Here is a 55,856-nt window from a genome sequence, read left to right as displayed (position 1 = left end):
GGACCACCTGCGGTCCCGCCGGGCGGACGCCCGGCCCCACGGCCGCCCGGTCGGTTGACCCAACTCCGGAGGTCACTCGATCCGGGCACCTGCCCCGGCGGGGCGGCCGGTGAACTAACCTCGACCTGATGTCCGATCCCGACGCCGGTGCCATGCCCCGCCCGACGACCGCCGCAGCCGTCCTCGACGCCGCCGTCGCCGAGCACGAGGCGGAGCTCGTCGCGCTGCGCCGCGACCTGCACGCCCACCCCGAGCTCTCCTGGCGCGAGATCCGCACGACGGCACTCGTCGCGGCGCGGGTCGAGCGCGCGGGCTGGCGGGTGACCGAGCTGCCCCGCACCGGTCTGGTCGCCGAGATCGGCGAGGGCGGACCGGTCGTGGCGCTGCGCGCGGACCTCGACGCACTTCCGGTGCCGGACCTCACCGACGACCCCTGGGCGAGCACGGTGGACGGCGTGACCCACGCCTGCGGCCACGACGTCCACGTCGCCTCGCTGGTCGGGGCGGCGATCGCGCTGGGCCGGGCCCACGAGCAGGGCCTGGTCCGGGGCCGGGTGCGGCTGCTCTTCCAGCCCGCCGAGGAGGTCATGCCCGGCGGAGCCCTCTCCCTCATCGACGAGGGTGCCCTGGCGGACGTGGAGCGGATCTTCGGGCTGCACTGCGACCCCAGCCTCGACGTCGGCCAGGTGGGGCTGCGGGAGGGCCCGATCACCGGCGCCGCCGACCACCTCGAGGTGCTGCTCACCGGCTCCGGCGGCCACACGTCGCGGCCGCACCTGACCGAGGACCTCACCTACGCGCTCGCCAAGGTGGTCACCGAGCTGCCCGGCATCCTCTCGCGGCGCCTGGACCCTCGCGCCGGTGTCAGCGTGGTGTGGGGCATCGTGCACGCCGGCGCGGCCCACAACGTCATCCCCGCGACCGGTCGGGTCGGGGGCACCGTCCGGATGCTCGACGCGGTGGCCTGGTCCGAGGCCGAGAAGCTGGTCCCGGTGCTGGTCGAGCAGATCGTCGCGCCCTACGGCGTGCACGCCCAGGTGGACTACCAGCGCGGCGTGCCCCCGGTCGTCAACGACCTCTCCGCCACCATCGAGCTCGGGCACGCGGTCGAGGACGTCCTCGGACCCGCCGGGCACGTGCCGACCCAGCAGAGCCTCGGTGGCGAGGACTTCGGCTGGTACCTGGACCGGGTCACGGGCTCGATGGGGCGGCTGGGCACCCGGACGCCGGGCGGGCCGACGTACGACCTCCACCAGGGCAACCTGCGCATCGACGAGCGCGCCGTGGCCATCGGCGCCCGGGTGCTCGCCGGCGTCGCTCTCTCGGCCCTGCGCCGCGGCTGAGCCGCGGCTGCGCCCTCCCGACTAGCCCTTGCGGTAGGGGATCCCGTCCGCGGCCGGCGGGCGCGACCGACCGACGAGCCCGGCGACCGCGAAGATCGTGACGACGTACGGCAGCATCAGCATGAACTGGCTGGGCACCGGCGAGCCGATGACCGACAGCACGCCCTGCAGGTTCGTGGCGAAGCCGAACAGCAGCGCCGCCAGGGTCGCCCGGATCGGGTCCCACTTGCCGAAGATGACCGCCGCCAGCGCGATGTAGCCCGCGCCGCCGGTCATCTCCCGGTTGAACTGGGGCACCGAGACCAGCGTGTAGAACGCGCCGCCCATGCCGGCGACGGCGCCGGCGATCAGGATGGTGCGCCACCGGGTGCGGTTGACCTTGATGCCGACGGTGTCGGCCGCGGTCGGGTGCTCGCCGACGGCGCGCACCCGCAGGCCCCACTTGGTCCGGTAGAGCGCCCAGGTGACCAGGGCGACCGCGACGTAGAGGAGGTACACGATCGGGGTCTGGCGGAAGAAGATCGGCCCGATGAGGGGGATGTCGCCCAGCACCGGGATCACCAGCCGGTCGAAGTGCGGCGGCGAGTTGAGCGTGTCGGCGTTGGGGGCCAGCACCTGGGTGAACATGAAGCTGGTCAGGCCGAGCACCAAGACGTTGAGGACCACGCCGACGATGACCTGGTCGACGAAGTAGCTGATGGCGAACAGCCCCAGCAGCAGGGCGACCAGCACGCCCGCGACGCTTGCGGCCACCAGTCCGGCCCAGGCGGAGCCGACCACCGAGGCGATCATCGCGGCGGCGAAGGCCCCGGCGAGGAGCTGCCCCTCGATCGCGATGTTGACCACGCCCGAGCGCTCGCCGAGGACGCCACCGAGGGCACCGAAGACGAGAGGCACGGCGAGGGCGAGCGATCCCGAGAGCAGCCCGACGACCGGGATGGTGCCGCCGGTGGCCGCCCAGGTGAGGAATCCGACGACCCAGGCGACCGAGTAGACGATGACCAGCCACATCGGCGTCCTGCGTCGCTGCCGGTAGAGGACGACCGAGCCGGCCGCGCACAGCAGGCACACCGCCGCCAGCACCCAGGCGGTCAGGGTCGACGGCACGGTCACGGTCGGCAGCTGGGCGAAGTCGCTGGGGACGGCGAGCCGGAAGGTCGTGTCGCCCGACTCGGGGAAGAACGCCACGATGGCCGCGAGTCCGACCGCGAGGACGCTGAGGAGGACCGGCGCCTTCTTGTCGATGACGGTGGTGACGCCGGCCAGCGGCGTCTCGTCGAGCGGGATGCTGGCCTCGCCGGTCGTCGTGCTCACTTCGCCTCCTTGGCAGGCAGCCGGAAGATGGTCTTGATCAGGGGTGGTGCCGCCAGGAAGAGCACGATCAGCGACTGCACGACCAGCACGATGTCGACCGGGATGTTCTGCGAGGCCTGCATCGCGAAGCCGCCGGCCTTCAACGCGCCGAACAGCACGCCCGCCGCCAGGATGCCGAACGGCCGGGACCGGCCGAGGAGGGCGACCGTGATCGCGTCGAAGCCGATCCCGGCGTCGAGGTCGACGGTGATGCCGCTGGTCACGGTGCCGAGCACCTGGTTGGCGCCGGCCAGCCCGATGAGCGCTCCGGCGATCAGCATGACCACGACGTACGTGCGGCCGACGTCGATGCCCGAGGCCCGGGCGGCCTGCGGGTTGATGCCCACGGCGCGGATCCGGAAGCCGAGCGCCGACCGCTCCAGCAGCCACCAGGCGAACGCGACCGCGAGCAGCGCGATGATGAACCCCAGGTGCAGGTTGTACTGGTCGCCGAAGAGCTTCGGCAGGACCGCGGAGTCCTTCATCGGCAGGGACTTGGGGTTGAACGAGTCGGGCGCCTGCAGCAGGCTCTGCTTCGAGAGCGCGAAGAACACCAGGTAGAACGCGACGTAGTTGAGCATGATCGTCACGATCACCTCGTGGGCGCCGGTGCGGGCCTTGAGGACGCCGGCCAGGCCGGCCCACAGCGCCCCGCCCAGCATCGCGGCGACGAGTGCCAGGCTCAGGTGCAGCACGGCCGGGAGGTCGAACTGGTAGCCGACCCAGCCCGCCGCGGCACCCGCGATCAGTATCTGGCCGCGGCCACCGATGTTGAACAGGCCGGCACGGAAGGCGACGCCGACGCCGAGGCCCGAGACGATGAGGGGAGCAGCGAACTTCGCGGTCTCCGTCAGCGGCTTGATGCCCTGCTGGAAGGAGTCGGCGTTGGTGTTGTAGACCGACCCGCGGAACAGGGCCGTGTAGGCACCCCACACGGCGTCCCAGGTGGCGTTGAAGAAGTCCCCCGGCCGCGCGGTGATGTAGCCGGCCGTGGCGCGCACGTTGTCATCGGTGACGGCGATCAGCACCGACCCGACGAGCACGGCGAGGAGCACGGCGAGCACCCCGACCAGGAAGCTCCCGGCCGCGAACTCGTGGAGGAAGGCGCTCCACCGGTCCTGCTCCGGCGCCTCCTCCGGCTCGGTGGGGGGCTGCTGCTCGGTCCCGACACTGCTGGTCATGCGGGGATCGCTCCTTCCGGACGCTCACCGGTCATCATCAGGCCGAGCACCTCACGAGGCGTGTCCCCGGGGACGATGCCGACGACGCGACCCCGGTAGAGCACCATGATGCGGTCCGCCAGGGCAGCCACCTCGTCGAGCTCGGTGGACACCACCAGGACGGCGACACCCGCGTCCCGGCCGGCCACGATCTGTTTGTGGATGAACTCGATCGAGCCCACGTCGACGCCGCGCGTCGGCTGCGCTGCGACCAGCAGCCGTAGGTCGCGCGAGAGCTCCCGCGCGACGACGACCTTCTGCTGGTTGCCGCCGGAGAGCTGGTCCGCGAGCGTGGTGACGCCGGGTGCGCGCACGTCGTACTCGGCGATCTTGTCCTTGGCGAACGTCTCGAGGTGCTCCAGCTGCAGCGTGCCGCGGCGGACGAACTCGCCGCCGTGGCTGCGGTTGAGCATCAGGTTCTCGGCGATCGTGAACTCGCCCACGAGACCCTCGACCTGGCGGTCCTCGGGGATGAAGCCGACCCCGGAGTCCAGGATGTGGCGGACCGACCGCCCCACCAGCTCCTGGCCGTCCAGGCGGATCGAGCCCTGCACGTGGTCCTGCAGGCCCATCAGCGCCTCGGTCAGCTCGGTCTGGCCGTTGCCCTGCACCCCGGCCACCGCGAGGATCTCGCCGGCCTTCACGGTGAAGCTGACGCCGTCGACGTGCACCCGGCCCGCGTCGTCGAAGACCCGGAGGTCCTTGACCGCGAGCATCTCCGCGCCGGGCTTCGCCGGGTCCTTGTGCACGGTCAGCTCGACCGGTCGGCCGACCATCAAGGCGGCGAGCTCGGCGTTGCTCGCGGTCGGCTGGGCCTCCCCGACGACCTTGCCGAGCCGGATGACCGTGATCTTGTCCGCGACCTCGCGCACCTCGCGCAGCTTGTGGGTGATGAAGACGATCGCCTTCCCGGCCGCCCGGAGCTGCCGCATGATCTCCATCAGCTCGTCGGTCTCCTGGGGCGTCAGCACCGCGGTCGGCTCGTCGAGCACGAGCACCTGGGCGTCGCGGGAGAGCGCCTTGATGATCTCGACCCGCTGCTGCACGCCGACGGGGAGGTCCTCGACGAGCGCGTCGGGGTTGACGTCGAACCCGAACTGCTCGGAGATCTCCCGGACCCGCCGGCGCGAGGCCTCGAGGTCGAGCCGGCCGGCGAAGCCGGTCGACTCGTCGCCGAGCATGACGTTCTCGGCGACGGTGAAGACGGGGATCAGCATGAAGTGCTGGTGCACCATGCCGATGCCGGCGGCGATGGCGTCGCCGGGCCCGTCGAAGTGCTGGACGACCCCGTCCAGCTCGATCTCGCCCTCGTCGGCCCGGTAGAGCCCGTAGAGGACGTTCATCAGCGTGGACTTGCCGGCGCCGTTCTCGCCGAGGAGGGCGTGGATCTCCCCGGGCTCCACCGTCAGCGAGATGGCGTCGTTGGCGACGAGCGTCCCGAAACGCTTCGTGATGTCGCGGAGGACGAGCTTCATGGCACGGATCCTAGTGTCGACGGCAGGGGGTCTCGGCAAGGGAAGGGGGGAGGCCGGCGGGGCCGGCCTCCCCCCTTCCGAGGGTGGTGCGAACCTACGCTGCCAGGGTCACTGGTTCAGGTAGGAGTTGACCGGGATCGTGCCGTCCTTGATGCCGGCCGCGATCTCCTGCAGCTGGTCGGACAGGTCGGCGGGGACCTTCGACTCGAAGTTGTGGAACGGGGCGATCCCGACGCCGTCGTTCTCCAGCGTGCCGACGTACGGCGCGAAGTCGAAGTTGTCGCCGTCGTTGGCCGCCGACATGATCGCCTCGTAGGTCGAGACCTTCATGTTCTTCAGGATCGACGTCATCACGACGTCCTGCGTGGTCGGGTCGGTCTCGAACAGGTCGGCGTCCACGCCGATCATCGCGATGTCCTTGCCCGAGTCGCCGATCGCGGTCACGGCGCCCTGGTAGATCGGGCCACCGACGGGGAGGATGACGTCAGCGCCCTGGTCGATGATCTGCTTGGCGGTGTTGGTCGCCTTCTCGTTGGCCTCGAAGCCACCGGTGAAGGAGCCGTTCTTGCCGTCCCAGCCGACGACCTTGACGCTCTTGCCGTTCTCCTTGTTGTAGTAGTCGACGCCCTGCTTGAAGCCGTCCATGAAGATGGTGACGGTCGGGTAGGGCTGACCACCGTAGGTGCCGACGATGCCGGTCTTGCTGTAGTCGGCGGCGGCGTAGCCCGCGAGGAACGCGGCCTGCGCGGTGTCGTAGAGCAGCGGCTTGATGTTGGGCTCGTCGGCCTTGCCGTCGAAGCTCTGGCCGTCGTCGCCGCCGTCGGCGGCGTCGTCGATGAGGACGAACTTGATGTCCGGGTTGGCGGCCGCCGCCTCCTTGGTCGCCGCGGCGAGCGCGAAGCCGACCGTGACGATGGTGTCGCAACCTTCGGAGACCAGGCTGTCGATGTTGGGGGCGTAGTCGTTCTCGCTGTTGGACTCGACGGCCTTGAAGTCGGTGCCGAGCTCGTCGGCGGCCTGCTTCACGCCCTCGTAGCTGAGCTGGTTGAACGACTTGTCGTCGAAGCCACCCGCGTCGGACACGATGCACGGCAGGAAGTCCGACGCCGCCGGGCTGCTGCCGCCGTCGCTGCCGCCGCTGGACTCGTCCGGCGCGCTGCCGCACGCGGTCAGCACGGCCGCGGCCAGCAGGGCCGCCACACCGCCGCCGGCAGCCTTCCTCAAGTTCTTCACTGTTGCCTCCAGATCTTCGCCCGTCGAGTTACGGCGCGACAATCGTGCACCGTACCGAAGGTTTCACGGTCGTCACGCCCTTACCCGGGAAAGATTGTGTAACGGTTAGGGTGACTGCGTGCCGGATACCGCCACACCTGCCGACGCCCCTGCTGCGACGCCCGACTGGGACGCCCTGCGAGCCGCTGCGGACGAGGCCGCGACCCACGCCTACGCGCCGTACTCGCGGTACCGCGTGGGCGCCGCGGCGCGCGTCGACGACGGCCGCGTGGTCGCGGGCTGCAACGTCGAGAACGCGGCGTACGGCGTCACCCTGTGCGCCGAGTGCGGACTGGTCGGCCAGCTGCACCTGACCGGAGGCGGACGCCTCACCCACTTCGTCTGCGTCAACGGCGAGGGCGACCTGATCATGCCCTGCGGACGGTGCCGCCAGCTGCTCTCGGAGAACGGCGGCTCACAGCTGCAGCTCCTGACCCCCGCGGGCGTGCGGAGCATGGCCGAGGTGCTGCCCGCGGCGTTCGGTCCCGAGGACCTGGCCCCGTAGGGTGCGCGACGTGCCCCACGAACACGACGCCGTCGAGGTCATCGCCGCGAAGCGCGACCGCCAGGCGCTGAGCGACAGCCAGATCGACTGGGTCATCGACGCCTACACGCGTGGCGACGTCGCCGACGAGCAGATGTCGGCGCTCGCGATGGCGGTCCTGCTCAACGGGATGGACCGGCGCGAGATCGCCCGCTGGACCGCGGCGATGATCGCCTCCGGCGAGCGGATGGACTTCTCCTCGCTGTCGCGCCCGACCGCCGACAAGCACTCGACGGGTGGCGTCGGGGACAAGATCACGCTGCCGCTGGCTCCGCTCGTGGCGGCCTGCAGCGTGGCCGTCCCGCAGCTCTCGGGCCGCGGCCTGGGGCACACGGGCGGCACCCTGGACAAGCTGGAGTCGATCCCGGGCTGGCGGGCGTCCCTGTCGACCGAGGAGATGCTCGCCCAGCTGGAGTCGGTCGGTGCGGTGATCTGCGCGGCCGGGGACGGGCTGGCTCCGGCGGACAAGAAGCTCTACGCGTTGCGCGACGTGACCGCGACGGTCGAGGCGATCCCCCTCATCGCGTCGTCGATCATGTCCAAGAAGATCGCCGAGGGCACCGGGGCCCTGGTCCTGGACGTCAAGGTCGGCACCGGCGCGTTCATGAAGGACGTCGACTCGGCCCGCGAGCTCGCCGCGACCATGGTGGCGCTCGGTCAGGACGCGGGTGTGCACACGGTCGCGCTCCTGACCGACATGTCCACCCCGCTGGGCCGCACGGCCGGCAACGCGGTCGAGGTGCAGGAGTCGGTCGACGTGCTGGCCGGCGGCGGGCCGGCCGACGTCGTCGAGCTGACCCTGGCGCTCGCCCGGGAGATGCTCGCCGGCGCCGGCCGCGACGACGTGGACCCCGCCGACAAGCTCGCCGACGGCTCCGCCATGGACGTCTGGAAGGCGATGGTCCGCGCCCAGGACGGTGACCCGGACGCGCCGCTCCCGACCGCGCGGGAGTCCCACGTGGTGCCGGCGCCGTCGTCGGGAGTGCTCACCCGGCTGGACGCGATGGCGGTCGGGCTGGCGGCCTGGCGCCTCGGCGCCGGTCGCGCCCGCAAGGAGGACCCGGTGCAGGCCGGCGCCGGTGTGGTCTGGCACGCCCGCCCGGGCGACGAGGTCACCGAGGGCGAGCCGCTCTTCACGCTGCTGACCGACGAGCCCGGCCGCTTCGACCGGGCCCTCGCCTCACTCGACGGCGGCTACGACATCTCGCCCGCGGGCACGCCGTACACCCCCGACCCCCTGGTCATCGACCGGATCGGCTGACGGAGCGGGCCCAGGGGACCCGTTGAGTTGGGACTTGTGACCAGTTGAGTCGAGGGTTCCGACCACGGCTGTGGTCACAACCCTCAACTCGGTCGGTCACAACCCTCAACTCAACCTGCCAGGAGCAGGACCACCGTCTCGGCGACGCAGGCGGGCTTGGCCTCGCCCTCGATCTCGATCGTGTAGCGCAGGGTGAGCTGCTTGCCGGCGGGGACGTCGGTGACCTCACCCAGCGCGACGTGCGCGCGGACCCGGCTGCCCACCCGGACCGGGTTCGGGAAGCGGACCTTGTTGACGCCGTAGTTGAGCTTCGCGCCGGGCGTGTCCAGCGCGAAGACCTGGCTGCCGAGGTAGGGCACGAGCGACAGCGTGAGGTAGCCGTGGGCGATGGTGCCGCCGAAGGGGCCGGCCGCGGCCCGCTCGACGTCCACGTGGATCCACTGGTGGTCGCCGGTCGCCTCCGCGAACCGGTCGACCCGCTCCTGGTCGATCGTGAGCCAGTCGGACGTGCCGAGCTCCTCGCCGCTCGCGGCGGCCAGCTCGTCGAGTGTCGTGAGTACGCGCATGACGCTGAAACTAGCGGGCTTCTGCGAGGATCCCGGCATGACCCTGTCCCTCGAGCAGATCCGACGGGCGCCGAAGGTGCTCCTCCACGACCACCTCGACGGCGGCCTGCGTCCGCAGTCGATCGTGGACCTCGCCGCGGAGACCGGCCACGCGCTGCCGGCCGTCGAGGGGCCGATGACCGCCGAGTCCCTCGGCCGGTGGTTCGCCGAGGCGGCGGACTCGGGCTCCCTGGAGCGCTACCTGGAGACCTTCGCCCACACGGTCGCGGTGATGCAGACCGCCCCGGCGCTGACCCGGGTCGCCCGGGAGTGCGTCGAGGACCTGGCCGCTGACGGCGTCGTGTACGCCGAGGTGCGCTACGCCCCCGAGCAGCACGTCGAGGAGGGGCTGACCCTCGACGAGGTCGTCGCGGCCGTGCAGGAGGGCTTCGAGCAGGGCGTGGCCGCGACCGGGGGACGGATCGTGGTGCGGCAGCTGCTCACCGCGATGCGCAACCGGGCGCGCTCGATGGAGATCGCCGAGCTCGCCGTGGCGTGGCGCGACCGGGGAGTGGCGGGCTTCGACATCGCCGGTGCCGAGGCGGGCTACCCGCCCACCCGGCACCTCGACGCGTTCGAGTACCTCCAGCGGGAGAACGCGCACTTCACGATCCACGCCGGGGAGGCCTTCGGCCTGCCCTCGATCTGGCAGGCGATCCAGTGGTGCGGTGCCGACCGGCTCGGCCACGGCGTGCGCATCATCGACGACATCACCGTGCACGACGACGGCTCCGTGGAGCTGGGCCGGCTGGCGGCGTACGTCCGCGACAAGCGCATCCCGCTCGAGCTGTGCCCGTGGTCGAACGTGCAGACCGGCGCCGCACCGTCGATCGCGGAGCACCCGATCGGCCTGCTCGCCGACCTCCGCTTCCGGGTCACCGTCAACACCGACAACCGGCTGATGAGCCACACGTCGATGACCAAGGAGATGGCCTCCCTGGTCGAGGCGTTCGGCTACGGGCTCGACGACCTGCGGTGGGTGACGATCAACGCGATGAAGTCGGCGTTCCTGCCCTTCGACGAGCGGCTGGCCATCATCGACGGCACCATCAAGCCCGGGTACGCCGCGCTCGCGGAGGAGCTCACCGGATGAAGATCCACTACGTCCCCACCGTCCTGCTGCTGACCAGCACCGTCGTCATCGCGGTCGTCGGCGTGGTGCTGCTGCTCAAGGGCCGGTCGGTGCGGCGCACGGCCGAGCGGTTCCGCGAGCGCGCCGTCCCGGTGAGCGCGACCGTGGTGGAGCTGCAGGCCAAGGACCTCAGCATCCGCGCGGAGCCGGACACCCGCTACTTCGCGCTCGTGCGCTACCTCCCCGACGGCGCGGACGAGCCGGTCGAGGCGGTCACCCTCACCGACCTCCCGTCGCCGCCGCCCCGGGTGGGGGAGCAGATCGACGTCGCCTACGACCCCGAGCACCCCAGGCGGGTGGACGTGGTCGCCACGGAGCGCACGGTCGAGGGCGCGGGCCGGACCTGGCTGGTCCTCGGCACCCTGGTGGTGCTGCTCGCCCTGGGCGTCGCGGCCGGTTGGCTGGTCCTGGTCCTCGTCGTCTGGACGTCCTGAGTGCCGAACGCGGGGGAGTCGATCTTCTGGATCTCGCTGTGCGCGGTCCTGGCTCCGCTGCTGTCCGGGATCGTCTTCCGGCACCGCGTGCCCGAGGTCGTGCTGCTGCTCGTGCTCGGCGTCTGCATCGGACCGAACGTGCTCGACCTCGCCGTCACCGGCCAGGGCGTGGACATGCTGCGCGAGCTGGGTCTCGGGATGTTGTTCCTGCTCGCCGGCTACGAGATCGAGCCGGCGGAGCTGGTCGGCCGCGGCGGCCGGCGCGCCCTGCTCACCTGGGCGGCCTGTCTCGGGGTGGCCCTGGGCCTGGTGTGGCTGGTCGGGCTCAGCGACCACGTGCACGCCGAGGTGGCGGTCGCGATCGCCCTCACCTCCACCGCGCTCGGCACCCTGCTGCCGATCCTCAAGGACAGCGGGGTGCTCCCCACGCCGTTCGGCCGGACCCTCATGCACCACGGCGCGTACGGCGAGCTCGGACCGATCGTCGCGATGGCGGTGCTGCTCAGCACCCGGGGTCCGGCGACCTCGCTGGTCGTGCTCGCCCTCTTCGCCGTCATCGCCGTCCTGGTGCACCGGTTCGGCGCCGTGCTCAGCCGCGAGGAGTCGCGGGTGCTGGCGGTGGTGCGGCGGGGGGCGGAGTCCTCGAGCCAGACCGAGGTCCGGCTGGTCGTCCTCCTGCTGGTCACCCTCGGGGTCGCGGCGGCGGCCTTCCAGCTCGACGGGGTGCTCGGCGCCTTCACCGCCGGGTTCGTGCTGCGGATGCTTGTCCCCGAGGGTCACGAGAGCCTCGAGCACAAGCTCCAGGGGCTGGCGTTCGGGCTGCTGATCCCGGTCTTCTTCATCACCTCGGGCATGGCCATCGACCCGGCGGCGGTCGCGGCCGAGCCGGTCGCGCTCGCGTCCTTCGTGCTGCTCATCGTGCTGGTCCGCGGCGGCGGGGTCCGGATCGCCGCCCGGGCCAGCGGGTTCGACCGCCGCGAGAGCACGGCGATGGGGATGTTCGCCGCCACCGGCCTCCCCATCATCGTCGCGGTCACCTCGGTGGCCGTCTCGGAGGGCCAGATGACGCCGCTGAACGCGTCGGTCCTGGTCGCCGGCGGCGCGATCACCGTGCTGGTCTGCCCCCTGGTCGGGCAGCGACTGCTCTCCGGGGGAGGCCTGGGTCGTCACCCGGATCGGGTGAGCCCGGACGGGTGGTCCGGCTCCTAGGGTGCGAGCGTGGACAGCTTCTGGGACTTCTTCTGGTTCGTCATCGCCTTCTTCCTGCTCATGGCGTACCTCATGGTGCTCTTCCAGATCCTCACGGACATGTTCCGGGATCGGGAGCTGAGCGGTTGGTGGAAGGCGGTCTGGGTCCTCTTCCTCATCTTCTTCCCGTTCATCACGGCGCTGGTCTACCTGATCGCGCGTGGGCGGGGGATGGCCGAGCGCCAGGTCTCGGCGATCAAGGCCGCGCAGGCCGACCAGGAGGCCTACATCCGGTCGGTCACCGGCAGCGGTGCGACGGCGGCGGACCAGATCGCCCAGGCCAAGGGCCTGCTGGACTCCGGTGCCATCAGCCAGGAGGAGTTCGACGCGCTCAAGGCCAAGGCGCTGGGCTGACGCCCACGTCCTGAGCGGCCGGCGGGTCAGCGGGGGAGGACCGCCCACCAGGCGTGGTCCCACCCCGCCAGACCCAGCCTCGCCCGGCGGAAGTCCGCACGGCTAACGTCGACGAGGTGGCCGCGCGCGGGCTCGTAGCAGCGCAGCCGCTCGTCCTCCTCGCCGAGGGCGAGCACCACGTGGCGCGGCAGCCAGCGGCTGCCGACGTACACGGGGACCGGCTGACGACGACGGACGGCGGCGACGATCGCGTCGTACCCCGCCGCCGGGGCGGTGCGGATCCAGTGCACCTGCCGGTCACCGAGCTGACCGGCCACGGCCCACGGCGGCGTGCCCAGGGCGCGCGGCCAGGGCACCTGCCAGCGGCCATCGGTCACCGTCGAGGTGACTCGCCGGTGCATCGCGAGCACCTCCTCGCGGAACGCCTCCACGACCGACGGGGCGGCGCCGAGGCGCTCGCCGTAGCCGGCGTCGGTGACCAGGCGGGCCATGACCAGGCAGGTGGCGCCGCAGGACACCCGGTCGGGCTGGACCAGCCGCTCCGCGAACACCCGCTGCGGCCAGTCCTCGGTCGGCTCGGGGCTCACGGCTGCGGCTCCCGCCCGAGCAGGCCGCGGACGGCGTCGTGGGCGTCGTCGGGGTGCACCGGGGTGCAGCCGCGCGCGACCGCGTGGGCGACGACCCGGCGCTGGTCGCGCATGAGCGTGACGCCTCGGCGCACCAGCACGAGCGGCGGCTTCCGCCGCTCGCGCAGGTCGCGGGTGAGGCGGCGCCAGAAGGTGACCACGGGGTGCTGGCGCACGCAGTACGCCGCCGCGAGCAGCCCGGCCTCGTGGCAGTGCGGCACGACCTCCTGGGCGAAGATGCCCTCGGCGAGGAACAGGTCGTGGTCGCCGAGGTCGAGCTCCTGCCACCCGCACCGACCGTCGTGGGCGATGTCGTAGATCGGCACCTCGGCCCGCCCGGTGCGGCACAGCCGGTCGACGGCGGCCATCGCGTCGTCGAGCAACCACGACGCCGGGTCGTCCCAGTCGACGATGCCCGCGTTCGAGCCGTGCTCGATCAGGGGGAGCGTCGGGTCACCGGCGCTCTTGTAGAAGTCGTCGAGCCGCAGGACCGGCAGGCCCAGCCGTTCGGCGAGGCGGGACTTGCCGGCGCCCGAGGGGCCGGCCAGCACGATCACCCGGGCGCGCACCGTCGAATCAGATGCCGATGGGGTGCCAGACCGTCTTGGTCTCCAGGAACGCCGCCATCGGCTCCACCCCGGGGTCGGCGCTCCAGTCCGGCTCGGCGGCCGGCGCGCGGCGTACCCGCTTGAGGTTGTCGGCGGCCGCGACCTCGAGGTCGGTGGCCAGCGCGGCGTCACCGGCGATGCCGGTCAGGTCGATGGCGTTGACGTCCATGTGGGCGGCCAGCCACGGCCCGATCGTCGCCGCGGAGCCGGTCAGCACGTTCACCACGCCCCCGGGGACGTCGGAGGTGGCGAGCACCTCGGCGAACGTCACGGCCGGCAGCGGCCGCTCGAACGACGAGACCACGACGGCGGTGTTGCCGGTGACCACCACCGGGGCGACGACGCTGACCAGGCCGAGCAGGGAGGACCGCCGGGGCGCGAGCACGGCGACCACGCCGGTGGGCTCGGGGACCGAGAGGTTGAAGAACGGACCGGCCACCGGGTTGGCGTTGCCGAGCACCTGGGTGACCTTGTCGGCCCAGCCGGCGTACCAGACCAGGCGGTCGACGGCCTCGTCGACGACCTTGTCGGCCTTCGCGCCCGACAGGCCCTCGGACTGGCCGACCGCCTGGACGAACTGCGGGCGGCGGTCCTCCATCACCTCGGCGACCCGGTAGAGGATCTGCGCCCGGTTGTACGCCGTGCGGCCCGACCACCCCGGGAACGCCTTGCGGGCCGCGACGACGGCGTCGCGCGCGTCCTTGCGCGAGGCGAGGGCGGCGTTGGCCACGAAGGCTCCCTTGCTGTCGGCGACCTCGTAGGAGTGCCCCGACTCCGAGCGGGGGAACGCCCCGCCGATGTAGAGCTTGTAGGTCTTGCGGACGTCGATCCTGCTCACCTGAGGTACCCCTCCAGCCCCTGGCGGCCGCCCTCGCGGCCGTAGCCCGACTCCTTGAACCCGCCGAACGGGCTGGTCGGGTCGAACTTGTTGAACGTGTTGGCCCACACGACGCCGGCGCGCAGCCGGTCGGCCATCGCGAGGATCCGCGAGCCCTTCTCGGTCCACACGCCTGCCGACAGCCCGTACGGCGTGTTGTTGGCCTTCTCGACCGCCTCGGCCGGGGTGCGGAAGGTGAGCACCGAGAGGACCGGCCCGAAGATCTCCTCGCGGGCGATCCGGTGGGCCTGGGAGACCCCGGTGAAGATCGTCGGCGGGAACCAGAAGCCCTGGGTGGGCAGGTCGCACGCGACCTCCCAGCGCTCGGCGCCCTCGGCGTCGCCGACCTCGGACAGCTCACGGATGCGCTTGAGCTGCTCCCCGGAGTTGATCGCGCCGATGTCGGTGTTCTTGTCCAGCGGGTCGCCCATCCGCAGCGTCGACATCCGCCTCTTCAGGCGCTCGAGCAGCTCGTCGTACACGCTCTCCTGCACGAGCAGACGCGAACCGGCGCAGCACACGTGGCCCTGGTTGAAGAAGATGCCGTCGACGATCCCCTCGACCGCCTGGTCGATCGGTGCGTCGTCGAACACGATGTTGGCGGCCTTGCCGCCGAGCTCGAGGGTGACCCGCTTGCTGGTGCCCGCGACGGTGCGGGCGATGGCCTTGCCGACCTCGGTCGAGCCGGTGAACGCGATCTTGTCGACATCCGGGTGGGCGACCAGCGCCTGGCCGGTCGCGCCGGCACCGGTGACGATGTTGACCACGCCCGGCGGCAGGTCGGCCTGCTGGCAGATCTCGGCGAAGAGCAGCGCGGTCAGCGGCGTGGTCTCGGCGGGCTTCAGCACGACGGTGTTGCCGCACGCGAGGGCCGGCGCGATCTTCCACGCGAGCATCAGCAGCGGGAAGTTCCAGGGGATGACCTGCCCGGCGACACCGAGCGGCGTCGACCCGAAGCCTGAGTGCTCCAGCTTGTCGGCCCAGCCGGCGTAGTAGAAGAAGTGGGCGGCGACCGTCGGGATGTCGACGTCGCGCGACTCCTTGATCGGCTTGCCGTTGTCGAGCGACTCGAGGACCGCGAGCTCGCGGGCGCGCTCCTGGATGATCCGGGCGATCCGGTAGAGGTACTTGGCCCGCTCGCGGCCCGGCATCCGCGACCAGACCTTGTCGTAGGCCTTCCTGGCTGCGCGGACCGCGGCGTCGACGTCGGCCTGGTCGGCCTCGGCGACCTCGGCGAGGACCTCCTCGGTGGCCGGGCTGATGGTCTTGAAGCTGCCACCGTGGCCGTCGACGAAGGCACCGTCGACGAACAGGCCGTAGGAGGGCTTGATGTCGACGATGCTGCGCGACTCGGGGGCCGGTGCGTACTCGAAGGGGCTGCCCTGCGATGTCATGGCGATCAGTCCAGCGTGAAGTAGTCGGGGCCGGAGTAGCGGCCGGTGGTCATCTTGGTGCGCTGCATCAGCAGGTCGTTGAGGAGCGTCGACGCGCCGAAGCGGAACCACTCCGGTGTCAGCCAGTCCGGGCCGGCGACCTCGTTGACCATGACGAGGTACTTGATCGCGTCCTTCGCCGTGCGGATCCCGCCGGCCGGCTTCACGCCGACCATCTGCCCGGCCTGCTCACGGAAGTCGCGCACCGCCTCGACCATCACCAAGGTGACCGGCAGCGTCGCCGCCGGCTGGACCTTGCCGGTCGAGGTCTTGATGAAGTCCGCCCCGGCCATCATCGCCAGCCAGCTGGCGCGACGGACGTTGTCGTAGGTCTGCAGCTCCCCGGTCTCGAAGATCACCTTGAGGTGGGCGCTCGAGCCGTCCGCGCGGGCGCAGGCCTGCCGGACGGCGACGATCTCGTCGAAGACCTGCAGGTAGCGGCCGGAGAGGAACGCGCCACGGTCGATGACCATGTCGATCTCGTCGGCACCGGCCGCGACGGCGTCGCGGGTGTCGGCGAGCTTCACGTCCATCGCGGCCCGGCCGGAGGGGAACGCCGTCGCGACGGCCGCGACGTGCACACCGGAGCTGCCGAGGACCTCCTTCACGGTGGCCACCATGTCGCCGTACACACAGACGGCGGCGACCTGCGGGCAGGTCGGGTCGGCGGGATCGGGCCGCATCGCCTTGGCCGCCAGCGCCCGGACCTTGCCCGGGGTGTCCTGGCCCTCGAGGGTGGTGAGGTCGACCATCCGGATGGCCAGGTCCAGCGCGTGCGCCTTGGCGGTGGTCTTGATCGACCGGGTGCCGAGGGCGGCCGCACGGGCCTCGGCGCCGACCTGGTCGACGCCCGGCAGGCCGTGGAGGAAGCGTCGCAGGGACGCCTCGGAGGCCGTGACGTCGTCGAACGGCGACCCGGACGCACGATCGATGGTGGGGGAGGTGCTGCTCACCGACCCAGCATAGGGTTGTCGTCTGGATCGACCACAACCGAAGCGAGGGCCTGATGAGCGAGCAGACCGCCGGTGCGGTGGCGCAGCGCTTCCATGCCACCAACGGCCGGATCCCCGGCTACCTGGGCCTGGCGGCCGGGGTCCTCGTCCTGGTGCTCGCGATCTCCGACCGCAGCGGCGGCCGGCCGCTCGGGGTCGCGATCCTCGCGGCTCTCGGCCTGCTGCTGGTCTGGGTGGTCATGCTGCGCCCGGCCCTCTGGGTGACCGACCGCGACCTGGTGCTGCGCGGGATGCTGCACACCGACGCGGTCCCCCTCTCCCGCATCGACAAGGTCGCCGTCAGCCAGGTCACGGCCGTCACCGCCGACGGCAAGCGCTACGTCTCACCGGTCGTCGGCTACTCCGCCCGGCAGACCGTCAAGCAGCGTCGGTCCCGGCAGGCGCCGGTCGCCACCGCGGCGGACACGTACCAGGTCTTCGTCGAGGAGCGGATCGCCCACCTGGCCCGCGAGGCGCGTGACCGCGCCGTCGACGACGCGTCGACCGTGCGACGCACCCTCGCCTGGCCCGAGATCACCGGCATCGTGGTGCTGGGCGTCGCCTTCCTGGCCTGGCTGCTGGTGCTCTGAGAGGTCGTGTCCGGCTCCGGCGAGCCCGGCGGCTCCGGCGGGCCCGGTGGCCGGGAGGCCGGCTCGACGGGAGGATCGGGCCATGGAGCACATCGACGACCACCTCCGCCTCTCCGCCTCCTCCGCCCTGGCCGTGGTCGTGACGACCGCCGTCATGTACCTGCTCCTGGTGTGGTTGCTCCACACCTGGGGGCCGCGGCTGCTGGCGAACCCCTCGAGCCACACCACCGCGACCACGGTCGTGCTCGGCGCGGTCGTCGGCCGGACCAGCCTGGGTCCCACCCCCACCCTCGAGGGAGGGGTGCTCGCGCTCGGCACGGTGCTGGTCCTGATGGTGATCCTGGGCCGCTGGCGGCCCCGCCGGCGTGACCGGGCCGAGGTCATCGTGCTCGACGGAGCGATGCAGGACGCGACCCTGCGGCGGCTGGGGCTCACCGAGGGCGACGTGTGGAGCAGGCTCCGGCAGGCCGGCCGGGGCTCCCTCGACGGGCTCGCCCTCGTGCTGCTCGAGCCGAGCGGGGCGGTCACCCTCCTGCCGCGCGGCACGACGCTCCACCGGGCCGCGCTCCTGGACGTGCGCGACGCCGACCGGCTCCCGGACCGGCTCTTCACCGACTGACGGCGCACCCCGGTGCTGCGCGGAACGTCAGACGAGGTGGCTGTCGGGACCGCCACCTCGGATGACGTCCCCCAGCCGGCCGGCCGCAGATCGGGTGGGGAGACCGCCTCGGACGTGAGGTCCGGACGCCCTCCCGTCAGATCCCGGCGGCCGCCCTGACGCCGTCGCGGAGCGCGTCGAGGCGCCCGGCGGCCGCGATCCGAGCGGCGTCGACACCGCCCGCCGGGTCGACCGGGACCACCACCTCGAGGTAGCACTTCAGCTTGGGCTCGGTCCCGCTGGGACGTACGACGACGCGCGCGCCGCCCGCCATCCGGTAGCGCAGCCCCTCGGTCGGGGGCAGGTCGGGCGAGCCGAGCGCCAGGTCGTCGACCGACTCGACGGCGAGCCCCCCGAGCTCGGTCGGCGGCGTCGTGCGCAGCCGGTCCATCGCGGCGGCGATCTCGGCGAGGTCGGTGACCCGCACCGACAGCTGGTCGGTCGCGTGCAGGCCGTGGGCGACCGCCAGGTCGTCCAGGACGTCCACCAGCGTGCGGCCCTCGGCCTTGGTGCGGGCGGCCAGCTCGCACAGCAGGAGCAGCGCGGAGACGCCGTCCTTGTCCTTGACGTGCTCGGGATCGACGCAGTAGCCGAGCGCCTCCTCGTAGCCGAAGACCAGGCCCTCGACGCGCCCGATCCACTTGAACCCGGTCAGGGTCTCGGCGTAGGGCTGGCCCGCGGCCGCCGCCATCGTGCCGAGCAGCGAGGACGACACGATGCTGCAGGCGTAGGTGCCCCGCGCGCCACGCTCGAGCAGGGCATGGGCGAGCAGGGCGCCGACCTCGTCGCCCCGGAGCATCCGCCAGCCGTGCGGGCCGGGGACGGCCGCGGCGCACCGGTCCGCGTCGGGGTCGTTGGCGACGACCAGGTCCGCACCCCGCTCCTGCGCCAGCGCCATCGCCAGGTCCATCGCGCCGGGCTCCTCGGGGTTGGGGAACGCCACGGTGGGGAACTCCGGGTCCGGCTGCTCCTGCTGCGCCACGACGGCGGGCTCGCGGAACCCGGCCGCCTCGAGCACGCGGAGGACCGTCGTGCCTCCGACTCCGTGCAACGGGGTGTACACGAGGTCGAGGTCGCGAGGGCCGTCGACGGCGAGATCCGCCACCGTGTCGAGGTAGCGGTCCACGATCTCCTCCGACAGGAGGGTGCCCGCCGTGCCGCGCGGCACCTCCGTCACCGGCCCCACCTCGGTGATCCGGGCGGCGATCTCGGCGTCGGCCGGCGGCACGATCTGGCTGCCGTCACCGAGGTAGACCTTGTAGCCGTTGTCCTGCGGCGGGTTGTGGCTCGCGGTCACCATGACGCCGGCCGCGCAGCCCAGCTCACGGATGGCGAAGGCGAGCAGGGGGGTGGGCAGCGGGCGGGGCAGCAGGTACGCCGTCAGCCCGGCCCCGGTCATCACCTCCGCGGTGTCGCGGGCGAAGACGTCGGAGTTGTGCCGGGCGTCGTACCCGATGACGACCGAGCCGCGCGCGTGCCCGGTGTCGCGCAGGTAGGCGGCGAGGCCGGCCGCCGCCCGGGTGACCACGACCCGGTTCATCCGGTTGGAGCCCGCCCCGAGGGCGCCGCGCAGGCCGGCGGTGCCGAACTCGAGCGTGCCGTCGAAGCGGTCCGCGAGGTCCGCCGGGTCACCGCCGGCCTCGACCTCCGCGACGGCCGCCTCGAGCTCGGCACGGGTCTGCGGGTCGGGGTCCTCGGCCAGCCAGCCCCGGGCGCGGTCGAGGAGGGCGGTCACGTCGGTCGTCGTCATAGGCGGCACGATACGAGGGTGCGCGCCTCCTACACGTTCTCCGGTCGGTGGGAGGTGCCGGCGCCCCTCGCGGCCGTCCATGACGCGCTCGTCGACCTCGAGCGCTACCCCGAGTGGTGGCCGCAGGTGGTCGCGGTCGCCTCGCTCGGGCCCGACGACGCCCGCGTGCTGTGCCGGTCGGACCTGCCCTACACCCTCGACCTGGTGCTGCACGCGTCCGACCGCTCTCCCCGGCGCCTCGAGGTCGAGGTGAGCGGTGACCTGGAGGGGACCGTGCGCTTCGACCTGGAGCCGGTGCCGGGCGGCACCCGCCTCGAGCTCACCCAGGAGGTCGTCGTGCGGGGCGCGCTCGCGCTCGCGACGCTGGCGGCCCGTCCCGTGCTGGCGTGGAACCACCACCGGATGATGGACGGCTGCATCGCCGGGCTCACGGAGCGGCTGGCCGGCACCTGAGTCGGGCCCGGGCGGCCGCCGGTCAGCGAAGCGCGGCCTCGATGTCCGGAGCGATCCGCTCGGGCTTCGTCGTCGGGGCGTACCGCTTCAGCACCGTGCCGTCGCGCGCGACGAGGAACTTGGTGAAGTTCCACTTGATCCGCGAGCCGAGCAGCCCGCCCGTGCTCGAGCGCAGCAGGTCGAAGACCGGGTCCGCCCCCGGGCCGTTCACCTCGACCTTGGCGAACAGCGGGAACGTCACCCCGAAACGGCGGTCGCAGAAGGCGGCGATCTCGTCGTCGGACCCCGGCTCCTGGCCGCCGAACTGGTCGCAGGGGAAGCCGAGGACCGCGAACCCTCGGTCCCGGTAGCGGTCGTGAAGCTCCTGCAGGCCCTGGTACTGCGGCGTGAATCCGCACTGCGAGGCGGTGTTGACGACGAGGAGTACCTGGCCGCCGTACGCCGCCAGGGCCTGCTCCCGTCCGTCGATCGTGGTCGCGGACAGGTCGTGGATCGTGGTCACCGGGGTCGTTCGGAGCGGACGTCCGGACGGATGGCCGGTCACGCGTTGACGGAGCTCATGTCGCCGTAGCGGTCACCGACGACGGCGTCGCGCGGCACCGCCTCCTCGAGCGCGGCGAGGTCGTCGGCGGTCAGCTCCACCGTCAGCGCGCCGACGTTCTCCTCGAGGTAGCGCACCCGCTTGGTGCCGGGGATCGGGGCGACCCCGAGGTCCGAGCCACCCTGGTCCGCCCTACCCTGGGCCAGGACCCACGCGAGGGCGAGCTGACCGGGCGTGCAGCCCTTGTCGGCGGCGATCGAGCGGACCTGCTCGACGAGCCGGAGGTTGGCCTCGAGGGCGTCGCCCTGGAACCGCGGGAACCGACCCGACGCCCGGGAGTCGTCCGCGGCCAGTGACGCGGTGTCGAGCGCACCGGTGAGCAGGCCACGACCCAGCGGGGAGTAGGGGACCAGGCCGATGCCGAGCTCTCGGATCGTCGGCAGGACCTCGTCCTCGAGGTCGCGGGTGAAGAGGGAGTACTCGCTCTGGAGCGCCGTGATCGGGTGCACCGCGTGGGCCCGACGGATCGTCGCGGCCCCCGCCTCGGAGAGCCCGAGGTGACGGACCTTCCCGGCCTCGACGAGCTCGTGCATGGCGCCGACGGTCTCCTCGATCGGCACCGTGCGGTCGACCCGGTGCTGGTAGTAGAGGTCGATGTGGTCGACTCCGAGCCGCTCGAGCGACGCGTCGCAGGCACGGCGGACGTACTCGGGCGAGCCGTTGATGCCGACCCAGGAGCCGTCGGGGTTGCGCTCGTTGCCGAACTTGGTGGCCAGCTGCACCTCGTCGCGACGGCCGGCGATCGCCCGGCCGACGAGCCGCTCGTTGGTGAACGGGCCGTACATGTCCGCGGTGTCGAGGAAGGTGACGCCGAGGTCGAGGGCGCGGTGGATCGTGGCGATCGCCTCGCCCTCGTCCGGGGTCCCGTAGAACTCCGACATGCCCATGCAGCCCAGGCCGAGGGCGGGGACGGACAGCGGCGCGGCGGTGCCGAGGGTGCGGTGCTCGAGAGTCATGCCTCCACCCAAGCGCGGTGGTCCAAACAGTGCCGCCGACGGTCAGGACGAGCGGTCCAGGGCCGGCCGCTCGTACGCCGTCGAGGTGAACGGACCACCCACGCAGTCGACCTCGACGTCCTCCGGCGCGTCCGGGGCGACGGAGTCGGCGTACGCCTCGGCGTCGTCCTGCGGCTCGAAGCCCAGGGCCCGGCCCGGCTCGAGGTCCCACCAGGCCCGGGTGTTCGCTGAGATTCCGTAGAGCACGGTGAACCCGGGTGCGGGGGCGGTGAGCGCGGCCTCGACCATCCGCACGCAGTCGCCGTGCGAGAGCCAGGTGGCCAGCTGGCGCAGCGTCTCGGGTCGCTCGAGGAACGACCCGATCCGGCACGCGACGGCGTCGAGGCCGTAGCGGTCGGCGTACAGGCTCAGCAGCGCCTCCGCGGCGACCTTGCCGACCCCGTAGAAGGTGTCCGGACGCGGCCGGGTCGCCACGGTCAGCAGGTCGGTGCGCGGCGTGCGACCCACGGCGTGGTTGGAGGAGGCATAGACGAAGCGCGTCACGCCGTGCTCGTGGACGGCGTCGAGCAGGGCGGCGGTGGTGACGACGTGCGAGGACAGCGAGTCGGGCAGGCTCGCTTCGTCGGGGTGGCCGGCCAGGTGCACGACGGCGTCGAGGGACTCTTCGTCGAACACCGCCGCGACCGCGTCGGGGTCGGTGCAGTCGACCGTGTACCAGGCGCCGTCCTCCCCGTCGGGCTGCGGGACCCGGTCGAGGCCGACGACGGTGTGCCCGCGCTCGGCGAGGCCCGGGGTGACGACCCGGCCGATGCTCCCGGCGGCGCCGGTGACGAGAACCTTCACCAGGGCAGGTTAGACGCCGCCCAGGTCTGCGCCCTCCACCTGCACGCCGTACGCCGTCACGTAGTCGGCGAACCGCTCGCGCAGCGCCCCCTCGCTGAGCCCGAACTGCGTGACGTCGTAGCGGTGGTCGCCGAACTCCCCGCGGGGCCGGGCCGCGACGTGGGCCGCCATGGCGTCGAAGGCACCGGGAGCGGCCTCGAGGTCGAGCGCGTCGTACATGCCGGCGACGGTGCCGACCGGGTCCCGCACCAGCTCCGCGTAGTGGACGTCGTGCACCGGGTGCTCGGGCCGGCGGGCGCGGAAGTCGTCGATCCGGCGCACGGACTCGGCCAGCGTCTCGGTCCAGTGCGCCGCGATGTAGTCGCGGTGGTCGGCGTCGGAGAACGTGCTCGACATGACCTGGATGAGGCTGCAGACCGAGCCGGTCAGGGCCACCGGGTCCCGGTGGAGCAGCACCAGCCGGGCATCGGGGTAGGTCTCGACGAGCGCGTCCAGGGCGAGCGCGTGGTGAGGGCTCTTCAGCGTCCACCGGCCCCGGACGCCCCCGCTCTGCAGCAGTTGCAGCACCAGCTGGTGGTAGTCGTAGGCCGGCCGGTCGTCGGCGGCTCGCCACCAGGCGCCGTACGACGGCACGTTGGCGATCGCCTCCCAGGAGATGCTCTGGAACGCCTGTCCCATCACGGCGATGCACTCGGTCGGGTCCGCGGCGCCCTCGTGGTGGATGGCGCTGATGGCGGGGTTGAGCGCCTCGAGCATGTCCACACCTCCCTGGGCGGCGTCCACCCGGGGGCCGGAGCGGCGCTCGTCCGGCGCGGGTGGTGGCACCGAGTCAAGCGACTCCCAGCTCAGCAGGGCCCGGTTGGCCGGGTCCTGGTCGAGCAGGTTGGAGAGGAAGGTGGTGCCGGCCCGGAACATGCCGATCACCACGACGGGTGCCTCGATCCGCTCCTCGGTGACCGCCGGGTGTGCCTTCGCGTGGTCGACGACCCGCAGCCGGTTGACCAGCGCGGCGACCAGCGACGCCGGCAGGGCGACCACTCCGAGGTCGTTGAGCTGCGCCTCGTCGTCGAGGCTGGCGACGTACCGCTCGAGACCCTCGCGGAAGGCGGGGTCGCCGAAGTCGCCCAGCCCGGTCTCGTCGCAGGCCTGGGCCATCAGGTCGTCGGCGTTCACGGCATCACTCCTGGATCGTGACGACGGTGCGACCCGTCGTGCGTCGGGCGGCGTGGTCCTCGAGCGCGGCGGCGACGCCGTCGAGCGTGGTGCGGCGGCCGACCACGGGCCGGATGCTGCCGTCGGCGACCAGCCCGAGCAGCGCCTCGTGGACACGTCGCCCGGTGTCGGGCGGGAAGGGGTTGATGCCGAGGCGGCGGAGGTCGCGAGGGACCTCCAGGTAGGCCAGCAGCACCCCGAGCACCGACAGGTTGGCCATCGACAGCTTGCGCAGCGGTCGCCCGGTGAGGCCGGACTCGGGGTCGTCGTTGAAGCCGACCGCCAGGTAGCGGCCGCCGAGGGCCCCGCACGTCCAGATCGTCTCGGTCAGGTCGCCTCCGACCGGGTCGAAGATCACGTCGGCGCCGCGGTCGGCCGTGGCGTCCATGACCGCGTCGAAGACGTCCTCCGAGGTGTGGTCGACGACCACGTCGGCTCCCAGCTCGGCGCAGAGTGCGGTCTTGTCGGGGCCGCCGGCGGTGGCGACGACCCGGGCGCCCGCGGCGCGGGCGAGCTGGACCGCGGCCGTCCCGACGGCGCTCGCGCCGCTGCGGACCAGCACGGTCTCCCCGGGCCGCAGGTGGGCGCGCTCGTGCAGGGCCAGCCACGAGACGTGGAAGGGGAGCGTGAACGCCGCTGCCTCGGCGTCGTCGAGCCCGGGAGGCGCCTCGAACACGCTCCCGGCGAGGGCGTGCTCGGCCAGCCCGCCCAGGGACATCGGGGTGATGCCGACGACCCGTCGGCCCAGCCACTCCTCGGCCCCGGCGCCGGTGGCGTCCACGACCCCGGCGACGTCCATGCCGAGGGTGAACGGCGGCTCGGCCAGCACCGCGGCGACGCCGCCCCGGCACCGGGCGATGTCCCCGAAGTTCAGCGAGGCCGCCGAGACCGCCACCCGGACCTGGCCGGGGCCGGGCTCGGGCACGTCGACGTCGTCGCGGACCTCGACCGCCTCGCGCGGCTCGCCGTGGCGCACCACCCGTGCTGCTCTCATGTGACCCCCATCACGTCGGTGGTGGGACGGTACTAAGAGGGGGTTTTAGACGTCAACGGCCGGCGCGGTGGCCATCGCGGCGGCCATCGCCACGAGGTTGCGCACGAAGCGCTCCGTGGGCAGCTGGGCGCGGCCCGGGCTGGCCGCCTGCCGGGCCCGGTCGGCCACCGAGCGCAGGATGAAGCCGGTGACCAGGGCGAGCCGCTCGTTGCGCAGGGCCGGATCCATGGGCGGCAGACGCTGCTCGAGCAGGTCGTAGACGGCGTACCCGCCGGTCCGCCGCAACGCCTCGGCGACGCCCGGGTCGAGGCGGTCGTGGTCCTCGACGAGCTGGCCGACCACCACGAGGTAGCGGCTGCCGGGTGGACCGGTCTCCGCGAGCTCGACGGCCGGACGGACCACCGCCTCGAGGACCGCGGCGACGTCGTCGGGTGGGGTGGTGCGGGCGCGCGCCAGCAGCTCGCCCTCGCGGGCGGCGAGGAACGGCGCGTGCTGCTCGAGCACGGCCACCAGGAGGCCTGCGCGCGAGCCGAAGTGGTAGTGCACCGCGCCGCGGTTGCGCTGGCCAGCGCGGCGGGTGACCTCGACGAGCGACGCGGTGGCGACGCCGTGCTCGGCGAAGACCTCGGTCGCGGCCTCGACCAGGGCGGTGCGGGTGTCGAGCATCGGATCGCCTCAGATGCGCGGGACGACCTGCCCGAGGAGCTCGCCCATCCGCGACGCGGCGGCCCGGCCGGCCTCGAGGACCTCCTGGTGGTCCAGCGGGGCGCCGCTGATGCCGGCGGCGAGGTTGGTGACCAGGCTGATGCCGAGCACCTCCATCCCGGCCTCACGGGCGGCGATCGCCTCGAGCGTGGTGCTCATGCCGACCAGGTGGCCGCCGATCACGCCGGCCATCCGGACCTCGGCGGGGGTCTCGTAGTGCGGGCCGGGGAACTGCACGTAGACGCCCTCGTCCAGCGACGGGTCGATCTCGCGGCACAGTCCCCGCAGCCGCGGGCTGTAGAGGTCGGTCAGGTCCACGAAGTTCGCGCCGACGATGGGGGAGCGGCCGGTCAGGTTGACGTGGTCGCTGATGAGCACCGGCGTGCCGGGCGTCCACGTCTCCTTCAGCCCACCGCACCCGTTGGTGAGCACGATCGCGCGACAGCCGGCCTGCGCCGCCGTACGCACGCCGTGGACGACGGCCGCGACGCCCTTGCCCTCGTAGTAGTGCGTGCGGGAGAGGAAGACCAGGAGCCGCCGGTCGCCGGCGTCGATCGACCGGATCTTGCCCGAGTGCCCGGCCACGGCCGCGGCCGAGAAGCCCGGCAGGTCCGTGGTGTCGATCTCGGCGGTGGCCTCGCCCAGCGCGTCGACGGCCGGGAGCCAGCCGGACCCGAGGACCAGGGCGACGTCGTGGCGCTCGACCCCGGTCAGGTCCGCGAGGCGCTCGGCGGCCCGTGCGGCGAGCTCGTAGGGGTCCTGGGGGGCCTGGTCTGCGGTGCGCTCCGTCACGCCCCGGACTCTAGTGGCGCCCTGCCGCTGTCGGTGCATTGCGGCATCCTGGGTCCATGATCGACCACGTGGGCATCAACTGCTCCGACCTCGAGCGCTCCGCTGACTTCTACGACCGGGTGCTGGGGGTGCTCGGCCACCGCCGGCTGATGGACCACGGCGTGGCGATCGGCTACGGGACCTCGCACCCGACGTTCTGGATCGGACGCCAACCCGAGGAGGGGCCCGCCTCCGGTCCCAACCGCGAGATCCACCTCGCCTTCTCGGCCGGGTCGGCCGAGGACGTCCGCGCCTTCTTCGACGCCGCCGTCGGCCTCGGCGCGGAGGTCCTCCACGAGCCCCGGCACTGGCCGGAGTACCACGACCACTACTACGGCGCGTTCGTCCGCGACCCCGACGGCAACAACGTCGAGGCGGTCTGCCACACCGTGCCCCCGGCGTAGCGGCGCGCCCGCCCGGCCGGCCGTCGGTTGGCCGTGGGGGGTGGATGAATCCCCGGTCAGCCGGGGATTCATGACGTTGTCAGGGGTTGCAACGCCTGACAACGTCCAGAAGAGCCTGACCGGCAGCGCGACTGATCGCCGTTGTCCACAGATTGCCGAGGCCGCCGATCAACCGGCCGTTCCCGGGGCATCGTCTCCTCATGATGAAGCCACCGGGTTGGCGCGCTGAAGATCCGCGCAGGACCCCGATCACGCTGCGGGCGGCGTACGTCGCTGCCGGATACAACGACCGGGCACTCCAGCGCATGGTGACCCGGGGTGAGCTGGCCAAGCCCCGGCGGGGGGCCTACGTCGCCGCAGGGGTGTGGAGCGACCTGGATGCCGCGGGTCGGCACGCGGTGCGCGCTCGCGCCGTGCTGCTGCAGGCCGGCGCGCCGGTGGCGCTGTCCCACACCAGCGGCGTGGTCGAGTACGACGGGCCGCTCCAGGACATCCCGCTCGACGACGTGCACCTGACGCGGCTCGACGCGCGTGCCGGCCGCAAGGAGGCCGGCGTGTGCCAGCACCGCGGCACCGTGCTTCCGGGCGATGTCGTCGAGCGCAACGGCGTGCCGGTCATGTCACCGGCCCGACTCGCCCTGGAGGTCACGACGCTCGTCAGGCCGGAGGTGGCGCTCGGAGTGGTGAACCATTTCCTCCACACGCGGCTGACGACCCGCGAGGAGGTGGTGACGAGGTACGCCGGCATGTCGGCCTGGCCGCGGACCCTCGCCACCGACCTGGTGCTGCGGCTGTCCGACCTCCGTGTGGAGTCGGTCGGTGAGAGCCGGTGCGTCTGGCTGTTCTTCCAGCAGGGGCTGCCGGCGCCGATCCCGCAGTACGTCGTCCGCGACGCGTGGGGCCGCGAGGTCGCCCGGGTCGACTTCGCCTGGCCCGAGCTCGGGATCTTCCTCGAGTTCGACGGGCGGGTGAAGTACGAGAAGCTGCTGAAGCCCGGACAACGGGCGAGTGATGTCGTCATCGCCGAGAAGAAGCGTGAGGAGCTGGTCTGCCGGATCACGGGCTGGCGGTGCATCCGGCTCACCTGGGCCGACCTGCAGCACCCGGAGCGCACGGCGGAGATGCTCCGGACGTACTTGCGGCCCGTGGTCGCCTGACGGCGGCAGGGCAGGGCAGGGTCTGGCCGGGCAGGATCCCTGAAGCCTGGCTGCCCCGGAGCCGGTCAGGCTCTTCATGACGTTGTCGGCCGTTGCAACCCCTGACAACGTCATGAAAGGCCTGACAACCCCGGATGAATCCCCGGTCAGCCGGGGATTCATCCACCCGCCTACAGACCCGTCGAGCGGCAGGGGCGCATCCGGAGGGCGGTGACGTAGTCGGCCGGGGCGTCGGCGGCCTCGGCGGCCTCGGCGAGGATGCCGAGGTACGACGCGGAGGGCAGGCCGCCCTCGTACGCGTCCAGCACGTAGGTCCACACCACCAGCTCGCCGGTCATGGTCGCGACGCGGACCCGGGTCTTGCGGTAGAGGCCGAGGTCGGCCCCCTCCCACCCGTCCAGGCTCGCCTCGTCCTCGCGGGTGATGTCGTAGACCGCCACGAACACCTGCTCCAGCGGGTCCTCGACGATGGTGGACAGCGCGCCGTCCCAGCCGTGCTCCTCACCGCCGAAGGTGAGCCGCCAGCCCTGCAGCCACCCGGTCGTCGCCAGCGGCGAGTGCGGGCACCGGGCACCCATCCGTGCGGGATCGAGGTTCGTCCCGTAGGCGGCGTAGAGCGTCATCGGCGTCCCCGCGGCGGTGCGAGCGCAGCGAGCGGCGTCGTGGGGTGAGGCGTCACGCTCGCAGAGTAGTGGAGCGCGTCGGGGTGGGCTGCGCCACGTCAGTAGGCTGGCGCCCGTGACCTCGCACTTCGACACCCTCGTCCTCGGCGCCGGACCCGGCGGGTACGTCGCCGCGATCCGCGCCTCCCAGCTCGGCCAGACCGTCGCGGTCGTCGAGGAGAAGTACTGGGGCGGCGTGTGCCTCAACGTCGGCTGCATCCCCTCCAAGGCGCTGCTGCGCAACGCCGAGATCGCCCACATCATCACGAAGGAGAAGAAGACCTTCGGGATCAGCGGTGACGCGACCATGGACTTCGCGACCACGCACCAGCGCAGCCGGAGCGTCGCCGAGGCCAGCGCCAAGGGCGTGCACTACCTGATGAAGAAGAACAAGATCACCGAGATCGACGGGTGGGGCACCCTGAAGTCGCCGACCGAGATCGAGGTCGACAAGGACGGCAACCGCCAGACGTACACGTTCGACAACCTGATCATCGCCACCGGCGCGAAGGTCCGGATGCTGCCCGGCATGAGCCGCAGCGCCAACATCGTCACCTACGAGGAGCAGATCCTCGACAGCGAGCTGCCCGGCAGCATCATCATCGGCGGATCGGGCGCCATCGGCGTCGAGTTCGCCTACGTCATGGCCAACTTCGGGGTCGACGTGACGATCGTGGAGTTCCTCGACCGGATGGTGCCGACCGAGGACGCCGACGTCTCCAAGGAGCTGCTCAAGCAGTACAAGAAGCTCGGCGTGCAGGTGCTGCTGTCGACCAAGGTCGACTCGGTCGAGGACACCGGCAGCGGCGTCCGCGTGACCGTCAGCCCGGCCGACGGGGGCGACGGCCAGGTGCTCGAGGCCGACCGGATGCTGGCGGCGTTCGGGTTCGCCCCGCGCGTGGACGGCTACGGCCTGGAGAACACCGGCGTGACCGTGACCGAGCGCGGGGCGATCGAGGTCGACGCCCGGGGTCGCACCAACGTCGACAACGTCTATGCGATCGGCGACGTCACCGGCAAGCTGATGCTCGCCCACACCGCCGAGGCGATGGGCGTGGTGGCCGCCGAGACGATCAACGGTGCCGAGACCGTGGAGATCGACTTCGACATGATCCCACGGGCGACCTTCTGCCAGCCGCAGATCGCGTCGTTCGGCTACTCCGAGGCACAGGCGAAGGAGAAGGGGTACGACGTCAAGGTGGCGACGTTCCCGTTCAGCGCCAACGGCAAGGCCCGGGGCATGGCGGAGGGTGTCGGCTTCGTCAAGGTGGTCGCCGACGCGACGTACAACGAGATCATCGGCGCGCACATGATCGGCCCGGAGGTCACCGAGCTCCTGCCGGCCCTGACCCTCGCGCAGAAGTGGGACCTCACCGCCGACGAGGTCGCCCGCAACGTCTTCGCGCACCCCACCCTCTCGGAGGCGATGAAGGAGGCCGTCGAGGGGATCGCCGGCCACATGATCAACCTGTGACGAGCAGCCGAGCGCGAGGTACGAGGGCTCGGCGTGGGGCTCGGCCAGGTCGAGTGCCGCCGCGGCTGAGGAACGAAGCCGCGACGCGGTGTACCGAGACCCGGTGAGACCGCGGCACACCGAGATCCAGTGAGACGAGAGGAAGCCAGAAGGTGAGCGACAAGGTCGTCATCATCGGCGGTGGCCCCGGAGGCTACGAGGCCGCGCACGTGGCCGCACAGCTCGGGGCCGAGGTCACCGTGGTCGACACCGACGGCGTCGGCGGGTCGGCGGTCCTCACCGACTGCGTCCCGAGCAAGACGCTGATCGCCACCGCGGAGGTGATGAGCGAGCTCGCCGACGCCTCCGAGCTCGGCGTGGTCTTCCACGACGCCGAGGGCGACGCCGCCACCGGCATCCGGGTGGACCTCGCCACGGTCAACGCGCGCGTCAAGCAGCTCGCGACCGACCAGTCCTCCGACATCGAGCGGCGCCTGACCCGCGACGGGGTGACGGTGCTGCGCGGACGCGGGCGGCTCGCCGGTCCCGACCGGGTCGTCGCCGAGCTGGCCGACGGCAGCGAGCGGGAGCTGGGCGCCGACGCCGTGCTGGTCGCCACCGGTGCCGCCCCCCGGACGCTGCCGACGGCGCAGCCCGACGGCGAGCGGATCCTCACCTGGGAGCAGGTCTACGACCTCACCGAGGTCCCCAGCGAGCTGATCGTGGTCGGCTCGGGCGTCACCGGCGCCGAGTTCGCCAGCGCCTACCTCAACCTGGGGATCCCGGTGACCCTGGTCTCCTCCCGTGACCGGGTGCTGCCCGGCGAGGACGCCGACGCCGCCCAGGTGCTCCAGGACGTGCTGACCCGGCGCGGCATGACGGTGCTCGCCCGGTCCCGGATGGAGTCGGTGAGCCGCGACGGCGACACGGTCACCGTCACCTTGACCGACGGCCGCACCGTGCAGGGCTCGCACTGCATCCTGGCCCTCGGCTCGGTCCCCAACACCGCCGACATGGGGCTGGAGGAGGCCGGCGTCAACCTCAAGGACGGGGGGTTCGTCAACGTCGACCGCGTGTCGCGCACCTCGGCGCGCGGCGTGTACGCCGCCGGTGACTGCACCGGCGTGCTCATGCTCGCCAGCGTGGCGGCGATGCAGGGCCGGATCGCGATGTGGCACTTCCTGGGCGACGCGGTCCAGCCGCTCGACCTCAAGAACGTGTCGTCCAACGTCTTCACCGCCCCCGAGATCGCGACCGTCGGCTGGTCGCAGCAGGCCGTCGACGCCGGAGAGATCCAGGCCGAGGTGGTGACCCTGCCATTGTCGGGCAACCCGCGCGCCAAGATGCAGGGCGTCCACGACGGGTTCGTGAAGCTGATGTGCCGCCCGGGCACGGGGATCGTGGTGGGCGGTGTGGTCGTCGGCCCACGGGCCAGCGAGCTCATCCACCCGGTCTCCGTCGCCGTGGCCGAGTCGCTGACCGCGGACCAGCTTGCGCAGGCGTTTACCGTGTACCCGTCGATGAGCGGCTCGATCGCCGAGGCCGCGCGGCGCCTGCACCGGATCTGATCCGGCGCTGCTCGACCCAGACGCTCAGACTCAGACTCTCGGGAGGGTCCCATGCTCCGACGGCTCGTCGCCGTTCCTGTCCTGGCTGCCGCAGCCACGCTCCTCGCCACCGCCGCGCCTGCTGCCGCCGCCGACTCGTGGGACGTCCCGCACTCGGCGAGGATCACCATCACCGGGCACGGCTACGGCCACGGCAAGGGACTGTCGCAGTACGGCGCCCAGCGGGCCGCCAAGCTCGGCGCCGGCTACGGCCAGATCGTCAGCTACTACTACCCGCACACCCGGTGGGGCACTGCCGGTGGCTCGGTGCGGGTCTGGATCAGCCGCGACCTGACCAACGACGTCCAGGTCCGGGCCCGGCCCGGCCTGATCGCGCGCCAGACGGGGACGTCGCGGACCTGGAACCTGACCAGGGCCGTGCCTCGCGCGGACCGGTGGCGGATCGTGCCCGAGGGTGACCGGGTCAGCGTGCTGCAGTACCACCGGGGTGGGTGGCACGGCTACCGCCGCGTCGCCGGCCAGCTCGAGCTGTCCGCGGGCGGGGCACCGGTGCGGCTCTACACCGCCGACGGCAGCAGCACCTACCGCGGCATCCTGCGCTCGGTGCCGTCCTCGCCCGGCAACCGGATCACGGTCAACGTGGTGACCCTGGAGACCTACCTGCGCGGGGTCGTCCCGGCCGAGACCTTCGCCTCGACCTGGGAGCAGCAGGCGCTGCGTGCCCAGGCCGTCGCCGCGCGGACCTATGCGGTGCACGAGCGGGCCGACCGCCGGGGCGCGAATTACGACCTGTGTGAGACCGAGGCCTGCCAGGCCTACGGCGGCGCGTCGCGGGAATACCCCACCACCGACGCCGCGGTGCGGGCCACCGCCCGCCGGATCCTGACGTACGCCGGCCGCCCGGCCTTCACCCAGTTCACGGCGAGCAGCGGCGGCTGGACGGTGGACGGCGGCCCGCCGTACCTCCCGGCTCGGCGCGACAAGTGGGACTCCACCAGCGACCCCAACCACTCCTGGTCGGTGGGTTTCCGAGACACCGAGCTCGAGGCCGCCTGGCCCGCGGTCGGGGACCTCACCCACGTCTCGATCGCGGGCCGTGACGGACACGGCGACTGGGGTGGACGGGCCGGGTCGGTCACGCTCACCGGCACCCGGGGCAGCGTGACCGTCAGCGGGTCCGACTTCAGCCAGCGCCTCCGGTTGCGCTCGTCCTGGCTGACGCTCCGCGTCGGCTGACGCGGAGCCTCAGGCGTCGGACGTCGCTGCGTCGGCGTTGAGCACCTCGGCGGCGCTCCCCATCGCGGCGAACGCCTGCTGCCACGCCGTGTAGTCCGGGTCGCCCCCGATGCAGTCGTGCAGCGACTTCTTGCCGGCGCAGCCGGTCACCTGGTCGACGAACCACTCCTGCAGGCCGCGCCACCGGGTCAGCGCCTCGTTGAACCGCAGGAGGGCCGGCAGCGAGGGCGCCCCGCCGGTGGGCTCGGTCCCCAGGTCCCAGTCGTTGGTCGCGTCCAACCACGCCTTGATGCCCGCCTCGAACTTCGCTCGCGCCGGCTCGATCTGCCGCGCCACGTCTCGCGGGATCGTGTCCTGCTGCGGGAGCGTGACCGTGGCGTACGTGTCGTAGTCACGGATCGCGGTCGACAGCGCGCTCGACTGCCGGACCATGTCCTCGTGCGACGGACTGCCGCAGGCAGCCAGCAGCGGGATCAGCACGGGCATCACCACGGCGAGCACCGCTGGGCGACGGGGAGGGACGAGCCGAAGAGCAGTTCGACAGGAAGCCACGCACGGATCCTTTCGTTCGGATGTGAACGGATTGTTGCACCCAGGTGTCCACGAACTACAGGGGTGTAGTTGTGCCATCGCGTTGCGGGGCTGCTGGGACGCGTGGTGCGATTGGGGAATGCGCCCCCTCCGGTCCCTGCTCCCGGCCGCGGTGGTGCTCGTGGCCGGCGGCCTGGCCCCGGTCGTCCCGACCGCCGCGTCTGCCGCGGCTGCCGCGCCGGCCCCGACCTGGCCGGTGCCGACCCGGGCGGTGGTCACCGTCGACGGCCGCGGCTACGGCCACGGCCACGGCATGTCGCAGTACGGTGCCGAGGGCGCCGCGCGCCGCGGACTCACCTACCGCCAGATCGCCGAGTTCTACTACCCGGGCACCGACTGGGGCGAGGCGGGCGGCCGGGTCAGCGTCCTGATCACCGCCGACACCTCCGACGACCTCGTCGTCCAGGCGCGGCCCGGCCTCACCGTCCGGGACACGGCGCGGACCGACCGGAGCGCGCTCCCGGACAACGGGGCCGACCAGTGGCGCGTCGTCACCGGTGGCGACGGCGTCACGCGCGTGCAGTTCCACACCACCCGCTGGCGCACCTGGAGGGTGCTGCGCGGCCAGGGCGAGTTCTCCGCCCACGGACGTCCGGTCACGCTGGTGACGCCGTCGGGCACCCGCGCCTACCGCGGTCGGCTGCGGGTGGGCGTCACCGGCTCCGGGGACCGGGTGACCGTCAACGTGCTCGGTCTCGACAGCTACCTCAAGGGCGTCGTGCCCCTCGAGATCCCCGCGTCCTGGACCCCGGCGGCGGTCCAGGCCCAGGCCGTGGCCGCGCGCACCTACGCGGCCTACGAGCGGCGGCACCCGCAGTCCTCGGCCTACCAGATCTGCGACACCGGGTCCTGCCAGGTCTACGGCGGCTACGACGCGGAGTACGACGCGTCCAACCAGGCGGTCGCGGCCACCGCCCGGCAGGTGCTGCTCAGCGACGGGTCACCGGCCTTCACGCAGTTCGGGTCGAGCAGTGGGGGCTGGACCGCAGCCGGGTCGGCGCCCTACCTCCCGGCCCAGCGGGACCCCTACGACGGGTGGTCCGGCAACCCCGTGCACACCTGGTCGACCCGCGTGGGCGACCGGACGATCGAGCGCGCCTGGCCGGCGATCGGCGACCTGCGCCGGATCACGGTGACCGAGCGGGACGGCAACGGCCTGTGGGGCGGGCGCGTCGTCGCCCTGCGCCTGAGCGGCAGCACCGGCCGGGTGACGGTCTCCGGCGACAGCTTCCGGTCGGCACTGGGGCTGCGGTCGACCTGGCTGACGTTCGAGGTCAGTGCAGCGCCCGACGCGCGTTCGAGAACAGCAGGTAGTCCACGAACAGCATGGAGACCCCGAACGACACCAGGGTGAGCCCGATCCCGGACGTGAGACCGCCGAGCAGGAGGCCGGCGGACAGGCCGGCCAGGACCACGCCGGTCGTCCAGGTCCCCGGCCCGGCCGTGACCGAGGCGCGCCCCAGCAGCGCCGCGCCGAGCCCGAGGAAGGCCGCCGCGCTGAGGAGCAGGTACGCCGGCGTCCCGCTCTGCTGGGCCACGAAGATCCCGAGAGCGACGATCCCGGCGTGCACGAGGGCCGACACGACACCGATCCGGCGGGCGGTGCGACCCGCCTGGGTGTCGAGGGCGGAGGGCGGCGCCGACGTGGTCGACATCAGCCGATGACCGCCTTCGGCCAGTGGTCGGCACCGAAGTCGCCGGTCTCGTTGGCCACCTTGAGGAACTCGGTGTTGGCCCCGGACGCGGCGCCCCGCAGGTTCATGACGGCGGTGCCGAGAGCGAGGATCGCCGTCGCCACCGCGACGATGACGGTGGGCGGGACCGCCGGCAGGCCGAGGATGCTCACCGCCTCGCCCGTAGCGGTCACGATGCCGACGATCATCGCTACGATCGCGACGGCCACGGCGCCGTAGAAGAGGTAGAGCGCGGTCGACACGGCACCCAGCGCGGGGCCGACGACCGAGGCCAGCTTGCCCTGCACGGCGGTCAGCGCCTTCCCCTGGGGGCCCAGGGACATCGCGTAGCGATCGGCGGCCTGCCCCTTCCACTCGCTGTCCACCGTGCTCTGCGAGCGGTCGGCCTCCGTGGCGCGCGCGGCGACGGGGCCTCCGAGCTCGATCCACTGCTGCTTGGCCGAGTCGAGGTCCCAGGGCGCGCCCAGGTAGGAGACGAACTCCTTGACCTTGTCCCAGAACTCGCCGAGCTTGTCCATGGCCTTGCTCCACAGGTCCTTGAACTTGTCGACGACCCAGCCCAGGCCCCAGGGCACCCAGGACAGGATGTCGTTGACCTTGTCGGTCAGCGACTGCACCTTCTGGTCGACCTCGTCGAGCAGGTCGAGGATCCGGTCGACGGCTTCGGGTCCCACCATGGTCCTCCTTACTCCGGGATCCACACGGACGAGACGTCGGCGACCACCTGCTGGTCGGTGCTCTGGAAGTCGCGGCGGACCTCGCGGAGCGCGTCGGCCAGCTTGCCGGTCTCCCGGGCGCCTGCGGTGAGCACGTCCTCGACGTGCTGACGGGCCTGGGCGTAGCTGTCGTCGACACCGGTCATGAAGCAGACGAACGAGAACTGGGCGGCCGACAGCTGCAGGCCGGCCACCGTGCCGGCGGCGTCGGCGAGGGCCTGGGAGGTGTCGTCCCACTCGACAGCCTCGTCGGTGAGGGCCTCGAAGCCTGCTTGCATGGTCATCGGTCGTTCCTCTCGGACGTGGTGGAGCCGACGGCGAGTCGAGCGACGTCGGCGAGCCGGGTGGCCTGGAGCACTGCCGCGAGCCCCTCGCGGCGCGCCTGCTGGGCGGCGCCGACGACGGCCTCGGTGATCTCCCGGCCCAGGTTGGCCGGGTGGGCGCGGGACGACCACGCCTGGTCGAGGTCGACGCTCTCGACGTCACCGTTGCCGAGCGCGGTCGCGGCGGCGTGCCCCGACCGGCTGCGCGCGGAGAACCGGCGACCGGCGTGCTCGTCGAGAAGCCGGTTGGCCTCGTCGAGCCCGGCCCGGGCGTCCTCGAGGATCTCCTCGGTGAGCTCGCGGGCGGCGTCGGTGCCGCCGCCGCGGGCCTCCACCTGCTCCCGGAAGGCGTCGAGCATCGGGGTGTCCGTGCGGGCCGGCCGGGCCCGCGGCTCGGGCTCGTCCTCGACCGCACGCAGTGCGTCGCCGTACTGCTCGACCTGCTGGACGCGGGCCTGCCCGATCGCGTCGAGGACGGCGGCGGGCAGGTCGGCGGCGGCCAGGGTCTGGTCCCAGGTGAAGCCGACGCGCACGGCCGTGACGTGGCCGTCGGCGTCGACGTCGACCGTCACCTGTCCGCTCTGGTCGGTGCCGCGCACCGCACGGACCCGCTCCTGGGCGCCGGTGACCTGCTGGAGCAGGACGTCGCTGCGCTCCCGGAGGACTGCGAGGTCCTCGACGGCGTCGGTCATCAGGCGGCCTCCCCGAGTGGTCTGTCTGACCTCCGACCCTTGCCCGGACCGTCCGGTGCTCAAACGCGGGGGCGTGACCCCTCGCGCGGGGCGCGGTCCGTGACGGGACGCAGCACCGGACGCAGGACGAGGCCCGCCAGGAGCGCCCAGAACGCAGCACCGATGCCGAGCACGCTGATCCCGGAGGCGGCCACCAGGAAGCAGACCGCGGCGGCCTCCCGGCCGTCGGGGTCCTCCAGCGCGCCGGACAGGGCCGCCCCGAAGGTGCCGAGCAGGGCGAGCCCGGCGGCGGCCTGCATGACGTCGCCCGGGGCGGCCGCGACGAGGGCGGCGAGCGCGGAGGCGAGGAGCCCGAGCACGACGTACGCCGCGCTCGCGCTCACCGTCGCGACCCAGCGGCGTCCGCGGTCGGCGCCCGCCATCGGACCCGCGGTCATCGCGGCGGTGATGGCGGCCAGGTTGATCGCGTGGCCGCCGAGCGGCGCGGCGGCCAGGGTCCCGAGCCCGGTGACCGTCATCGACTCCCGCCACGGCACGCGGTAGCCGAAGCTGCCCATCACGGCGACACCCGGCACGTTCTGCGACGCCATCGTGACGATGTAGAGGGGCAGGGCGATGCTGACGACCGCCGCCACGGTCCAGTGCGGCGTCGTCCAGGTCACCACCGGGGCGAGGTCGGCGGTGTCGACCGAGGAGCCTGCCTCGATGAGGACCACGACGACGGCGACGAGCAGCGCGACCGGCACCGCCCACCGCCGCGAGATCCGGTGCATCACCAGCCAGGCGATCACGACGGGTCCGACGAGGGACGGCGAGCTCGCGAGACCGGTCACCGGCTGCAGGCAGATCGGCAGCAGCACGCCCGCGAGCATCGCCCGCGCCAGCGAGACCGGGATCCGGGAGATCAGCTCACCGAGCCAGGGCAGCAGGCCGGTCAGCACGATGAGCACGCCCGCGACCACGAAGGCGCCGACGGCGGCCGGCCAGCCGCCCTCGACGGTGCCCGTCGAGATCAGCAGGGCCGCGCCGGGTGTCGACCACGCGAGGGTGAGGGGGGTGCGGTGCCGGACGGCGAGCCAGCACATCCCCAGCGCCGGGGCCACGCACACGGCGAGCAGCCCGGACGCGGCCTCGGCGCGGCTGGCCCCGACCGCGGTCAGCCCGGCGAGCACGACGACGAAGGCGCTGCTGAAGCCGACGACCGCGGTGACGACCCCCGCGACCAGCGGCGTGCCCTGGTGGTGGCCGGCCGTGGCAGCCCCGCTCACGTCAGGACAGGACCAGGACCAGGTCGCCGCCCTCGACGGCCTGGGTGCCGGTGAGGGCGAGCCGGTCGACGGTGCCGGCGACGGGTGCGGTGATGGCGGCCTCCATCTTCATGGCCTCGATGGTGGCCACGGTGTCGCCGGCGGCGACGCGTTGGCCCTGCTCGACGACGATGGTGACCACGCCCTGGAAGGGGGCGGCGACGTGGCCGGGCTTGGTGGTGTCGGCCTTCTCGGCGGCGGCGACCTCGGCGGAGACGCTGCGGTCGCGGACGTTGACCGGGCGGAGCTGGCCGTTGATGGTGGCCATCACGCTGCGGATGCCGCGCTCGTCGGGCTCGCCGATCGCCTGCAGGCCGAGGATGAGCGTCTTGCCCTCCTCGATCTCCACCTCGTGCTCGGCGCCGCGGCGCAGGCCGTAGAGGTACTCCAGGGTCGGCACGACCGACAGGTCGCCGTAGGTCTCGCGGGACTCGGTGAACTCCCGGGTGGGGCCGGGGAAGAGCAGCTCGTTGAGGGTCCTGCGGCGGGTGGGGCTCGTCTGGCCGACGTCGCCGGCGAGGCCCGCGCTCTCCTCAGCGGTCAGCTCGGTGGCGGGCGGGGTGTGGGTGCGTCCGGCCAGGGCCTTGGTGCGGAACGGCTCGGGCCACCCGCCGGGCGGGTCGCCGAGCTCGCCGGCGAGGAAGCCGATGACCGAGTCGGGGATGTCAAACCTGCCGGGGTCCTCGGCGAACTCGGCCGGGTCGGCGCCGACGGCGACCAGGTGCAGCGCCAGGTCGCCCACGACCTTCGACGACGGGGTCACCTTGACGATGTTGCCGAGGATGTCGTTCGCGGCGGCGTACATGTCCTCGACCTGCTCGAACTTCTCGCCGAGACCCAGAGCGATGGCCTGTTGGCGCAGGTTGGACAGCTGGCCGCCGGGGATCTCGTGGCGGTAGACCCGCCCGGTCGGTGAGGGCAGGCCGGACTCGAAGGGGGCGTACACCCGGCGGGTGGCCTCCCAGTAGGGCTCCAGGGCGTTGACCGCGGCCAGCGACAGGCCGGTCTCGCGGGGACCGTGGTCGGTGGCCGAGACCAGCGCGGACAGCGGGGGCTGGGAGGTGGTGCCGGCCATCGAGGCGGTCGCGGCGTCGACGGCGTCGACGCCGGCGTCGATCGCGGCGAGGAGCGTGGCGAGCTGGCCGCCGGGGGTGTCGTGGGTGTGCAGGTGGACGGGCAGGTCGAAGTTCTCGCGCAGGGCGGTCACCAGGGTGCGGGCGGCGGGCACCCGGAGCAGGCCGGCCATGTCCTTGATCGCCAGCACGTGCGCGCCGGCCTCAACGATCCGCTCGGCCAGGCGCAGGTAGTAGTCCAGGGTGTAGAGGGTCTCGCCGGGGTCGGACAGGTCGCCGGTGTAGCACAGCGCGACCTCGGCGACCGTCGTGCCGGTCTCGCGGACCGCCTCGATGGCCGGTCGCATCTGCTCCACGTCGTTGAGCGCGTCGAAGATCCGGAACACGTCCAGGCCGGTGGCCGCGGCCTCCTGCACGAACGCGTTGGTCACGTCGGTGGGGTACGGCGTGTAGCCGACCGTGTTGCGGCCGCGCAGCAGCATCTGCAGGCAGATGTTCGGGACCGCCTGGCGCAAGGCCGCGAGCCGCTCCCACGGGTCCTCGCCGAGGAACCGCAGCGCGACGTCGTAGGTCGCGCCGCCCCAGCACTCCAGCGACCACAGCTGTGGCGTGGTCCGCGCCAGGTGCCCGGCGACCCCGAGCAGGTCCCGGGTGCGCACCCGCGTGGCCAGCAGGGACTGGTGGGCGTCACGGAACGTGGTGTCGGTGACCGCCACGTCCTTGCTCGCGCGCAGCCGCCGCGCGAACTCCTCCGGACCGACCTCCAGCAGCAGCTGCCGGGTCCCGTCCGGCGCCGGCACGCGCAGGTCGACGCCCTGCTCGCGCCCGGGCAGCTTGGTGCGCGGGTCGGTGCTCACCGGCGCGGCGCCGTACGGCTGGTTGACCGTCACGTCGGCCAGGTAGCCCAACATCTTGCTGCCCCGGTCACCGGACCCGCGTGCCTGGAGCAGGTGGGGGTGGGTCTCGATGAACGACGTCGTCACGCGACCCGCGGCGAAGTCGGGGTCGGCCAGCACCGCCTGGAGGAACGGGATGTTGGTCGAGACGCCCCGGATGCGGAACTCGGCGACCGCCCGGCGGGCCTTCTCGACCGCCTTGTCGAAGGTGCGGCTGCGGCAGGTGAGCTTGGCGAGCATCGAGTCGAAGTGGGCTGAGACCTCCGCGCCCGTGTACGTCGTGCCGCCGTCCAGGCGCACCCCGCCACCGCCGGGGGAGCGGTAGGTGGTGATCACGCCGGTGTCGGGGCGGAACCCGTTGGCGGGGTCCTCGGTGGTGATCCGACACTGCAGGGCCGCACCGCGCAGGGTGACCGAGTCCTGGGACAGGCCCAGGTCGGCCAGCGTCTCCCCGGCCGCGATCCGCATCTGTGACTGCACCAGGTCGACGTCGGTGACCTCCTCGGTCACGGTGTGCTCGACCTGGATGCGCGGGTTCATCTCGATGAACACGTAGCTGCCCTGCGGGTCCAGGAGGAACTCGACCGTGCCCGCGTTGCGGTAGCCGATCTCCCGGGCGAACCGCACCGCGTCCGCGCACATCCGGTCGCGCAGCTCCGGGTCCAGGTTCGGCGCGGGGGCGATCTCCACGACCTTCTGGTGGCGCCGCTGCACCGAGCAGTCCCGCTCGAACAGGTGGATCACCGAGTCCTCGCGGCCCTCGCCGTCGGCCAGGATCTGCACCTCGATGTGCCGGGGGTCCACCACGGCCTGCTCGATGAACACCGTCGGGTCGCCGAACGCGCCCTCGGCCTCGCGCATGCAGGTCTCGACCGCGGTGCGCAGGTCAGCAGGGTCGTCGACCCTCCGCATGCCGCGGCCGCCACCGCCGGCGACCGCCTTCACGAAGAGCGGGTACGGCAGGGCCTCGGCAGCCGCGACCAGCTCGTCGACGTCGGTCGACGGCGCCACGCTCGCCAGCGTCGGCACACCGGCGGCCGTCGCCGCCGCGATCGCCCGGGCCTTGTTGCCCGTCAGGGTCAGCACCTCGGCCGACGGGCCGATGAACGTGATCCCCGCGTTTGCGCACGCCTCGGCCAGACCCGGGTTCTCCGAGAGGAACCCGTAGCCCGGGTAGACCGCGTCCGCACCCGCCCGGAGCGCCACCGCCACGATGCCCTCGGGATCCAGGTAGGCCCGCACCGGATGGCCCCGCTCACCGATCTCGTACGCCTCGTCCGCCTTCAACCGGTGCTCGGACCACCGGTCCTCGTACGGGAACACCGCGACCGTGCGCGCACCCAGCTCGTAGGCGGCCCGAAAGGCCCGGATGGCGATCTCGCCCCGGTTCGCCACCAGCACCTTGGAGAACATGGGCGACACCCTACGAGTCCGGCTGTCCCGTCGACGGTGCGTCGTCCTCCGGCGAGACGCCGCCCCGCTCGTCGCCGGGCCGCGGGTCAGCGGCCGACGGTGATCCGGACGGACCGGCCGGCGACCACCTTCGAGCCGGCGGCGACGGACTGCTGCAGGACCCGGCCCCGCTGGCGTACGCCGGCGGCGCGGTGCGCGACGGCGCCGAGCCGGCAGCCGGCCTCGCGCAGGGCCGTCCGGGCAGTGGTGACCCGCAGGCCGCGCAGGGCGGGGACACGGCACGAGGCGGTGACGGGCTTCGCGCCGTCGGCGGGCGGGTCGGCGAGGTAGTGCTGGTAGACGCGGTCGGCCGAGAGCGCCGACCCGTAGTAGGCGACCTCGTCGAGGGAGCCCAGGAACCACGGAGCCAGGGTCCCGAAGCCCGCGTAGAACGTCCCGGCACCGGTGGACCGACCGGTGGCCGCCGGCGCCGAGCCGCGCAGGGTGCCGTCGACGTAGATCTTGATCGTGTCGCCGTCCCAGACCCCGACGACCTGGGTGAAGTGGCCCGGGGTCGGGGCGACGCCGGAGGAGACGATGCGGTCCGCGTGGCGGTAGGCGAACCTCCCGTCCAGCACCACGAGCTCGTCGCTCCCGGCGAGGCCGGCGACCGACTGGTCGCGGAGGTCGTCGGGGTTGGCCCACGCCTCGACGGTCGCCTGGAACTCGCCGGCGCCGACGCTGTTGGCGTAGCCGTAGCCGCCGTCGCCCCAGAAGCGCCGCGCCGTGTCGCCGTCGCCGGAGATCCCGACCGGCCCGGACTCCTGCTTGTTCTTGTAGGTGCCGTCGCGGCCGTGACCGCTGGCGTCGGCCATCACCGTGCCGGTGTCGCCGAGCCGGTAGTAGGCGATCGGGTCGTCCGCGCGGTAGATGTCGGCGAAGCCCTTCACCGTGTAGGTGAGCGAGTGCACGTCGGTGTTGCCGCCGGTGTCCTTGGCCGAGATCGTGAACGTGTGCGGACCCGGTGAGTCCGGCAGCTTCGTGCCGTCCGTGATCGGGCTGCCGTCGACCGTCGCCGAGCACTCGGTGAGGTCCGCGGGGCCGTCGGGGTCGGTGCAGGTGAAGTGCGCGGGAGGGGTCTTGGTCGGTGCGTAGAGGGCGTCGTCGACCGGCGAGGTGACCCGTCCCGAGGGCTTGCCGGTGTTGGTGTTCGGAGGCATCGGCACGATCGAGGGCCAGTCGTAGACGGTGCCGATGTCGTAGTGCTCCTTGAGCACGTGGGGGCTCAGCGCCGTGCCGTAGTAGGCGACCTCGTCGAGGTCACCGTCGAAGGGCGGCGCCTGCTCGCCCGTGCCGACGTACATCGTCGCGGAGCCGGAGGGTGCCTTGCGGGCGCTCGAGGAGGCGGCGACCGGGTCGCCGTTGACGTAGAGCGTGGTCGTGGTGCCGTCCCAGGTGGCGGCGACGTGCCACCAGACGCCCGGCGTCAGGTCGGGCCCGCTGCTGACCACGTCGTCCTGGGTCTGGCGCAGCGCCAGGTGGCCGTTGCGGACGTAGAGCTGCCCGGCGCCACCCTGGCCGACGATCGAGCCGTCACCGTGGTCGTCGGGACGGATCCACGCCTCGAGCGTGTACGCGCTCTGCGGCGCCGCGAGGTTCTGCAGGTAGATGTAGCCCTCGCCGCCGAAGTGGGTCGAGTGGTCCAGCGGGTCGGCCGCGAGGTCACACACCCGGGGTGGGTTCGGCCGGCGCTCGCACACGATCGCGGCGTCCTTGTGCGCCCCCGGAGCGACGGCGTTCTTGTAGGTGCCGTGGCGGCCGTGGCCCGAGCTGTCGGTCGCGGTCGTGGCGCCGACGGGGTCGTCGAGGCGGTAGTGGACCAGCGGGTTCGAGAGCGCGATCTCGTCGGCGTACCGGATCGGCAGCACGGAGTAGAAGACCGTCCTCGAGGCGGTGTTGCCGGCCCGGTCGGTGGCGGTGACGGTCACGAACCGGCGACCCAGGTAGGTCCCGTTGCCGGTCACGTCGCAGGATCGGATCCCGCTCGAGATCGCGCCGGGGTCGGTGCACGTGCGGACCGTCGCCGGGACGGCGTGCAGCAGGTACTCGGCGTTGTCGACCGGGGTGGTGATGCTGATGGTGGGCGCGAACGTGTCCGCGCCGACGGCGTAGTGGTCCGAGAGCTCCGACGCCGACAGGGCATGCGTGTAGTAGGCCACCTCGTCGAGCTGCCCGTGGAAGTCGGGCGCCTGGTCGCCCGACGCCACCTGGAGGGGGTTGGAGCCGAACGGGTCGGTGGGCGTGGGCGCGGAGGCGACCATCGTCCCGTCGACCCACAGGCGCGCGGTGCCGCCCTGGTAGGTCGCCGCGACGTGGTACCACGTCCCCGGGGTCAGGGTCGGGCCCGTCACGTCGGTGTCCGTCTGGTGCAGCACCAGCTGGTCGTTGTGGACGTAGAGCTGCCCGGAGTCCTTGATCCCGACGATCGAGCCGTCGGCGCCGTCTGCCCTCTTGACCCACCCCTCGAGGGTGTAGGAGCTCGCTGCCGCGAACGCCGGTCCCTGTCCGTCACCCGTGCCGTCGAAGGCTGCGGAGGTGTCGGTCTCGTTCACGATCGCGGCGGCGCCGCCCAAGGTCACACCGGTGGCGCTGTAGGTGCCGTCGTGCCCGTTCCCGGAGCCGTCGACCATCGTGGTGCCGGACGCCTCACCGAGGCGGTACCACGCGGCGGGTCCGGTGCCCTGGACGGAGCCGGGGTACGACGTGGGCGCCGCGTCCGCGGCGGGGAGACCGCCGGCGATCGCGCCGGCGAGCACGAGCGCCGCCGTGAGGGCAGGCACGAGCAGTCGACGGCGCGCGACCACTCTCGGCATCGGTGCTCCTGGGGGGAGAGGAGAGCCCGAGCCTCCCGATCGGCCCTCACGCTACGCCCTCGGCGGTGGTCCGGACCGGTGGTCCGGACCGGTGGTCCGGACCGGTGGGCGTCACCTGCGACCGGTCTCCAGGAACTGGTCGAGCAGCCGTGGGTGCGCCGTTCGCGCCAGGGCCACGGCGGTCGCCTCCGGGAGGTCGAGCGCGGTGACGCACTGACGTCCGCCTGCGGTGGTGGCGACCAGCGTGGTCAGTCCGGAGCGCCGCTGGAACCAGCTCGACCTCAGGTTCCAGCCGATGACCGAGTCGGTCTCCAGGGCCTCGCGTCGCCTGTCCAGCGAACCGGACCGGACCACGACGTACCCGTCGGTCAGCGCGTGCCCGAGCGCGCGGAACCGGTCCGCCGCCAGGGCGACGGCGACCGGGACGCCGAGCGCGGCGACGACGAGGAGCCAGGCAGGCAGGTCCGTCAGCACGACGAGGAGCGCCGCGGTCAGCAGGAGGAGGACGGCAGGGCCCACTGCGCGGGTGTAGCGCCGCGCCCGCGCGCGCGGACCATGGCCCTGGAGCGGCACCTCCAGGGGGTCGGGTGTGCGAAGGACGGCGCCGGCGGCCCGGTGGACGACGGGGGAGGGGGCCGGCGGCACGATCAGCGCGGACCGGCCACCACCCAGGCCGGTGGCGATCGCCGAGGCCCGGCCGCCGCCGACCAGCCGCAGCCCGAGCGGCTCGCCGACCGAGACCCCGCGCAGCCGACCGTCGTCGATCGTCGTCTCGCGGGTGGTCAGCAGACCACGTCGCAGGTGCCAGGCGCCGTCCGCGTGGGTGAGCGCGAAGCCCCAGTTCGTCACCACATAGCCCCCGACGGACAGGGCGGAGACCAGGACCAGGAGGGCCACGAGCCCGACCGGCGCGGCGATCCACGGCGACCAGCCCTCCGCGTCGCGGGTGAGTCGGTCGGGATCGAGCGCCCGGAAGCCGCCGGTGGAGGTGAGCACCTGGTTGGCCACCGCGACGGCCCCGCCCGCGATGGCGAGCCCGGAGCTGGTGAACGGTGCGAACCGGACCCAGGCCGGGTCGAGCTCGAGGGTCGGGGGCACGGATCGGGGGACCGCGTCCGAGGCCGGCCCCGGTCCGGCCGAGGTCAGCAGCTCGGCACGCAGCCGGCGCGCCTGCTCGACGGGGAGCCCGTCGAGGGAGATCTGCTCGTCGCCGTCCGACGAGGCAGTGCCCGTGCCGACCAGCACCGAGGTCAGGCCGAGGAGGCGGTGGATCGGCGGGGCGGTGATGTCGACGGTGCGCACCCGGTCGACCGGCGTCGAGAGGACGTGCCGGTTGAGCAGACCCCGTCGCAGCTCCACCCGGCCGCCCCAGACCCGGTAGGACGTCGTGGCGTAGCGCAGCACCCCCAGCGTGACGGGCACCAGGATGCCGACGACCTGCCACCAGTCCCCGACGCCGCCCGAGGCGGTGCCGGCCAGGAAGAGGCCGAGCAGGACCGGGAGGAACCGGACCAGCTCCTTGACCGGGTAGACCAGCAGCATCCGCGCGTCCAGGCGCCGCCAGTCGGCGCCGGCGGCAGCGCTCACGTGGCGTCCCCCGGCACGCTGTCTGCCATCAGCGTCAGCTCGTCGACGAGGGCGAGCGCACGGGGCCGTTCGAGACCGGCGATGGTGAGCGCCCCGGCGGCCGAGGCCGTGGTGACCGTGACCGTCGACAGGCCGAAGAGCCGGGCCACCGCCCCCTCGACGTGGTCGACGGTCTGGATGCGTGACATCGGTGCGATCCGGCGCTCCCGGACCCACCACCCGGTCTGGGTGTAGACCGCGCTCTCGGTGATCTCCCACCGGTGGACGGCGTACCTCCATCGCGGGACCGCGGCGACGTACGTCGCCGCTCCGAGCGCCACGAGGGCGACGAGCCACCACGGGATCGGTAGCCAGCCGGACAGTGGTCCCGCGACCGCCAGGGCCACGACCAGGACCGTCCCCCCGGCCGCGGCGGTGAGCGTCCACATCGTCCGGGCCCGCGGGCTGACCCGCTCACGCGGCTCGCGCAGGCGTGGCCCCGGGTCGGTCATGCTCCGACCCTAGACAGACGACCCAGCAGCGGACGCGACTGGTGTCGACCGCGGTGCTCGGGAGCTTCCGGGGGGTCCCAGTTTCATCATGGTCTGTCGGTGAACCGGCACTTCCCACGGTGGGTGGGCCGTGGGAAGTACCGGTTCACCTGCATCCCTTGATGAACCTGCGACACGTGAGGCCGCGAGCCGACGGCTCCGCCACGACCTCCCGAGTTCGGCCGTGCGCTCGCTCAGCCTCTGTGACCCATGCGCCGGCTCGTGCGCCGGTCGTGCGGCGGTCGCCGCCGGTCACGTCACTTGATCTCGCAGAGGACGGCCCCGCTGGAGACCGTCTGCCCGGGCTCGGCCTGGAGCCCGGTCACCGTGCCGGCCTTGTGGGCCTTGAGCGGCTGCTCCATCTTCATCGCCTCGATGACGACCACGGTGTCGCCCTCGGCGACCTCCTGGCCCTCCTCGACGACGACCTTGACGACGGTGGCCTGCATCGGGCTGGTGACCGCGTCGCCGCTCGCGGCGGCGCCGTGCTTGCCACCACCCTTGCGCTTGGGCTTGGCGCGACCGCCGCCGGCCGGCGCGGCAGCGAGACCGCCGAGACCACCGGGCAGGACGACCTCGAGCCGCTTGCCGCCGACCTCGACGACCACCGACTGCCGCTCCTCGGGGTCGTCGGCCTCCGCCGACCCGCCGCGATAGGGCTCGACCTGGTTGTCGAACTCCGTCTCGATCCACTGCGTGTAGACGTCGAACTTCTCCGGGTAGTCCGACGGCGAGCCGATGAAGGCGGGGTCGTCGACGATGGCGCGGTGGAACGGCACCACGGTCGGCATGCCGTCCACGACGAACTCGGCCAGCGCCCGCCGGGAGCGCTCGAGCGCGTGCGTGCGGCTGCTGCCGGTGACGATGAGCTTGGCGATCAGCGAGTCGAAGGCACCGGGGATCGTCTCGCCGTTCTCGTAGCCGCCGTCCAGGCGCACGCCCGGACCCTGCGGCGGGTTCCAGGCGGACAGCGTCCCGGGCGCCGGCATGAAGTTGTTGCCCGCGTCCTCGGCGTTGATCCGGAACTCGATGGAGTGGCCCCGGACCTCCGGGTCGCCGAAGCCGAGCTCCTCGCCGGCGGCGATGCGGAACATCTCGCGCACCAGGTCCAGCCCGGTGACCTCCTCGGACACGCAGTGCTCGACCTGCAGGCGGGTGTTCACCTCGAGGAAGGAGATCGTGCCGTCCTGTGCGACGAGGAACTCACAGGTGCCGGCGCCGACATACCCGGCCTCGCGCAGGATCGCCTTCGAGGCGTCGTACAGCCGGTTGACCTGGGCCTCGGTGAGGAACGGCGCGGGCGCCTCCTCGACGAGCTTCTGGTTGCGGCGCTGCAGCGAGCAGTCGCGGGTGGAGACGACGACCACGTTGCCGTGCTGGTCGGCCAGGCACTGGGTCTCGACGTGGCGCGGCTTGTGGAGGAACTTCTCGACCAGGCACTCGCCGCGGCCGAACGCGGTGACCGCCTCGCGGACGGCGGAGTCGTAGAGGTCGGGGATCGACTCGAGGTCGTGGGCGACCTTGAGGCCGCGGCCACCGCCGCCGAAGACCGCCTTGATCGCGACCGGGAGGCCGTTGGCCTTGGCGAACTCGACGACCTCGTCGGCGCCCGAGACCGGCTCCTTGGTGCCGGGTGCGAGCGGCGCGTTCGCGCGCTCGGCGATCTGCTTGGCCTTGGCCTTGTCGCCCAGCGCGTCGATCGCCGAGGGAGGGGGGCCGATCCAGATCAGGCCCGCGTCGATGACAGCCTGCGCGAAGTGGGCGTTCTCCGCCAGGAAGCCGTAGCCGGGGTGCACCGAGTCGGCGCCGGACTCCTTCGCGACGGCGATGATCTTCTCGATGTCGAGGTAGGAGTCGCCCGGCGTCGAGCCGTGCAGCGAGTGCGCCTCGTCGGCGAGCCGGACGTGCATCGCGTCGCGGTCGGGCTCGGCGTAGACCGCCACGCTCCCGATGCCGGCGTCCTTGCACGCGCGGATCACGCGCACTGCGATCTCACCACGGTTGGCGATGAGGACCTTCTGCAACGGCTTGATCTGCGCCACGTGCGACTCCTGGTGTCGGCTTGCTCTCGAGTGAAACTGCCACCCGCCAGCGTATCGTCAGGGCGCCCTCCGCGGCCTCGGGGTCCGGTGTGGTGGTCATCTCGCGGCGGCACCCGCGTCCGGTTAACAATCGCTAACCTGGCGGCTACGCTGACCCCATGAGCACCGAGTCGAGCGCCGCGTCCGGATTCGAGCTGTCCCGCGAGCACGAGGAGTTCCGGCGGACCGTCCGCGACTTCGCCGAGGCCGAGATCGCGCCGCACGCTGCGGCCTGGGACCGGGCGCACCACTTCCCGACCGACGTCGTGCAGAAGATGGGCGCGCTCGGCCTGTTCGGCCTGACCGCGCCCGAGGAGTACGGCGGTGCGGGGGAGGACGGGGACTTCACCAGCCTGTGCGTGGCGATCGAGGAGGTCGGCCGCGTCGACCAGTCGCTCGGCATCACCCTGGAGGCGGCCGTCGGCCTCGGCATCAACCCGATCCTGACCTACGGCACCGAGGAGCAGCGCGCGACCTGGCTGCCCGACCTGGTGGCCGGCGACCGGCTCGCGGGCTTCGGCCTCACCGAACCCGGCGCGGGGTCCGACGCGGGCGCCACCCGCACCCGCGCGGTGCTGGAGCACGGCGAGTGGATCGTCAACGGGGCCAAGCAGTTCATCACCAACTCCGGCTCCGACATCACCAGCGTCGTGACGGTGACGGCCCGCACCGGTGAGTCGGCGAGCGGGAAGCCGGAGATCAGCGCGATCATCGTGCCGAGCGGCACGCCCGGGTTCACCGTCGAGAAGGCCTACGACAAGCTCGGCTGGCACGCCTCGGACACCCACCCGCTCAGCTTCGAGGACGTCCGCGTCCCCGAGGCGAACCTGCTCGGCGAGCGGGGTCGGGGCTACGCGCAGTTCCTCGCCACGCTCGACGACGGCCGGGTCGCGATCGCGGCGCTGGCGGTCGGCTGCATCCAGGCCTGCCTCGACATGAGCGTGGAGTACGCCGGCCAGCGACAGACCTTCGGCGGTCCGATCGGGCGCAAGCAGGGCGTCGCCTTCCAGGTCGCGGACCTCGAGGTCATGCTGCACGCGAGCCGGCTGCTGACCTACCGCGCCGCCGCGATGAAGGACAGCATGCGTGGTGGTGCCGGGGCGTCGATGAAGGAGTTCAAGCAGGCGGCGGCCGTGGCCAAGCTCTACGCCACCGAGTCCGCCGTCACGGCCACCCGGATCGCGACGCAGGTCTTCGGCGGCTACGGCTTCATGGAGGAGTACCCCGTCGCGCGGTTCTACCGCGACGCCAAGGTGCTCGAGGTCGGCGAAGGCACCTCGGAGGTGCAGCGGATGCTGATCGCGCGAGGACTCGGCCTGCCGGTCGAGTGAGGCAGCGGCGCAGCGGCTAGCCTTGCCGCCATGTCGAACCGGTGGCGTCGGGTCCTCACCGAGGCCTACCGGTTCCTCGCGGTGGGGGGCCTGGCCACGGTCGTCGCCTTCTTGATCTTCAACTTCCTCGTGCACGGCTTCGGCACCGGGTACGACGCGCCGCTGGCCGGCCAGCCCTACCTCGGGTTCGCGGTCGCCAACGTGGTCGGCATGGTGATCAGCTATCGCGGCAGCCGCACGTGGGTCTTTCGCGACCGCCCGCCGCGCACCGCGGACGGCGGCCGGCTGATGTTCGTGGCGATCAACCTGGTCACGATGCTGGTGCCGCTGGCGTGCCTGTGGTTCAGCCGCGACGTGCTGGGGCTGGACGACCCGTTCTCCGACAACCTGTCGGCGAACCTGGTCGGGCTGTTCCTCGGCATGGTCGCGCGGTTCTACCTCTTCCGCACGCTGGTGTTCCGCAGTCCGGTCCACCTGGCGGACCTCAAGCAGCGTCCGATGCAGGTCTTCGAGCTGAGCGAGCTGCACGTGGACCCGCGACTGGAGGACCTGCTGGAGATCGAGCCGCTGGGCGACCCGGTCGACCTGCGGAAGGAGCCACGGGGGCCTCTCAGCGAGGAGCCCACAGCGAGGTCCACGCGTGGCCCAGCTCCGCGACCAGGTCCCTGACCAGCGGCAGGCTGACGCCGACCACGTTGTGGTGGTCGCCCTCGATCCCGGTGACGAAGCCGCCGCCCAGGCCGTCGACGGTGAAGGCCCCGGCGACGGCGAGCGGCTCTCCGGTGGCGACGTACGCCGCCACCTCGTCGTCGGTGACGTCTGCGAAGTGCACGACCGTCGAGGCGGTGGCCGCGGCGACCCGGCCGGTGGTGGTGTCGCGCAGCGAGTGACCGGTGTGCAGCACCCCGCTCCGGCCGCGCATCGCCTCCCAGCGCCGCACCGCGTCGGCGGCGTCGTCCGGCTTGCCGAGGGCCTCGCCGTCGAGGTCGAGCACCGAGTCGCACCCGAGGACCAGCGCCCCGGACGGCACCTCGGGACGGCCGGCGACGGCCGCGCACTTGAGCTCGGCGAGCTGCAGGGCCAGCTCGGCCGGCGGCAGCCCGTCGAGCTGCGACTCGTCGACCCCGGAGACGACCACCAGCGGGTCCAGGCCGGCGTTGCGGAGGGTCTGCAGGCGTGCGGGGGAGGCCGACGCCAGCACGAACCGGGGCGCGGGGCCCGTCACGCCGGGGGCTGGAGCAGGTCGAGGTGCTCGCCGAACGCGCAGGCGGTCAGCGCCGTCAGCGGGTCGTCGGGGTCGAGGTGCTCGGGGGCGCGCATGGAGAGCATCACGTTGAGCAGCATGCCGTAGGCCACGAAGTCGCGGCACTGCTCGTCGTCCCAGCCGGTGCGCCGGATGGTCGCGAAGACCTCGCCCATGCAGCGGCGGGCGGCCGCGGCGATCTCGGGCACGCCACCGCTGGAGAAGCCGTGCATCATCACCTGCAGGAAGTCCTGGTCGGCGATCAGGTCGGTGTAGGCGACGCCCATGCGCGCCTTGTCATCCTCGCTGTCGGGGTCGAACGGACCGGCGTCGATGACCGCGGCGAACGCCGCCTCGATCCGGCGCACCGAGCGCTCGAACACCTCGAGGAAGAGGTCCAGCTTGGAGCCGAACAGCCGCACGACGTACGGCTGGGAGACGCCGGCCTCACGGGCGACCGCGTCGGTGCTCGTCCCGGCGTAGCCGTGGCGGGCGAAGGCGCGGGTCGCGGCGGCCAGGACGAGCTCGCGGCGGTCCTCGGCGGCCATGCGGACGGTGGCGGCGGCATTCATGGTTGACATGTTATCAGTCGATTACCTACAGTCGCCGACGAAGTAATCATTCGATGCCTACTTCAGGCAGCCCGCCCGGTACCCGTCCAGGAGAAACCCGATGACCGCTCTCGACACCACCCCCGGCGCCCCGCCGGCCGCGGACGTCCCCGCCCCGCCCCGCCCCCGGCAGGTACCGGTGTGGCTCGCGATCGTCGCGGCGTCCCTGCCCATGTTCATGGCCACGCTCGACAACCTGGTGATGACCACCGCCCTGCCCGTGGTCCGCGCCGACCTGGGGTCGAGCGTCGGCCAGCTGTCCTGGTTCGTGAACGCCTACACCCTGGCCTTCGCCACGTTCATGCTCCCGGCGGCGACGCTCGGTGACCGGTTCGGGCGGCGCCGGGTGATGCTGGTCGGGCTCACCGTCTTCACCCTGGCGTCGATCGCGTCGGCGCTCTCCACGACCTCCGAGGCGCTCATCGCCGCCCGGGCGGTGCAGGGCCTCGGAGCCGCGGCGATCATGCCGCTCTCACTCACGCTGCTGGCCTCGGCCGTGCCGCCCGCGATGCGCGCCGCGGCGATCGGCATCTGGGGCGGGGTCAGCGGCCTCGGGGTCGCGCTGGGCCCCGTCATCGGCGGCGCGGTCGTCGAGGGCGTGAGCTGGCAGGCGATCTTCTGGCTCAACGTGCCGGTCGCCCTGGTGGCCGCCCCGCTGCTCCTGATCGCGGTCCGCGAGTCGCGCGGCACCTGGCAGCGGCTCGACTGGGTGGGCGTCGGCCTGCTCGGTGGCGCCGTCTTCCTCGGCGTGTGGGGCATCGTGCACGGCAACGACGACGGCTGGACCGACCCGCGCGTGGTCGTGCCGCTCGTCCTCGCCGCGGCGCTGCTGCCGGCGTACGTCGTGTGGGCCCGGGGCCGGTCGTACGCCGTGCTGCCGCTGCGCCTGTTCTCCTCGCGCGGGTTCTCGGTGTCGAACGTGATCGGCCTGTTCTTCACCCTCGGCATGTTCGGCACCGTCTTCCTGCTCTCGCAGTACCTGCAGATCGTGCAGGGCTACACGCCCCTGGAGGCCGGTATCCGCACCCTGCCGTGGACGGCCGCCCCGATGGTGGTCGCCCCGATCGCGGGCGCCCTGGCGCCCCGGGTCGGTCTGCGGGCGCTGCTCTCGCTGGGCCTGGTGCTGCAGACCGGATCGCTGGTCTGGTTCGCGGTGCTGACCGAGACCGGGGCCGCCTACCCGTCGTTCGTTCCCGCGCTGCTGATGGCGGGGGTGGGCATGGGCCTGACGTTCGCGCCGATGGCCACCGCCGTCCTGGACGGCCTGCCGGAGGACGAGTTCGCGATCGCCAGCTCGGCGAACTCGACCGTGCGGGAGTTCGGTGTCGCCATCGGCGTCGCCCTGCTGACCGCCGTCTTCCTCGCCAACGGGGGAGAGCTGAGCCCGGTCGGGTACGACGGCGCGATCGGTCCTGCCCTGCTCACCGGGGCGGCCGCGGTGGCCGTGGCCGCCGTCGCGAGCGTCTTCGCACCGGGTCGTCAGGAGGGTGGCAAGCCTCGGGCATGATGGAGCGGTGCCACTCCACCGACGCGCGCGGCCGCTCGCGCTGCTGCTGACCGTCGTCGCCGCCGTCCTGCTGGCCGGGTGCGGCGGCAGCGACAGCGGCGGCAACGCGAAGCCGGCCGACCCGCAGGCGGTCAACCTCTACGCCGACCGGGCCGGCTACCCCGAGCCGGACTCGCGGGCCGCCCAGGCGGCCGCGCAGGCCAAGCAGCAGGGCCGCACCGACCAGCAGGCGGTCTTCGACCGCCTGGCGCAGACACCGAGCGGCATCTGGCTGACGCCCGAGGAGTACCCGGTCGGCGAGGTCGGTCCGTTCGTGAGCAAGATTGTGGACGGGGCCGACGCCGCCGGGCAGGTGCCGACCTTCGTCGTCTACGGCATCCCCGACCGGGACTGCACCGGGGGCTTCTCGGAGGGTGGGCTCCCTGCCGACCAGTACGGCACCTGGGTCCAGGAGATCGCCGACGCGGCCGGCGCCGGTGACGGCGCGGTCGTGGTCGTCGAGCCGGACGCGCTGGCCTCGGCGATCGAGTGCGACCGCCTGGCCCAGCGGATCGACCTGATCGCCGACGCGGTGGACCGGCTGGCGGCCGCCGGGGTGACGACGTACGTCGACGGCGGCCACTCCCACTGGATCAGCCCCGCCAAGCTGGCGCCGCTGCTGGAGCGGGTCGGGGTGGGCAAGGTGCGTGGCTTCGCGACCAACGTGTCCAACTACCAGACCGACGAGGACGAGCAGCAGTACGGCGAGAAGCTCAGCGGGCTGCTCGGGGGCGCGCACTTCATCATCGACAGCGGCCGCAACGGCAACGGCTCGACCGACGTGTGGTGCAACCCGCCCGGACGGGCGTACGGCACCGACCCTGCGCCCGCGCCCGACGGCTCGGCGCCGACCCTGGACGCCTACGCGTGGGTGAAGCCGCCGGGGGAGAGCGACGGCGAGTGCAACGGCGGGCCGCCCGCCGGCGAGTTCTGGCCGGAACGGGCGATGCAGATGGCTGCGTCGTCCGGGTGGTGAGACGTTCGGCGCGGGTACGTCCCGACGCCTCCGTCGCCCGGCCGCGTTGTTAGCATGCGGCTCATGCAGCCGGGGAGCGACTGGGTGGCCGTCATCATCGAGGACGACCCCGACGTCCGCGACCTCATCGACATCGTCCTGACCCAGTCGGGCTTCCGGACGGTCGTCACCGAGAACGGTCCCGACGGCGTCGATGCCGTGCGGGCCCACAACCCGTTGATCACGACCCTCGACGTGAACATGCCCGGGATGGACGGCTTCGCCGTGGCCAAGCGGCTGCGCGAGTTCAGCAACACCTACCTCATCATGATCACCGCCTTGGCCGACGAGATCGACGTGGTCCAGGGCTTCGAGGCCGGCGCCGACGACTACCTCGTCAAGCCGTTCCGGCCGCGCGAGCTGCGCGCCCGCGCCGACTCGATGCTGCGCCGACCGCGGACCCGCTTCGAGACACCGACCGGGTGGGTCGACGACGACCACGAGCACGAGCACGACGCCCCGGTGGCCGAGGAGCCGCGCGAGGAGTCGTGGGCCGCGGCCGCTGCCCGGGACCTCACCTCCGGCTCGCCGCCGCCCCGCCGCGCCGCCCGCCCGGCCGAGGAGCCGGCGCCCGAGCCGCCCCGGTCCGAGCCGCCCCGCGAGCCCTACCGTCCCCAGCACCGACAGCCGGTGCCGCCGGACCCGCAGCCCTACCAGCCACCGGCACCCGAGCCGCAGTACCAGCAGCCCGCGCCGCCGGTCTACCAGCCACCGCCGCCGGAGCCGCAGCCCTACCAGCCGCCCGCGCCGCAGCCTCCCCCCTACCAGCAACCGGCTCCCGACCCCTACTACCAGCAGCCGGCGCCGCCGGTCTACCAGCCGCCGCCCCAGCCGGTGGCGCAGCCCGCGCCTCAGCCGGCACCGCAGCCCGCGGCGCAGCCGGTGCCCCACCAGCCGGTGCCACCGGAGGCCGCCCACGACGTGCCGCCGAGCCAGGGTGGCTGGGTCCGCTTCAACGGCCTGGCCCTCAACAACGAGACCCGGGTGGTGACCGTCAACGGAGCGGGTGTCGAGCTCAGTCGCGCCGAGTTCGACCTGCTCGCCTCGTTGCTGAGCACCGGCCGCCGGGTCCGCAGCAAGGCCGACCTGGTGCTGACGATGCGCGGCCAGCAGTACGTCACGTCCTACTTCGTCAACGAGGCCGACAAGCGGTCGGTCGAGGTGCACATCGCCAACCTGCGCCGCAAGCTCGGTGACGACGGGGCCACGCCGAAGTTCATCGAGACCGTCCGCGGGGTCGGCTACCGCCTCGCCGAGACCGTCTGAGCTGCCTCCTCCGGCGGTCGGTCAGCGAGCGCGTCGAGCCGCGCACCCCTCGGTGGTCGAGTAGCGAGCGTCAGCGAGCGTATCGAGACCCAGGTCGTCGGTGGATTCAACCGGTGAGTGCAGCGCCGGGCTTGTCGTGTTCGGACAGTAGCTGGTCGAGGGCTTCGGCGGGGGTGCGCCATCCGAGGCGTTTGCGGGGGCGGTTGTTCATCTCGATGGCGACTTGCTCGAGGTAGCCC

The 55,856-nt window shown here is 72.6% G+C and carries 53 protein-coding genes; 21 read left to right on the top strand and 32 right to left on the bottom strand.

Annotation, left to right across the window (positions count from 1 at the left end; translation table 11 throughout):
* The first annotated feature begins 128 nt into the window (after positions 1-128).
* Entirely contained in the window at positions 129-1,343 is a 1,215-nt protein-coding gene (locus ACILRH_RS21755; protein WP_395696163.1) for an amidohydrolase, read from the top strand.
* 21 nt (positions 1,344-1,364) lie between these two features.
* Here ACILRH_RS21755 and ACILRH_RS21750 read toward each other — a convergent pair whose 3' ends face one another.
* From ACILRH_RS21750 to ACILRH_RS21735, 4 genes are all read right to left on the bottom strand, one after another.
* On the bottom strand, positions 1,365-2,657 hold the full coding sequence (locus ACILRH_RS21750; RefSeq protein ID WP_395696162.1) for an ABC transporter permease: 1,293 nt from the start codon (positions 2,655-2,657) through the stop codon (positions 1,365-1,367).
* Positions 2,654-3,877, bottom strand: coding sequence for an ABC transporter permease (locus tag ACILRH_RS21745; RefSeq protein WP_395696161.1), 1,224 nt, complete (start codon positions 3,875-3,877; stop codon positions 2,654-2,656). The genes ACILRH_RS21750 and ACILRH_RS21745 overlap by 4 nt, the downstream gene beginning before the upstream one ends.
* Positions 3,874-5,391, bottom strand: a complete 1,518-nt coding sequence (locus ACILRH_RS21740) for an ABC transporter ATP-binding protein (RefSeq protein WP_395696160.1) — start codon at positions 5,389-5,391, stop codon at positions 3,874-3,876. Before ACILRH_RS21740 ends, ACILRH_RS21745 begins: the two co-directional genes overlap by 4 nt.
* 108 nt (positions 5,392-5,499) lie before the next feature.
* On the bottom strand, positions 5,500-6,624 hold the full coding sequence (locus tag ACILRH_RS21735; protein ID WP_395696159.1) for a BMP family protein: 1,125 nt from the start codon (positions 6,622-6,624) through the stop codon (positions 5,500-5,502).
* A gap of 118 nt (positions 6,625-6,742) precedes the next feature.
* On the opposite strand from ACILRH_RS21735, the gene ACILRH_RS21730 reads away from it, so the two are divergent.
* Positions 6,743-7,168 carry a cytidine deaminase gene (locus ACILRH_RS21730; protein WP_395696158.1) on the top strand — a complete coding sequence of 142 codons (426 nt, stop codon included), beginning with the start codon at positions 6,743-6,745 and terminating at the stop codon, positions 7,166-7,168.
* A gap of 10 nt (positions 7,169-7,178) precedes the next feature.
* Complete coding sequence (locus ACILRH_RS21725; RefSeq protein ID WP_395696157.1) at positions 7,179-8,468, top strand: thymidine phosphorylase; 1,290 nt, start codon at positions 7,179-7,181, stop codon at positions 8,466-8,468.
* A gap of 110 nt (positions 8,469-8,578) precedes the next feature.
* Here the strand turns inward: ACILRH_RS21725 and ACILRH_RS21720 are convergent, their stop codons facing one another.
* Positions 8,579-9,034, bottom strand: a complete 456-nt coding sequence (locus tag ACILRH_RS21720) for a MaoC family dehydratase (protein ID WP_395696156.1) — start codon at positions 9,032-9,034, stop codon at positions 8,579-8,581.
* A 37-nt stretch (positions 9,035-9,071) separates the two neighbouring features.
* On the opposite strand from ACILRH_RS21720, the gene ACILRH_RS21715 reads away from it, so the two are divergent.
* From ACILRH_RS21715 to ACILRH_RS21700, 4 genes are read left to right on the top strand one after another with little or no spacing between them, the layout of a single operon-like run.
* Entirely contained in the window at positions 9,072-10,166 is a 1,095-nt protein-coding gene (locus ACILRH_RS21715; RefSeq protein WP_395696155.1) for an adenosine deaminase, read from the top strand.
* The gene (locus ACILRH_RS21710) at positions 10,163-10,639 is read left to right on the top strand and encodes a DUF3592 domain-containing protein (RefSeq protein WP_395696154.1); all 477 of its coding nucleotides are present in this window, start codon (positions 10,163-10,165) and stop codon (positions 10,637-10,639) included. The genes ACILRH_RS21715 and ACILRH_RS21710 overlap by 4 nt, the downstream gene beginning before the upstream one ends.
* Positions 10,640-11,848 (top strand): cation:proton antiporter, encoded by a 1,209-nt coding sequence (locus ACILRH_RS21705; protein ID WP_395696153.1) that lies wholly within the window; start codon positions 10,640-10,642, stop codon positions 11,846-11,848.
* Positions 11,849-11,857: 9 nt separating this feature from the next.
* Complete coding sequence (locus ACILRH_RS21700) at positions 11,858-12,241, top strand: SHOCT domain-containing protein (protein ID WP_395696152.1); 384 nt, start codon at positions 11,858-11,860, stop codon at positions 12,239-12,241.
* A gap of 26 nt (positions 12,242-12,267) precedes the next feature.
* Here the strand turns inward: ACILRH_RS21700 and ACILRH_RS21695 are convergent, their stop codons facing one another.
* From ACILRH_RS21695 to deoC, 5 genes are read right to left on the bottom strand one after another with little or no spacing between them, the layout of a single operon-like run.
* On the bottom strand, positions 12,268-12,828 hold the full coding sequence (locus ACILRH_RS21695; RefSeq protein WP_395696151.1) for a hypothetical protein: 561 nt from the start codon (positions 12,826-12,828) through the stop codon (positions 12,268-12,270).
* Positions 12,825-13,436 (bottom strand): ATP-binding protein, encoded by a 612-nt coding sequence (locus ACILRH_RS21690; RefSeq protein WP_395696150.1) that lies wholly within the window; start codon positions 13,434-13,436, stop codon positions 12,825-12,827. The genes ACILRH_RS21695 and ACILRH_RS21690 overlap by 4 nt, the downstream gene beginning before the upstream one ends.
* 7 nt (positions 13,437-13,443) lie before the next feature.
* Positions 13,444-14,313 carry an aldehyde dehydrogenase family protein gene (locus tag ACILRH_RS21685; protein ID WP_395696149.1) on the bottom strand — a complete coding sequence of 290 codons (870 nt, stop codon included), beginning with the start codon at positions 14,311-14,313 and terminating at the stop codon, positions 13,444-13,446.
* A complete protein-coding gene (locus ACILRH_RS21680) occupies positions 14,310-15,746 on the bottom strand; it encodes an aldehyde dehydrogenase family protein (RefSeq protein ID WP_395696148.1) in 1,437 nt (478 codons plus the stop codon). Before ACILRH_RS21680 ends, ACILRH_RS21685 begins: the two co-directional genes overlap by 4 nt.
* 5 nt (positions 15,747-15,751) lie before the next feature.
* Positions 15,752-16,738, bottom strand: coding sequence for a deoxyribose-phosphate aldolase (deoC, locus tag ACILRH_RS21675; RefSeq protein WP_395696147.1), 987 nt, complete (start codon positions 16,736-16,738; stop codon positions 15,752-15,754).
* Positions 16,739-16,791: 53 nt separating this feature from the next.
* On the opposite strand from deoC, the gene ACILRH_RS21670 reads away from it, so the two are divergent.
* Both ACILRH_RS21670 and ACILRH_RS21665 read left to right on the top strand, forming a co-directional pair.
* Positions 16,792-17,367 (top strand): hypothetical protein, encoded by a 576-nt coding sequence (locus ACILRH_RS21670; protein ID WP_395696146.1) that lies wholly within the window; start codon positions 16,792-16,794, stop codon positions 17,365-17,367.
* An 82-nt stretch (positions 17,368-17,449) separates the two neighbouring features.
* On the top strand, positions 17,450-17,986 hold the full coding sequence (locus tag ACILRH_RS21665) for a hypothetical protein (protein ID WP_395696145.1): 537 nt from the start codon (positions 17,450-17,452) through the stop codon (positions 17,984-17,986).
* A gap of 136 nt (positions 17,987-18,122) precedes the next feature.
* On the opposite strand, the gene ACILRH_RS21660 is transcribed toward ACILRH_RS21665, so the two are convergent.
* The gene (locus ACILRH_RS21660; RefSeq protein ID WP_395696144.1) at positions 18,123-19,775 is read right to left on the bottom strand and encodes a phospho-sugar mutase; all 1,653 of its coding nucleotides are present in this window, start codon (positions 19,773-19,775) and stop codon (positions 18,123-18,125) included.
* A gap of 18 nt (positions 19,776-19,793) precedes the next feature.
* Here ACILRH_RS21660 and ACILRH_RS21655 point away from each other — a divergent pair, with 18 nt between their 5' ends.
* Positions 19,794-20,228: an SRPBCC family protein gene (locus ACILRH_RS21655; protein WP_395696143.1), complete on the top strand. Its 435-nt coding sequence runs from the start codon at positions 19,794-19,796 to the stop codon at positions 20,226-20,228.
* Between the two features lie 22 nt (positions 20,229-20,250).
* On the opposite strand, the gene ACILRH_RS21650 is transcribed toward ACILRH_RS21655, so the two are convergent.
* Genes ACILRH_RS21650 through ACILRH_RS21620 form a run of 7 tightly spaced genes read right to left on the bottom strand, consistent with a single transcriptional unit; the run spans position 20,251 to position 26,331 of the window.
* On the bottom strand, positions 20,251-20,730 hold the full coding sequence (locus ACILRH_RS21650; RefSeq protein ID WP_395696142.1) for a glutathione peroxidase: 480 nt from the start codon (positions 20,728-20,730) through the stop codon (positions 20,251-20,253).
* A gap of 38 nt (positions 20,731-20,768) precedes the next feature.
* On the bottom strand, positions 20,769-21,785 hold the full coding sequence (locus ACILRH_RS21645) for an aldo/keto reductase (protein ID WP_395696141.1): 1,017 nt from the start codon (positions 21,783-21,785) through the stop codon (positions 20,769-20,771).
* A gap of 42 nt (positions 21,786-21,827) precedes the next feature.
* The gene (locus tag ACILRH_RS21640) at positions 21,828-22,628 is read right to left on the bottom strand and encodes an NAD-dependent epimerase/dehydratase family protein (protein ID WP_395696140.1); all 801 of its coding nucleotides are present in this window, start codon (positions 22,626-22,628) and stop codon (positions 21,828-21,830) included.
* Between the two features lie 9 nt (positions 22,629-22,637).
* Positions 22,638-23,801: a sulfotransferase family protein gene (locus ACILRH_RS21635; RefSeq protein ID WP_395696139.1), complete on the bottom strand. Its 1,164-nt coding sequence runs from the start codon at positions 23,799-23,801 to the stop codon at positions 22,638-22,640.
* Between the two features lie 4 nt (positions 23,802-23,805).
* Positions 23,806-24,834: a zinc-binding dehydrogenase gene (locus ACILRH_RS21630; protein ID WP_395696138.1), complete on the bottom strand. Its 1,029-nt coding sequence runs from the start codon at positions 24,832-24,834 to the stop codon at positions 23,806-23,808.
* Between the two features lie 45 nt (positions 24,835-24,879).
* On the bottom strand, positions 24,880-25,500 hold the full coding sequence (locus ACILRH_RS21625) for a TetR family transcriptional regulator (RefSeq protein ID WP_395696137.1): 621 nt from the start codon (positions 25,498-25,500) through the stop codon (positions 24,880-24,882).
* 9 nt (positions 25,501-25,509) lie between these two features.
* The gene (locus tag ACILRH_RS21620; protein ID WP_395696136.1) at positions 25,510-26,331 is read right to left on the bottom strand and encodes a purine-nucleoside phosphorylase; all 822 of its coding nucleotides are present in this window, start codon (positions 26,329-26,331) and stop codon (positions 25,510-25,512) included.
* A gap of 56 nt (positions 26,332-26,387) precedes the next feature.
* On the opposite strand from ACILRH_RS21620, the gene ACILRH_RS21615 reads away from it, so the two are divergent.
* Together ACILRH_RS21615 and ACILRH_RS21610 are read left to right on the top strand one after the other, a co-directional pair.
* Positions 26,388-26,774, top strand: a complete 387-nt coding sequence (locus ACILRH_RS21615) for a VOC family protein (RefSeq protein ID WP_395696135.1) — start codon at positions 26,388-26,390, stop codon at positions 26,772-26,774.
* Between the two features lie 200 nt (positions 26,775-26,974).
* Entirely contained in the window at positions 26,975-27,931 is a 957-nt protein-coding gene (locus ACILRH_RS21610) for a hypothetical protein (protein WP_395696134.1), read from the top strand.
* Between the two features lie 170 nt (positions 27,932-28,101).
* On the opposite strand, the gene ACILRH_RS21605 is transcribed toward ACILRH_RS21610, so the two are convergent.
* Positions 28,102-28,554, bottom strand: a complete 453-nt coding sequence (locus ACILRH_RS21605) for a gamma-glutamylcyclotransferase (protein ID WP_395696133.1) — start codon at positions 28,552-28,554, stop codon at positions 28,102-28,104.
* Between the two features lie 115 nt (positions 28,555-28,669).
* Here ACILRH_RS21605 and lpdA point away from each other — a divergent pair, with 115 nt between their 5' ends.
* From lpdA to ACILRH_RS21590, 3 genes are all read left to right on the top strand, one after another.
* A complete protein-coding gene (gene lpdA, locus ACILRH_RS21600; protein ID WP_395696132.1) occupies positions 28,670-30,067 on the top strand; it encodes a dihydrolipoyl dehydrogenase in 1,398 nt (465 codons plus the stop codon).
* A 152-nt stretch (positions 30,068-30,219) separates the two neighbouring features.
* Positions 30,220-31,614, top strand: a complete 1,395-nt coding sequence (locus ACILRH_RS21595; protein ID WP_395696131.1) for an NAD(P)H-quinone dehydrogenase — start codon at positions 30,220-30,222, stop codon at positions 31,612-31,614.
* A gap of 51 nt (positions 31,615-31,665) precedes the next feature.
* Positions 31,666-32,850, top strand: coding sequence for a SpoIID/LytB domain-containing protein (locus ACILRH_RS21590; RefSeq protein WP_395696130.1), 1,185 nt, complete (start codon positions 31,666-31,668; stop codon positions 32,848-32,850).
* 9 nt (positions 32,851-32,859) lie between these two features.
* Here the strand turns inward: ACILRH_RS21590 and ACILRH_RS21585 are convergent, their stop codons facing one another.
* Complete coding sequence (locus tag ACILRH_RS21585; RefSeq protein WP_395696129.1) at positions 32,860-33,342, bottom strand: hypothetical protein; 483 nt, start codon at positions 33,340-33,342, stop codon at positions 32,860-32,862.
* A 178-nt stretch (positions 33,343-33,520) separates the two neighbouring features.
* On the opposite strand from ACILRH_RS21585, the gene ACILRH_RS21580 reads away from it, so the two are divergent.
* The gene (locus tag ACILRH_RS21580) at positions 33,521-34,795 is read left to right on the top strand and encodes a SpoIID/LytB domain-containing protein (protein ID WP_395696128.1); all 1,275 of its coding nucleotides are present in this window, start codon (positions 33,521-33,523) and stop codon (positions 34,793-34,795) included.
* Here ACILRH_RS21580 and ACILRH_RS21575 read toward each other — a convergent pair.
* From ACILRH_RS21575 to ACILRH_RS21530, 10 genes are all read right to left on the bottom strand, one after another.
* Positions 34,716-35,096 (bottom strand): hypothetical protein, encoded by a 381-nt coding sequence (locus ACILRH_RS21575; protein WP_395696127.1) that lies wholly within the window; start codon positions 35,094-35,096, stop codon positions 34,716-34,718. The two genes, ACILRH_RS21580 and ACILRH_RS21575, sit on opposite strands and share 80 nt — an antisense overlap.
* Complete coding sequence (locus ACILRH_RS21570) at positions 35,096-35,812, bottom strand: hypothetical protein (protein ID WP_395696126.1); 717 nt, start codon at positions 35,810-35,812, stop codon at positions 35,096-35,098. Before ACILRH_RS21570 ends, ACILRH_RS21575 begins: the two co-directional genes overlap by 1 nt.
* An 8-nt stretch (positions 35,813-35,820) precedes the next feature.
* A complete protein-coding gene (locus ACILRH_RS21565; RefSeq protein ID WP_395696125.1) occupies positions 35,821-36,135 on the bottom strand; it encodes a hypothetical protein in 315 nt (104 codons plus the stop codon).
* Positions 36,132-36,866 carry a hypothetical protein gene (locus ACILRH_RS21560; RefSeq protein WP_395696124.1) on the bottom strand — a complete coding sequence of 245 codons (735 nt, stop codon included), beginning with the start codon at positions 36,864-36,866 and terminating at the stop codon, positions 36,132-36,134. The genes ACILRH_RS21565 and ACILRH_RS21560 overlap by 4 nt, the downstream gene beginning before the upstream one ends.
* Positions 36,867-36,925: 59 nt before the next feature.
* The gene (locus ACILRH_RS21555) at positions 36,926-38,134 is read right to left on the bottom strand and encodes a benzoate/H(+) symporter BenE family transporter (protein WP_395696123.1); all 1,209 of its coding nucleotides are present in this window, start codon (positions 38,132-38,134) and stop codon (positions 36,926-36,928) included.
* A 1-nt stretch (position 38,135) separates the two neighbouring features.
* A complete protein-coding gene (locus ACILRH_RS21550) occupies positions 38,136-41,555 on the bottom strand; it encodes a pyruvate carboxylase (RefSeq protein WP_395696122.1) in 3,420 nt (1,139 codons plus the stop codon).
* Between the two features lie 86 nt (positions 41,556-41,641).
* Positions 41,642-44,407: a LamG-like jellyroll fold domain-containing protein gene (locus ACILRH_RS21545; RefSeq protein WP_395696121.1), complete on the bottom strand. Its 2,766-nt coding sequence runs from the start codon at positions 44,405-44,407 to the stop codon at positions 41,642-41,644.
* Between the two features lie 111 nt (positions 44,408-44,518).
* Positions 44,519-45,994 (bottom strand): PH domain-containing protein, encoded by a 1,476-nt coding sequence (locus tag ACILRH_RS21540; RefSeq protein ID WP_395696120.1) that lies wholly within the window; start codon positions 45,992-45,994, stop codon positions 44,519-44,521.
* On the bottom strand, positions 45,991-46,485 hold the full coding sequence (locus ACILRH_RS21535) for a PH domain-containing protein (RefSeq protein ID WP_395696119.1): 495 nt from the start codon (positions 46,483-46,485) through the stop codon (positions 45,991-45,993). The genes ACILRH_RS21540 and ACILRH_RS21535 overlap by 4 nt, the downstream gene beginning before the upstream one ends.
* Positions 46,486-46,781: 296 nt before the next feature.
* A complete protein-coding gene (locus ACILRH_RS21530) occupies positions 46,782-48,548 on the bottom strand; it encodes an acetyl/propionyl/methylcrotonyl-CoA carboxylase subunit alpha (RefSeq protein ID WP_395696198.1) in 1,767 nt (588 codons plus the stop codon).
* Between the two features lie 176 nt (positions 48,549-48,724).
* On the opposite strand from ACILRH_RS21530, the gene ACILRH_RS21525 reads away from it, so the two are divergent.
* Positions 48,725-49,936 carry an acyl-CoA dehydrogenase family protein gene (locus ACILRH_RS21525; RefSeq protein ID WP_395696118.1) on the top strand — a complete coding sequence of 404 codons (1,212 nt, stop codon included), beginning with the start codon at positions 48,725-48,727 and terminating at the stop codon, positions 49,934-49,936.
* A gap of 30 nt (positions 49,937-49,966) precedes the next feature.
* The gene (locus ACILRH_RS21520; RefSeq protein ID WP_395696117.1) at positions 49,967-50,605 is read left to right on the top strand and encodes a GtrA family protein; all 639 of its coding nucleotides are present in this window, start codon (positions 49,967-49,969) and stop codon (positions 50,603-50,605) included.
* Here the strand turns inward: ACILRH_RS21520 and ACILRH_RS21515 are convergent.
* Positions 50,547-51,161 carry a Maf family protein gene (locus ACILRH_RS21515; protein WP_395696116.1) on the bottom strand — a complete coding sequence of 205 codons (615 nt, stop codon included), beginning with the start codon at positions 51,159-51,161 and terminating at the stop codon, positions 50,547-50,549. The genes ACILRH_RS21520 and ACILRH_RS21515 overlap by 59 nt on opposite strands.
* Positions 51,158-51,760: a TetR/AcrR family transcriptional regulator gene (locus ACILRH_RS21510; protein WP_395696115.1), complete on the bottom strand. Its 603-nt coding sequence runs from the start codon at positions 51,758-51,760 to the stop codon at positions 51,158-51,160. Before ACILRH_RS21510 ends, ACILRH_RS21515 begins: the two co-directional genes overlap by 4 nt.
* A 91-nt stretch (positions 51,761-51,851) precedes the next feature.
* Between ACILRH_RS21510 and ACILRH_RS21505 the strand changes: the two genes are divergently transcribed.
* The 3 genes from ACILRH_RS21505 (at position 51,852) to ACILRH_RS21495 (ending at position 55,617) form a co-directional block, all read left to right on the top strand.
* Positions 51,852-53,297: an MFS transporter gene (locus ACILRH_RS21505; protein ID WP_395696114.1), complete on the top strand. Its 1,446-nt coding sequence runs from the start codon at positions 51,852-51,854 to the stop codon at positions 53,295-53,297.
* A 7-nt stretch (positions 53,298-53,304) separates the two neighbouring features.
* On the top strand, positions 53,305-54,312 hold the full coding sequence (locus ACILRH_RS21500) for a glycoside hydrolase family 6 protein (protein WP_395696113.1): 1,008 nt from the start codon (positions 53,305-53,307) through the stop codon (positions 54,310-54,312).
* Positions 54,313-54,375: 63 nt separating this feature from the next.
* A complete protein-coding gene (locus ACILRH_RS21495; protein ID WP_395696112.1) occupies positions 54,376-55,617 on the top strand; it encodes a winged-helix domain-containing protein in 1,242 nt (413 codons plus the stop codon).
* Positions 55,618-55,856: the final 239 nt, after the last annotated feature.

Origin of the sequence: Nocardioides sp. (genome assembly GCF_044226765.1) — a bacterium.
GTDB lineage: Bacteria > Actinomycetota > Actinomycetes > Propionibacteriales > Nocardioidaceae > Nocardioides.
The sequence above is the reverse complement of the archived record's forward strand: the minus strand, read 5'-3'. Positions and strand labels throughout refer to the sequence as shown.

Bases quoted from the DNA above. Each gene is read 5' to 3' on its own strand.
- ACILRH_RS21755 (WP_395696163.1), top strand. From the start codon at position 129: ATGTCCGATCCCGACGCCGGTGCCATGCCCCGCCCGACGACCGCCGCA.
- ACILRH_RS21745 (WP_395696161.1), bottom strand. From the start codon at position 3,877: ATGACCAGCAGTGTCGGGACCGAGCAGCAGCCCCCCACCGAGCCGGAG.
- ACILRH_RS21740 (WP_395696160.1), bottom strand. From the start codon at position 5,391: ATGAAGCTCGTCCTCCGCGACATCACGAAGCGTTTCGGGACGCTCGTC.
- ACILRH_RS21720 (WP_395696156.1), bottom strand. From the start codon at position 9,034: ATGCGCGTACTCACGACACTCGACGAGCTGGCCGCCGCGAGCGGCGAG.
- ACILRH_RS21715 (WP_395696155.1), top strand. From the start codon at position 9,072: ATGACCCTGTCCCTCGAGCAGATCCGACGGGCGCCGAAGGTGCTCCTC.
- ACILRH_RS21710 (WP_395696154.1), top strand. From the start codon at position 10,163: ATGAAGATCCACTACGTCCCCACCGTCCTGCTGCTGACCAGCACCGTC.
- ACILRH_RS21680 (WP_395696148.1), bottom strand. From the start codon at position 15,746: ATGACATCGCAGGGCAGCCCCTTCGAGTACGCACCGGCCCCCGAGTCG.
- ACILRH_RS21670 (WP_395696146.1), top strand. From the start codon at position 16,792: ATGAGCGAGCAGACCGCCGGTGCGGTGGCGCAGCGCTTCCATGCCACC.
- ACILRH_RS21665 (WP_395696145.1), top strand. From the start codon at position 17,450: ATGGAGCACATCGACGACCACCTCCGCCTCTCCGCCTCCTCCGCCCTG.
- ACILRH_RS21660 (WP_395696144.1), bottom strand. From the start codon at position 19,775: ATGACGACGACCGACGTGACCGCCCTCCTCGACCGCGCCCGGGGCTGG.
- ACILRH_RS21645 (WP_395696141.1), bottom strand. From the start codon at position 21,785: ATGACTCTCGAGCACCGCACCCTCGGCACCGCCGCGCCGCTGTCCGTC.
- ACILRH_RS21630 (WP_395696138.1), bottom strand. From the start codon at position 24,834: ATGAGAGCAGCACGGGTGGTGCGCCACGGCGAGCCGCGCGAGGCGGTC.
- ACILRH_RS21625 (WP_395696137.1), bottom strand. From the start codon at position 25,500: ATGCTCGACACCCGCACCGCCCTGGTCGAGGCCGCGACCGAGGTCTTC.
- ACILRH_RS21615 (WP_395696135.1), top strand. From the start codon at position 26,388: ATGATCGACCACGTGGGCATCAACTGCTCCGACCTCGAGCGCTCCGCT.
- ACILRH_RS21610 (WP_395696134.1), top strand. From the start codon at position 26,975: ATGATGAAGCCACCGGGTTGGCGCGCTGAAGATCCGCGCAGGACCCCG.
- ACILRH_RS21605 (WP_395696133.1), bottom strand. From the start codon at position 28,554: ATGACGCTCTACGCCGCCTACGGGACGAACCTCGATCCCGCACGGATG.
- ACILRH_RS21590 (WP_395696130.1), top strand. From the start codon at position 31,666: ATGCTCCGACGGCTCGTCGCCGTTCCTGTCCTGGCTGCCGCAGCCACG.
- ACILRH_RS21580 (WP_395696128.1), top strand. From the start codon at position 33,521: ATGCGCCCCCTCCGGTCCCTGCTCCCGGCCGCGGTGGTGCTCGTGGCC.
- ACILRH_RS21575 (WP_395696127.1), bottom strand. From the start codon at position 35,096: ATGTCGACCACGTCGGCGCCGCCCTCCGCCCTCGACACCCAGGCGGGT.
- ACILRH_RS21570 (WP_395696126.1), bottom strand. From the start codon at position 35,812: ATGGTGGGACCCGAAGCCGTCGACCGGATCCTCGACCTGCTCGACGAG.
- ACILRH_RS21565 (WP_395696125.1), bottom strand. From the start codon at position 36,135: ATGACCATGCAAGCAGGCTTCGAGGCCCTCACCGACGAGGCTGTCGAG.
- ACILRH_RS21560 (WP_395696124.1), bottom strand. From the start codon at position 36,866: ATGACCGACGCCGTCGAGGACCTCGCAGTCCTCCGGGAGCGCAGCGAC.
- ACILRH_RS21550 (WP_395696122.1), bottom strand. From the start codon at position 41,555: ATGTTCTCCAAGGTGCTGGTGGCGAACCGGGGCGAGATCGCCATCCGG.
- ACILRH_RS21545 (WP_395696121.1), bottom strand. From the start codon at position 44,407: ATGCCGAGAGTGGTCGCGCGCCGTCGACTGCTCGTGCCTGCCCTCACG.
- ACILRH_RS21535 (WP_395696119.1), bottom strand. From the start codon at position 46,485: ATGACCGACCCGGGGCCACGCCTGCGCGAGCCGCGTGAGCGGGTCAGC.
- ACILRH_RS21525 (WP_395696118.1), top strand. From the start codon at position 48,725: ATGAGCACCGAGTCGAGCGCCGCGTCCGGATTCGAGCTGTCCCGCGAG.
- ACILRH_RS21520 (WP_395696117.1), top strand. From the start codon at position 49,967: ATGTCGAACCGGTGGCGTCGGGTCCTCACCGAGGCCTACCGGTTCCTC.
- ACILRH_RS21510 (WP_395696115.1), bottom strand. From the start codon at position 51,760: ATGTCAACCATGAATGCCGCCGCCACCGTCCGCATGGCCGCCGAGGAC.
- ACILRH_RS21505 (WP_395696114.1), top strand. From the start codon at position 51,852: ATGACCGCTCTCGACACCACCCCCGGCGCCCCGCCGGCCGCGGACGTC.
- ACILRH_RS21495 (WP_395696112.1), top strand. From the start codon at position 54,376: ATGCAGCCGGGGAGCGACTGGGTGGCCGTCATCATCGAGGACGACCCC.